The following is a 57,671-nucleotide window of genomic DNA, read 5'->3' on the forward strand; positions in this document are numbered from 1 at the left end:
TTTAGTTCAAATTCGCTAAGATTTGTACTCGTCTCGGTAATCTCTAAAGCGATTACATAATTGCCTCTAGATTTTAATTCATCTACGACCGTATTAATATCGGTTTCAAATCTATGGTCAATGTAGTTTTCTGTAGATCGCGATGTTTTAGTCATTCGTTTTCCTAATGTCACATTTTCTCCGCAAAAAACAACTTCTTCGATGCCGAAAGCATCTGCTATTCTAAACAAACTACCAATATTTGGCGCATTGGTAATGTTATCACAGACTAAAGTGATTGAGTGTTTTTGTTGTTTGAAATTCCTATTTTGGTGGGTTAATTGCAATATATTCAGTTTATTTAGAGTTCAAAATGAGAAGGAGTTCCACATTGATAAATAGTATGATACGAGTGTCCGAAACAGCAAGTTATTCCTGTAGGACAGTTTTCGTGAAACGATGAAATACCTGTTGTGTAAGTGTGACTATTTATTGAACCCATAGATTGAAATGTAAATGCTATCACTAAGACTAACGCAAAGATCTTATCTTTAATTAAAAATTTCTTCATGTCTATATTTAGTCTTTATTCTTGGTTCTTTTGTCTGTTTTAATTCTCAAAAGCATATTTAATAATATTTGCTCCCATTTTTAGCGCTTTTTCTCTAACATCTTCTGGGTCACTATGTACTTCTTGGTCTTCCCAACCATCACCTAAATCACTTTCAAAAGTAAATAACAACACCAATCTGCTTTCGTGAAAAATACCGAAAGCTTGTGGTGCTTTACCATCATGCTCATGTATTTTAGGTAAACCTAGAGGGAAGCTGTAAGCCGTACTAAAAATCTTATGGTCTTTTGGGATTTCTATTAATTCGCTATTTGGGAATATTTTCTTTAACTCTTTTGTAATGTAAGGTTCCATTCCATAATTATCATCTATGTGAAGAAATCCGCCAGAGATTAAATAATTTCTTAAATTTTCTGAATCGTCATCGCTAAAAAAGACATTGCCATGACCTGTCATATGTAATAATGGAAATTGAAAAATATCCGTGCTACCAGCTTCTACTGTTTGAATATTCTCATTAATATTAGTGTTAATGTTATCATTGCAATATTTTACCAAATTTGGTAAAGCGGTTGGATTACCATACCAATCACCACCACCTTTATACTTTAGTACTGCGACATCTTGAGATAGAAGTATTAAAGAAAAAAGCGAAAAGAAAAGAGAAAAAAATAGTTTCATAGTTATTCATTTATAAAAGCGACTGAATGACAAGCTACAATAGCAGCAGTTTCAGTGCGTAATCTCGTCTCACCCAAAGTTACAGGAATAAAATTATGATGCAAAGCCATTTCGATTTCTTTAACGCTAAAATCACCTTCGGGTCCAATTAATATGAGGCAATCTTCATTTTCAATCAGTTGTGATTTAAGTGATTTTTTATCTGTTTCTTCACAATGTGCAATAAATTTTTTATTATAATAGTTTTGATTTACAAAATCCTTAAAAGCTCTTGGCTCATTAAGTTTTGGTAAGTAGCAGTGCAGTGATTGCTTCATTGCAGATTGTATAATTTTATTGAAGCGTTCTAATTTTAGAACTTTTCGCTCACTATGATCGCAGATTATTGGTGTTATTTCTTCAATCCCAATTTCAGTAGCTTTCTCTAAAAACCACTCATAGCGATCATTCATTTTGGTTGGTGCGACTACTAAGTGTAAATTGTAGTTGCGTTTAGGTTTCAAAGTTTTAGACGTAATATTTACTGAACAATTCTTAATGCCTGCTAAGCTTAACTCAGCTTCAAATAGCCAACCTTTACCATTGGTAATGTGTAATTGGTCACCAACGTTTTTACGAAGTACTTTTACGATGTGTCGACTTTCTTCTTTGTCAAAGTTAAAAGTAGAATCGTTTTCTGAAATGTTGGGATTGTAAAATAGTTGCATTTGAAGCTTAGTTTTTCCTGGTAAAATGTTTTGCTGTACTTAGTATTATATTCAAAATAAATAACAATTGCGATACTATAAATACGATCACTAAAATCGTTATAAATAAATTTAGTTTTGAAGTTTCATCAAATAAAAGGAATTTAGATTCTATTACCCTGTCCAAAAGAAAATACCCGATAAAATATATAGGTATTAAACCCAAAGTTAATAAAGTATGGGTTTCTTTTAGAAAAACAATTATTTGTATTTTATCAATGCTGAAAAGCCAATATATAAAACCAATTAACGCGAAATAGATTGCTAATGATTCTGAGAGGGCATAATTTTTAATCACATAATAAGTATCATGAATATTTATATCTATAACTGCGTCATCACTATTAAAAAAATAAAGCACTAATAGGATAAAAAATAGCGAAGCAAACCAATAATAAAAGTAAACTTTTAATGTCTTCATTTTTATATGATTTTTCTCGATTTGGGTTTTCAGTAAAAAACTAAATTTTAAGATACAATTGAGATGAAGTTTTTATAAGGATGTTAACCAGTATTTTAACAATTATATCTTCAATCGTGAAGTAGCCATGACATCAAAATCTGAAAAATCTTTTTCTAAATACTTTAAATAACCAACAATAGCTATCATTGCAGCATTATCTGTGGTGTATTCAAATTTAGGAATATAACTTGTCCAGCCAAATTTTTGTTCAGCATCTTTTAGTGCTTTTCTAATACCAGAATTAGCAGAAACTCCACCACCAATTGCAATATGAGTAATCCCAGTTTGTTTTACGGCTAACTTTAGTTTATCCATTAAAATACCAATGACTGTATATTGTATAGATGCACAGATGTCATTAAGATTTTCTGTAATAAAATTTGTATTGGCTTTAACTTCGCGTTGTACAAAATATAAAATAGATGTTTTAAGTCCAGAAAAACTAAAATTAAGACCTGCTACTTTTGGCTTAGTGAATTTGTAAGCCTTCGGATTTCCAAGTTGAGCACGTCTGTCTATTTCAGGACCAGCAGGATAACCAAGTCCTAAGACTTTTCCGCTTTTATCATAAGCTTCACCAACAGCATCATCAATAGTTTCGCCTAAGACTTCCATTTCAAAATAATTAGAAACTTTTACAATTTGCGTATGTCCGCCAGAAATAGTCATCGCTAAAAACGGAAAAATAGGTTTTGAGTGATTTTCTTCGTCAATAAAGTGGGCTAAAATATGACCTTGCATGTGGTTAACATCTATTAGCGGAATGTGTAACCCGTAAGCCAAAGATTTTGCAAAAGAAGTACCTACTAATAAAGAACCCATTAAGCCAGGTCCGCGTGTAAAAGCTACGGCACTTAATTGATTTTTAGAAATACCTGCTTTTTTTAGTGCTTGGTCTACAACAGGTACTATGTTTTGTTGGTGCGCTCTAGAGGCTAATTCTGGTACCACACCACCATATTCTGCATGTATTTTTTGGACTGCAACAACATTGCTTAAAATTCTGTCGTTACATAATACAGAGGCAGATGTGTCATCGCATGAGGACTCAATACCAAGGATATAAATATTTTCTTTTTCCATAGTCGATATTAGGTACAATAATTGTTAATTTTACCCATAATAGTCTAATGCTGTATTTAACAACGTATTGTATGGACAAAGGTAATAAAGATTTCATCTATTAAAACTCATAATTTCTATCAAACGGATACTCAAAATAGTAGGAAAGATTACAGCAATATTATTGCTATTATTTCTTATTTTATTTTTGGTACTTTCGATTCCGGCAGTTCAGACTAAGCTCGGTAAATACACTACAAGTATATTAAACAGGAATTTTAAGACAGACATTAATATTGGTAAAGTTGGTCTTCAGTTAAATGGTGATATAGAGTTAAAAAAAATTCTTATAAGAGATTATAAAAGAGATACCCTGATAAGTATAGGTGAGTTGAATAGCTCAATTGTTAGTTTTAAAAACCTATATAATAGTAAACTCAATTTTGGGGATATTGATATTCACAATGTGGTTTTCAATTTAAAAACATATAAAGGCGAGGTAGATACAAATCTAGATGTCTTTGTGGCTAAATTTGATGATGATAATCCGAGAGAAGGTCCAAGTGAGTTTTTGTTTTCATCGAGTGATGTTTCTATAGAAGACGGTATATTCAGACTTATTGATGAGAATAAAGAAATACCTCAGGTATTTGAGTTTAGCGATCTAAATGCGAATACAACTAATTTTTTAATTAATGGCCCGGAGGTTAATTGTCGAATAAATAAATTCAGCTTTAAAGATAGTAGAGGTATTGCTGTTAAAAATTTAATGGCAAATTTCGAATACGCTTTAGATCACATGAATTTTGGAGATTTAAATTTAAAAACGCAAGGCTCTGAGTTAAAAGGTGATCTACGCTTTGGTTACCAACGCGAAGATTTAAAGGATTTTACAGATAAAGTTAATGTAACGGCAAGTTTTAAGGATTCGGAAATTTCGCTAACCGAGCTTAATGTATTTTTTGATGAATTTGGCATAAACCAAAGAGCTACGCTAAATACAGATTTATCAGGAACCTTAAATAATTTAACAGCTACAAACTTAAATGTAAGTACAACAAGGAATACAAGAATTATAGGTGATATAACTTTTAAGAATTTGTTTAGTACCGACGAAGATAGTTTTGCTCTAAAGGGAAAATTCAATAATTTAGCATCTAACTATAATGATTTAACAGCGCTACTACCTAATATTCTTGGAAAGTCAATACCAACTGTCTTTTCTAAAGTTGGAAATTTTAGAATAACAGGAAACTCATACATTACAGCAAAGCGCATAGAAGCGAGAATAAGAATAGATACAGATTTAGGATTAATTAATTCGGACTTAGAGTTAACTAATATTGATGATATTGATAATGCTAATTACGTTGGTAATGTTGTTTTTAATGATTTTGATATTGGGACACTAATTAATGATCCGTTGGTTAAAAATGTATCTGCAAATGTAGACGTCGATGGAAAAGGGTTTACACTAGATAATTTAAGAACCGATATTAAAGGTGAAATTTTTAATTTAGATTATAATGGTTATGTATACCAAGACATTAATCTATCTGGTGATTTAGGAAATAAAATTTATAATGGTATTCTTAAAGCAAATGATCCAAATCTTAAGGTAGACTTTAACGGACTGTTGGATTTTTCTAAAGAAATAAGCACATTCGATTTTAAAGCGAACGTAGACTATGCTAATTTAAGAGTATTAAATTTTGTTATTAGAGACAGTTTATCGGAATTTAAAGGTTTAGTGAATATGGCTGTAAAAGGCTCTAGTTACGACAATGTTAGCGGTGCCATAAACATTAAAAACACAACATATAAAAATCAGGATGGTGATTATAATTTTCAAGATTTTGATATTGTCTCATTTTTTAAGGACGGAGAAAGAAATATTTCTGTTAACTCGCCAGATATTATAAACGGTACTGTTTCTGGTAAGTTTAAATATAGGGATATCTTAAAACTTATAGAGAATTCCGTTGGTAGTATATACACTAACTATATACCAAATGAAGTTGATGAGGAGCAATATCTCGATTTTAAATTCAATATTTATTCTAAAATAGCAGCTGTATTTTTTAAAGATTTAACGCTAGGTAAAAACACGTTTATAGAAGGTAGAATAGAGACTGATGAGAAAGGCTTTAACCTTAGATTTAACTCACCCGAAATTAAGTTTGAAGATTACTTCGCTAACAATATTAACTTAAGCGTAGATAACAGCAACCCTTTATTTAATACGTTTATAGAAATAGATAGTCTTAGTGCAGGTATTTATAATGCTTCTGATTTTAGTCTTATTAATGTTACTAAACGAGATACCTTGCTAATAAAATCAGAATTTAAGGGTGGTAAAAATAATGCTGATAATTTTAACCTTAATTTATTTTACACCATAGATAAAACTAATAAATCTGTTGTAGGTTTTAGAAAATCTGATGTAACCTTTAAAGGCTACGATTGGTTTATAAACTCTAAAAAGGATACGCTCAATAAAATACGTTTTGATAGAGGTTTTAAATCCATTGAAGTTTTTCCTATTAAGATAAATCAAGGCAATGAAGAAATATTATTATCAGGTACGGTTGAGGGAGAGTCTAATAAAAACATAAATATAGACTTTAAGGAGGTTCAGTTAGTTAAAATTACGCCACGTATAGATAGTTTAGCGCTAAAAGGTATTGTTAACGGTAAGTTAGATTTACGTCAAACAAACGGTGTTTACCTTCCGAAATCAGATGTAGTGGTGAGCAATTTATTTGTAAATGATTATGATTTAGGGGAGTTAACAGCTAAGGTAGAAGGCAACAATTCTATTACAAATTATAAAGTAGATGTGTCTCTTGTAAATGATAATTTAACATCGTTAGCTGCAAATGGAACTATAGATATAGCAGAAAACAATCCTAAGATTAACCTTAATGTAGATTTTGAAGAGTTTTTATTAGATCCACTAAACCCTTTGGGAGAAGGTGTAATTAATAACATTAGAGGTTTAGTATCTGGTAATGCTAAAGTTACAGGTAGTCTCCAAAAACCAAGTATAAATGGTGAATTGTTATTAGATAGAGCTGGCCTTTCTATACCATATCTTAATGTAGACTATGGTTTTGACTTTGATTCTAAAGTTACTCTAAAAGGACAACGCTTTATTTTTAATAACGTTGCAATGACAGATTCTAAATTTTTCTCACAAGGTAATTTGAATGGTTTTATAGAACATGATAATTTTTCTGATTGGAAACTAGGACTAGAGTTAACTACAGACCGCTTATTGGTTTTAAATACTGAAGAGTCTGAAGACGCCTTGTATTACGGTGATGGTTTTGTGAGTGGTTCTGCTGAAATAAAAGGACCTACCGATCAGTTAGTTATAGATTTTGATGGCAGTACTGCAGATGGTACAGTGTTTAATATTCCATTAAATGATTCAGAAAGTTTTGGTGATAATTCTTTTATTCACTTTTTAAGTCCAGAAGAAAAATTAGCTAGAGTTAATGGCAAAATTTCGGAGCAAATTAAAGTTAAAGGTTTAGAATTGAAATTTGATCTTAATGTAAAGCAAAATGCAACTATAGAAATTGTAATAGATAAAGAAGCCGGTAGCACCATAAAAGGAAAAGGGGAAGGGAATTTAGTGTTTTTAATAAATACAAACGGAACTTTTAATATGTGGGGAGATTTTACAGTATTCGAAGGGTTTTATAATTTTAAATATGGCGGCTTAGTAGAAAAGAAGTTTAATGTAGAGGAAGGTGATATCGTTTGGGAAGGTGATCCTATGAAAGCAGCGATTAACTTAAAAGCGATATATAAAGGTTCAGCAAACCCATCTGTATTATTAGACAATCCAATAAGTCAATCTATAGATGTTGAAGTAGAAATAGGTCTTACAGGTCAACTAGAACAACCAGTACCTGAGTTTAACTTTAGATTCCCAGGCGTAAGCTCTACAGTAAAGTCTGAATTAGATTACAGACTATCATCGAAAGAAGAGCGAGAGAATCAAGCTTTGATATTTTTGATGACAGGTGGCTTTTCTGACGGAGTTAGAGGTGCCAATTTTACAGGCACCATATCAGAACGATTATCTGGTATCATTAATAATTTATTTGGTGGTAGTAATGGTAATTTAGATATAGGTTTCGATTTTGAATTAGGTCAAGACACGCCAGAGCTACAAACCAATAATCGTTTTGGCGTAACGCTTCAAACAAAAATTAGCGATAAAATTTTAGTTAACGGTAAGGTTGGTGTACCATTTGGAAGCGCTCAGCAAACTACAATTACTGGTGATGTGCAAATAGATTGGTTATTAAACGATGACGGTACTTTAAGAGCTAAGGTGTTTAATAGAGAAAATACTATTAGAAATTTTGGTGAAGAAATAGGATTTACTCAAGGTATTGGCTTGTCTTATAGTGTAGATTTTAATACATTTAAAGAGCTAGTAGATATTATATTTACTGGTAAAAATAAAAAGAGAAAAAAGGATAAAAAAGAAGAAAAAAATAATAAGGAGGATTCGGAAATGATGCCAAATTTTATTGAAATGAAAAAGAAGAACACGAAAACGAAGTCTGAAGATTAGATATTCTCAATCTTTTGCAAAATACTTATTAACGAAAACGTTTGAATTTTAAATGCAGTGATTATTTTATGAAAATAGTCACTTTTTTTTTTGTTTAGTTCCTTAATTTTACTGTAAACAAATAAGATACATGTCTGATACAATCAAAAAAATAGGAGTTATGACGTCTGGTGGTGATTCTCCAGGTATGAATGCAGCTATCAGATCTGTTGTTAGAGCATGCGCTTATCATAACATAGAATGCTTCGGAATTTACCGTGGTTATGAAGGAATGATTGAAGGTGATTTCATAAAAATGGATGCACGTAGCGTAAAAGGAATCATTAACAAAGGCGGTACAATTTTAAAAACAGCAAGATCTAAAGAGTTTAGAACAAAAGAAGGTAGAGTTAAAGCTCATGAGCAGTTAACAAAAGCTGGTATTGAAGCTTTTGTTGTTATTGGTGGTGATGGTAGTTTTACTGGTGCTATGATTTTTAATCAAGAATTTAATTTCCCGGTAATGGGAATTCCTGGAACCATAGATAACGATATTTTTGGCACAACACATACATTAGGCTACGATACAGCTTTAAACACTGTTGTAGAAGTTATAGATAAAATTAGAGATACAGCGAGTTCTCACAACAGACTGTTTTTTATCGAGGTTATGGGGCGCGATGTTGGTCATATAGCCTTAAATGTTGGTATTGGCGCTGGTGCAGAAGAAATTCTTATACCAGAAGAAGATTTAGGTTTAGATCGCTTATTAGAATCATTGCGTCGAAGTAAACAATCTGGTAAATCATCTAGTATTGTTGTTGTTGCAGAAGGCGACAAAATAGGTAAAAGTGTTTTTGAACTCAAGGATTATGTTGATGAAAACATGTCTGAGTATGAGGTAAGAGTTTCGGTTCTTGGTCATCTACAACGTGGAGGTTCACCATCTTGTTTCGATAGAGTTTTAGCTAGTAGAATGGGAGTAAAAGCCGTTGAAAGTCTTTTAGAGGGTGAAAGTAATTTTATGGTAGGCCTTAAGAATGATATGATTCAGCTGACACCATTCGATCAAGCAGTAAAAGGAAAATCAAAAATAAATATGGAACTTCTTAGAGTTTCAGATATAATGTCAGTTTAATAACAATAGATAAAATTAATTAATAGTAATATGTCAGATTTAAAATTAGGTATTAACGGATTCGGAAGAATAGGAAGAATAGTATTCAGAGCAACAGTAAAAAGAGATGATGTTGATGTCGTTGCAATCAATGATTTATTAGATGTAGAGCATTTAGCTTATCTTTTAAAATATGATTCTGTTCATGGAAGATTTGACGGAACAGTAGAAGTTAAAGATGGTCACTTAGTTGTAGACGGAAAGACAATTAGAGTTACAGCAGAAAGAGATCCTAAGAATCTAAAGTGGGACGAAGCAGGTGCTGAGGTAGTAGCTGAGTGTACAGGTATATTTACAACTTTAGAAACTGCACAATTTCATATAGATGGTGGTGCTAAAAAAGTAGTAATTTCTGCACCAAGTAAAGATGCACCTATGTTTGTAATGGGTGTTAACGATGATACCCTAACTGCAGATCATACTATAGTTTCTAATGCATCTTGTACGACTAACTGTCTAGCACCTTTAGCTAAAGTTATTGAGGATAATTTTGGAATTGAAGAGGCTTTAATGACAACAATTCATGCTGCAACTTCTACACAATTTACTGTAGATGCACCTTCACGTAAAAATTACCGTTTAGGTCGTTCAGCTATTGTAAATATTATTCCATCGTCAACTGGTGCTGCAAAAGCGGTAGGAAAAGTAATTCCTGAATTAGACGGAAAATTAACTGGTATGGCCTTTAGAGTACCAACTGCCGATGTATCTGTGGTAGATTTAACTGTTAAAACAAAATCTGACACCTCTTTAGAAGAAATTAAAGCAGCAATGAAGAAAGCAGCTAATGGTTCTATGGCAGGTGTTTTAGGTTATACTGAAGATGCAGTTGTATCGCAAGATTTTGTTAGCGAAGAAAGAACAAGTGTATTTGATGCTGATGCATCGATTGAGTTGAATTCTAAATTCTTTAAATTAATATCTTGGTACGATAACGAATTTGGATATTCTAACAAACTTGTAGATTTAGCTCAAAAGGTGAATAACCTTTAAGAAAAAATAATATTAATTATGAAACTCCGTAGGGTTATGATTTTTCATTTTCTACGGATTTTTTTTTATAACATATAATATGATTTTAATAACAGACGGAGGTTCAACAAAATGTGACTGGATAGCTATTGCTAAAAGTGGTGAAAAAGCAGCTGATAAGATTAGGACCAAAGGTTTGAATCCAGCAATAATTGGTGAAAAAAAGTTAAGGAAAACCATAAGAAAGAGTAAAGAATTAATGGCTATTGCCAATGAAGTAACTCATGTGTTTTTCTATGGTGCAGGTTGCGGAACTGAAAAGCCAACACTTTTATTAAAATCTATACTAGAAACATATTTCCCTAAGGCGTTTGTAGAAGTAAGAGAAGATACATATGCTGCTGTAAGAGCATGTATAAATCAGAATGACGAATCTGCAGTAGTTTGTATTTTAGGCACAGGTTCTAACTGTAGTTATTATGACGGTAAGAATTTGCATCAACGTGTAGATAGCCTTGGATATACATTAATGGATGATGCTAGTGGGAATTATTTTGGTAAGCAACTCATTAGAGATTACTATTTTAATAAAATGCCAGATACTATAAAAATTGCTTTTGCTCATAAGCATAACTTAGATTCAGATTTTATTAAATATAATTTATATAAACAGGTTAATCCAAGTGCTTATTTAGCGAGTCATGCCGAATTTATGTTTATTAATAAAGATTCAGATTATATTAAAGAATTAATAAAACGAGGTATACGCTTATTTTCAGAAAACATGATTCTTCAATTTAAAGAAGAATTAAAAACCTGCCCAGTTCATTTTGCAGGTTCTATAGCATTTTTCGCTCAGGAAGAAATTAAAGAAGTTGCTAAAGAATTTGGGTTTACCGTAGGTAATTTTGAAAGAAGACCTATTGAAGGCTTGGTGAATTACCATATTAATAACTTATAGTAGGGTTATAGCCTTAAGTTTTTTAATAAGCTGTTAATAAATCTATATGTAGCTATTGTAAAACTTATTAATTGGTTATATCTTTGTACTATCTATAAGAAAAATTAAAAAAGTTATGTTCGAGTTTGATCAGTATTTAGGATTTTTAGCATTTTTAACGATATTAACAATAGGATTTTGGTTAATGATATTCCTTTTAACCTTTGTTATTCCTTATTGGGTTACTGGTTCAGCTATAGAACGTTTTAAAGAAATTAGAGAAGAGAAGAAAGCAAAGCGTGCTGATTCATCAAACTAGTTTTAATAGTATATATAAAGAAAAGGAGCGCTATTGCGCTCCTTTTTTATTTACTATCGTTAATAATATTTAACGTTTAATTAGTTTCATATATTCTATTTCGCCTTTTTTAGATTCTACCTTAATAGAGTAACTCCCAGTTTTAAGTGAATTCAGAAAAATAGTAGAACCAAATTTATTAATAGATAGAACTTTTCTTCCATTTTTATCAAAAACATCTAATTGTTTTAAGTTTTTAATCAGTTTATCGGTTTTTAGTCCTTTTGCAGAGTCGTAAATAATAGTTTTATTTTTTTTATTATTTAGAGCTGAATCTGTTGTAAATGAAGACTTTATGCTGACTTTTTCTATTAAATTTTTAGTAGTAGATAAAAAGCAAACTGTAAATAATACAATAAGCGCGGCTTGGGTAAATGCAGTTTTTTTCATAATTACTTGTAGGTTAAGTAAGTGGTAATATATGTACGTTCGCCTTGGTATTGTGATACATTATCAGTTTTTCGATAAAACGTATATAATTATAAAGTTAATTCTTACATTTATATGTATTTTATTCTATTTAATAGTATTTCATCTGTTTTTTTAATGATAATGTTTTTTGAAATATATCTTCTAATTTCCTTAATTTTACTTTAATCGTAATTTTAAAAAAAATGCATATTTTAAGGTTTATATTTTGTTTAATATCTCTATCGCTTTATAGTCAACAAATACTTCCGGAGCGACAGCGTGCTGAAGTCGTTGATGATATATTAAAAGATAGATTCAATAATCTATTACCAAAATTGATGGATGATACAGGCTTTGATATGTGGATTTTAATTTCAAGAGAATACAACGAAGATCCTGTTTTAAAAACCATGTTACCTGCAACTTGGCTAAATGCAAGACGCAGAACAATTTTAGTATTCTATAGAAATAAAGAAAAAAATACGATTGAAAAGCTGGCAGTCGCCAGATATAATTTTGGAGAAAATATAGTTTCGGCTTGGGATAAAGATAAAGAGCCTGACCAATGGAAACGATTAATGCAGATTATAGAAGAACGTAATCCTAAATCAATAGGCCTAAATTACTCGGTAAGTTTTAATATTTGCGACGGCTTGGTTAAAACAGATTATGAAGCTTTTATGTCATATCTTCCAAAAAAGCATAAGTCTAAAGTAAAGTCTGCGGAGCAATTAGCAATAGGTTGGATTGAAACACGCACAAAAACCGAAATGGTAATTTATAATCAACTCGTTGATATTACACACGATATTATTGCAGAAGCTTTTTCAGAAAAAGTAATTACACCAGGTATCACTACAACTACAGATGTGGAGTGGTGGATGCGAGATAAAGTAACTGCTTTAGGTTTAGAAACATGGTTTCATCCAACAGTAGATGTGCAACGCACAGCAGAAGAATTAGGTAATCATTTATATGCATTTTCAGATCGTCCAGAAGATATGGTAATTTTACCAGGTGATTTAGTGCATTGCGATTTCGGAATAACGTATTTAAGATTAAATACAGATTGTCAAGAATTGGCCTATGTCTTAAAACCAAACGAAACTAAGCCACCTAAATTTTTAGTTGATGCACTTAAGGACGGGAATCGCGTTCAAGATATATTTACATCTAATTTTGAAACGAGCAAAACTGGAAACCAAGTTTTAAAAGAATCCTTAAGTGAAGCCAAATCTGAAGGGCTACGTCCATCAATTTACACACATCCTTTAGGAACTTACGGTCATTCTTCTGGTGCAACATTAGGTATGTGGGATTCACAAGGAGGAGTTCCTGTTACTGGTGACTATCCAGTACACGAAAACACAGTTTACGCTATAGAATTAAATACTACAGTTACTATTCCAGAATGGAAACGCGATATAAGAATTATGTTAGAAGAAGCTGGATTTTGGGGTTCAGATGGTTTTAGGTATGTTAATGGTCGTCAAACAAAGCTGCTGACAATACCTAGAGTTAAATCGCATCAAGGGAATTAATAGGTATTTAGTTTAGAATATCTATACAATTTACAGGATGCTATAAACCCAATAACAGCAAAACCAAACATAATTCCAAATACAATTTGATGTCCAATTACTTCATTGTATTTATCTAAAAAATAACCATTAACTAAGCCTGTAAAAATATCTGGTGTGTAGCCAATAACAGAAATAAACCCTACAGCTGTTCCTGTAACTGCTATGGGAATCTTAGTCTCTTCTAAAGTAGCAAAATATAAAACCCTTGCTGAATAAACACCTATAGCCATAGTGCCTATAGATAAAATAAACAATAAAGAAGTTGAGTCGCTTATAATGCCAAGCGCAAAAACTAAACTTGTTATTGCCATTAAAAAGAAGCCTACAATAATCCAGAGACTGGCTTTTGTTCTATCGGCTAATAGTCCAATTATGACACCGATAACGGGTCTCATGTATAATAAATACGTACCAACTTTAGCACCTTCGATTTTGTTGTAACCCATTACTTGTTCAGCATACTGACTAAAAAGGTTAGTCATTTTGTAACTATAGTAAGCACATAGAATAATAATCATAAGTAACCAAACGGCTTTAAACTTCATGACGATTTTAAAATTTTCAATAGTAATAAGTTTTGAGGGCTTTTGTGACGTTAAAGTCTTTTCTATATTTAATTTCAAAAAGAACAACACGATAATCCCAACGGTAATAACAGCAAATGATGTATATGTGATAACTTCTTTGAAGGCAATACGTCGTTCTTCAACCGAAGTTAATTCGATATCTTTTGTTATAAATAGTGAAAAGATAATGACACCAACGGAACCAAAAAGCGCTGCAACTAAACCGCGACCACCGTCTAAAAATCCAAAAGCGATGCCTTGTTTATCTCTTCCTCCCCATATTCGAGTCGCTTTTATCATTGCTGCCCAAAACAAAAATATAGTTGTAAACCCCCAAAATCCGTATAGAATATGAAGATTATAAAGATTAGGAAAAGTTGCTAAATATAAGCCACCTAAACCTGTTAGAATTAATGCTACTGACATTAAGATATTTGGTTTAAACCTATCAGCAAGTGGTCCACCAAACAAATAAGAAAATAAAGCAACAATACCATAAATAGAAAAGCAACTTCCAAGTTCAGTCTGGTTAATAGAAAAGGACTCTAAAAAAGTAGTTCTGAATATACGCTGTAAAACAAAGGGTAAAATAAAAACAGCCTCTGCTGCTAATATCAATAATAATATTACATATAGAGGCTGTTTCTTAGTTGTTTTGTTTGGCATATTAAACTTGCAACACGCCTAAATTAAATGGTTTATCGATAGGTGCATGATTTGCAGCTTCAATACCCATGCTAATCCAAGTTCGTGTATCTAGTGGGTCTATAACACCATCTGTCCAAATACGAGATGCTGCATAGTAAGGTGATACTTGGTCGTCATATCTCGACTTAATTTTATTAAATAATTCGTCTTCTTTCTCTTTTGTAATCGTCTCACCTTTCTTTTTAAGTGATGCTGTTTCGATTTGTAATAACACTTTAGCGGCAGAATTTCCACTCATCACTGCTAATTCTGCACTTGGCCAAGCTGCAATTAACCTTGGGTCGTATGCTTTTCCGCACATGGCATAATTTCCGGCTCCATAACTGTTACCAAGAATAATAGTAAATTTTGGTACTACAGAATTACTCACAGCATTTACCATTTTGGCGCCATCCTTAATAATTCCCGAATGTTCAGACTTACTACCAACCATAAAGCCAGTAACATCTTGTAAGAATACTAATGGAATCTTTTTCTGATTACAATTTGCAATAAAACGGGTGGCTTTATCTGCAGAGTCGTTATAAATTACTCCTCCAAACTGCATTTCTCCTTTTGCAGTTTTAACTAATTGTCTTTGGTTAGCAACTATACCAACGGCCCAACCATCAATACGAGCATAAGCGGTAATTATAGTTTTACCATAATCTTCTTTATATTCATCAAATTCAGAATTATCAACGATACGCTTAATAATTTCTTTCATATCGTATTGATCAGCTCTACTTTTAGGAAGTAAGCCATAGATATCTTCAGGATTCTCTTTTGGTTTTAAAGCTTTAGATCTATTGTATCCCGCTTTATCAAAATCACCAATTTTGTCAACTATACTTTTAATTTTATCTAAAGCAGCTGCATCATCTTTAGCTTTGTAATCTGTAACACCAGAAATTTCGCAGTGTGTGGTTGCGCCACCTAAAGTTTCATTATCTACAGATTCTCCAATTGCAGCTTTTACCAAATAACTTCCTGCTAAGAAAATACTGCCTGTTTTATCAACTATTAAAGCTTCATCACTCATTATGGGTAAGTAAGCTCCACCTGCAACACAACTCCCCATAACCGCAGCTATTTGGGTTATTCCTAAACTACTCATTCTTGCATTGTTTCTAAATATCCGACCAAAATGTTCTTTATCTGGAAAAATTTCATCTTGCATTGGTAAAAAGACACCTGCACTATCTACCAAATAAATGATAGGCAATCGGTTTTCCATTGCAATTTCTTGTGCGCGTAAGTTCTTTTTACCCGTAATAGGAAACCAAGCGCCAGCTTTTACAGTGGCATCATTGGCAACAACAATACATTGCTTCCCTTTTACATATCCGATTTTAATAACAACACCTCCAGAAGGGCAACCTCCGTATTGCTCATACATACCATCACCAGCAAAAGCTCCAATCTCAATAGATTTAGCTTTTGTGTCTAGTAAATAATCGATGCGCTCACGTGCAGTCATTTTACCTTTACCACGATGCTTTTCCATGCTCTTTTCGCCACCACCAAGTTTTACCTTAGCTAAACGCCTATTAAGGTCAGAGAGTAGAAGTTTATTATGATCTTCGTTTTTATTGAATTTAATATCCATTAATAGAGAATTGTTTTGCACGAATTTACGAAAGTTTATAATGAGAATTTAAACGATTAATCTAAATGAAATGTTAAATATTAATTACATGGAATTATATTCCTTGGAATATAAATATTTTTATTGTAAATTTGATTTCTTAATAACAACAAAAAAGATATGAAACATATAATAGCATTTGCAGGAAGTGATAGTAAAACCTCAATCAATAAACAATTAGCAACTTATGCAGCGTCATTAGTAGATGGTGCAGATGTAACTGTCTTAGACTTAAATGATTTTAAATTACCAGTTTACAGTATGAATTTAGAGCTTTCTGATGGCATCCCAGATAATGCTCAAAAGTTTTTAGACAGAGTTAAGTCATCAGACGGTATCGTATTATCATTGGCAGAACATAACGGAACATATGCAACCGTATTCAAAAATTTATTTGATTGGATGTCTCGACTTGATGGTAAATTATGGAGCAATAAGCCAATGTTATTAATGGCTACATCTCCAGGAGCTAGAGGTGGATCTACAGGATTACAAATTGCGCAAGGCCGTTTTGGTTTTATGGGTGGAAACATAGTTGGAAGTTTTAGCTTACCATCATTTGGTGATAACTTCCTAGATGGGAAGATTACGAATAAAGAACTAAATGATCAATTGTTAGAAGAAGTAAATCAGCTTGCTGAAAGCATTTAATATGGGTGATTTAGCAAAAGATATCAATTCTAAATTCGAAAATAACCGTGTTAAGGCGTTATTAAATATTATTTATACAGCGAATTGGATAACAAGTTGTCAAAACGAGTTTTTCAAAGACTTTGGTCTTTCGCCGCAACAGTATAATATTCTTAGAATTTTAAATGGCTCAGATGAGGCTTTAAATGTTCAAACTATTAAAGATAGAATGTTAGAACGTTCACCAAATGCTACCCGATTAATGGATAAGCTTTGTGCTAAAGATTATATAGAACGATTGCCCTCTGAACACGATAGGCGTGTGGTTAAGATTATTATTACAGAAGATGGGAAGCGTCTATTAAATACGATTCCCAAAAGCTTAAATAAAGAGTTGCTCAAAAATTTAAATGAAGACGAGGCAGAAAATTTAAGTAATTTATTAGATAAAATGCGCTAGGTATTTTTTTAACTAAATATTTTCCATGGAAAATATTTTAATAAAGAAAAGAGATGAAATTAAATACAATTAAAGACATATGGAGAAGTGATTTCGTAAACATGGGGCCAATAAGATTGCGTCAGCCATTACCAACACAACAATTAGATATGGTAGATCCATTTATATTACTGCATCATTATGGACCTTATGAAATCAATGAAAAAAGTAATCCATTTGATTTAGGGCCACATCCACATAGAGGTTTTGAGCCTATAACATTTTTGGTACAAGGAGAACAGTTACATCGCGATTCTTTAGGGAATGAAAGCACTGTAAAAGCTGGTGATGTTCAATGGACAACCGCTGGTCGTGGTATTATTCATGCAGAAGGACCAACAAAAGACTTCGTTAAAAAAGGAGGAACCATTGAGGGTATTCAACTATGGTTGAATCTTCCAGCAGAGAAAAAGATGATGGAAGCTAATTATCAACATTCAAAATATGAGGATTTTAGAGTTGCAACCTCAGATGATAAAAAAGTAGAAACTAGAATAGTTGCTGGTGAGTTAAATCAGACTTACGGAATAATTGCAACGCAAACACCAGTTAATGCTTTTATGATTGAGGCAAAAGTTAATGGTAGCGAATCTATTACGTTCTCACATTTGCATCAAGGCCTATTATATCTTTTAAAAGGGAAAGTAAAAGTTAACGGTGCAACAATCTTAGAGTTGGATAAAAACCAAATGATTCAGTTTAATCAAGATGGAGAAGGATTTTCAATTGAGGCGGAAGATAATAGTCTATTGTTATTCTTATCTGGCGAACCCTTCAATGAACCTGTTAAAACTTATGGGCCTTATGTAATGAATACACAAACAGAGCTAATGGAAGCTATGCGAGATTATCAAATGGGTAAAATGGGATTTCTTACACCGAATTAAATATAATATATTAAATATCATGAAAACTATAATACACAAAGCAAATACAAGAGGACATGCAGATCAAGGCTGGTTAAAATCGTATCATAGCTTTAGTTTTGCGAGTTATCAAAACACAGAGCGTAATAATTTTGGAATGTTAAGAGTCCTAAACGATGATATTGTGCAACCGAAAATGGGTTTTGGAACACATCCGCATCAGAATATGGAAATTATTTCTATTCCATTAAAAGGTGCTTTATCTCATAAGGATAATATGGGTAATAAAAAGGCTATTGAAGTTGGTGAAGTACAAGTGATGAGTGCAGGAACAGGTTTGTCACATTCAGAATTTAACGATAGTAAAACGGATGAAGTAAATTTTATTCAGTTATGGATTATTCCTGAAGAAATGAGTGTTAAACCGAATTACGAACAACGTATTTTTTCTGAAGAAGGTAAAGTAAATCGACTTCAAACAGTTGTGGCTCCAAAAGATAAATTAGAAGGTGATGCTTTACCAATAAGTCAACAAGCCTATATTTATAGAATTAGCTTAGATAGAGATAAATCAATAGATATAAGTTTAAAGTCTAAACAAAATGGATTATATATTTTTATTTTAGATGGAGAGGTGGAAGTAGAAGGTCATTTACTTTTTGAGAGAGACGCTTTAGGTGTTTCAGAATTTGAAAGTCTTAAAATTAATGCGACCCACGATTCTCAATTGATAATCATAGAAGTACCCATGTACTAGTGGGTGCTAATACTAATTTGTGTCAAAAGCATCCTTATTTAGGGTGCTTTTTTTGGTTTATTTCACGATATTTGTATTTCGATTAATTATCAAAAACTAACAGAATAAGAATATGGCGATGAATAAAAACACAGTGCTAGCATGGGCTACCACAGTAATGATCTTAGTAGGATTAGGATTAATTGCATTAGGTGCATTTAGGTATGATGATGTCGCAGGTTGGGGATTTGCAGCTGTAGGAATAGGCTTTTTTGCAATTGCATGGGTATTTAACGCTTTAAAAGGACGTGTATAATGAGTGATGATAAAAAAGTAATTTTTGCAATGTCTGGTCTTACAAAGGCCTTTTCTGGTGCAAACACACCAGTATTAAAGAATATTTATTTAAGTTTTTTCTACGGAGCTAAGATTGGAATTTTAGGTCTTAATGGTTCTGGTAAATCTACATTGTTAAAGATTATTGCAGGTGTTGATAAAAACTATCAAGGTGATGTTACATTTCAACCAGGTTATACCGTTGGTTATTTAGAACAAGAGCCAAAATTAGATGAAGACAAAACGGTAATGGAAATCGTTAGAGAAGGTGCTGCTGAAACGGTTGCCATTTTAGACGAATATAATAGTATCAATGACCAATTTGGCTTAGAAGAGGTCTATAGCGATGCTGATAAGATGGAAAAACTTATGAATCGTCAAGCAGAACTTCAGGATCAGATTGATGCTGCAGGTGCTTGGGAGTTAGATACCAAGTTAGAAATTGCAATGGATGCACTTAGAACACCAGATGGTGATAAAAAAATAAGTGTACTTTCTGGTGGTGAAAGACGTCGTGTTGCTCTATGTCGTTTGCTTTTACAAGAACCAGATGTTTTGTTATTAGATGAACCGACAAACCACTTGGATGCAGAATCGGTACATTGGTTAGAACATCATTTAGCACAATATAAAGGAACAGTAATTGCTGTAACACATGATAGATACTTTTTAGATAACGTAGCAGGTTGGATTTTAGAGTTAGACAGAGGTGAGGGTATTCCTTGGAAAGGTAACTACTCTTCTTGGTTAGACCAAAAGTCTAAACGTATGGCTCAAGAAAGTAAGGTTGCATCTAAGCGTCAGAAAACCTTAGAACGTGAGCTCGATTGGGTAAGACAGGGAGCTAAAGGTCGTCAGACCAAACAAAAAGCACGTTTAAAGAATTATGATAAGCTAATGAGTCAAGATCAAAAACAACTTGATGAAAAATTAGAAATCTATATACCAAATGGTCCTCGTTTAGGAACAAATGTGATTGAAGCTATCGGAGTAGCTAAAGGTTATGATGATAAATTATTATATGATGATTTAAATTTCAATCTTCCGCAGGCAGGAATTGTTGGTGTTATTGGGCCAAATGGTGCTGGTAAAACAACAATTTTTAGAATGATAATGGGAGAAGAGAATGCTGATAAAGGAGAATTCAAAGTCGGTGAAACAGCAAAAATTGCTTACGTAGACCAAAAACATTCTAACATAGATCCAGAAAAAACAATTTGGCAAAACTTTAGTGATGAGCAAGAGTTGGTTATGATGGGAGGAAAGGAAGTAAATTCTAGAGCTTATTTAAGCCGATTCAATTTCTCTGGAGGTGAACAAAACAAAAAAGTAAAATTACTTTCAGGTGGTGAGCGTAACCGTTTACATTTAGCGATGACGCTAAAGGAAGAAGGTAATGTATTACTTTTAGATGAGCCTACCAATGATTTAGATGTCAACACATTAAGGGCACTAGAAGAAGGTTTAGAGAATTTTGCAGGATGTGCGGTTGTTATTAGTCACGATAGATGGTTCTTAGATAGAATATGTACACACATCTTAGCTTTTGAAGGGGACTCTCAGGTCTATTTCTTTGAAGGTGGATTTAGTGAATACGAAGAAAATAAGAAGAAACGTTTAGGTGGTGATTTAATGCCAAAACGTATTAAGTATAGAAAATTAGTAAGATAATATTTTACACTTTAGTGAACTAAAAAAGCCAGCATTTGCTGGCTTTTTTGTTTATTATATTTTATCGTTTTCTAATTGTTTTATTTTTGATTTTAGTTTGTTAACTTTAATTAAATTAAGAACAAGTAAAATTGATAGTGTCAAAAAACCGATAGCTAGAATACTTATAATTTTTTCAGATGAATCGTTGGTTGAAATTAATTCCATAATTAAAATTAATTATCACCATAAAGATGCCCACTAGTAAAATCTTTGTAAGATTCATCAACATCTTTAAAAGCGTTAGTTTCCATTAATTTTTTATTCTCAGCTTTTAACTTATACATTTTAAGTATCGCTATAATTATAAAAACAAGAAAAATGGACGCTACAGTTATTAAAATCATCGTAAGTTGGGTGGTAGTCACAACTAAGGCTTTATAAAGCAGGTTATTACACATGATTGAATTTATTAAATTTGGGTTCTATGGTGCTAATATAGAAAGAAAATGGATGATAAACACTTAATTTTAAATAATTTACGATATTTTATTGTCAATTTCACCGATTAAACGCTTGGTAATTCGGCTGATAAGCAATGTTTTCCGTCCAAATACAAGTTTTAGCAACTTATTAACAATCTAAATTTTAACATAATTATGATTTATAAACGTGTTTAATACCACTTTAAGAAAATAACATCTATAGTTTCATTAGCTTCATTTACAATAGACTTAAACTTATTTATATCGCTTAGACCTTCGGTTCCTCTATAATGATAAGGGTAAACTTTTTTTGGTTTAAACTCTAAAACGGCACTAGCAGCACTACCAACAGTCATTGTATAAGGTAGATTCATACAGACAAATGCTTTGTCTATATCTTTAAGATTACGCATTTCTAGAATATCTTCTGTATCACCAGAAATATAGATACGCTCTCCATTAATAGTAATAACGTAGCCGTTACCTCTTCCTTTAGGATGAAATTTTAAAGCCTCTTCTCTTAAGTTGTACATGGGAATAGTTTCAATAGATAATTTTTTATAATTATATAAATTCCCGTTATTTAAAGTCACCATTATTTTTCCTAAATCTTTAGGTAATTGCTCCATAACAGCTTTAGGACCTAATATCATAGTGTCATCAAGATCTAAAGACTCTAAAGTTTTAATATCTAAATGATCTCCGTGTATATCTGTTATCAAAACTAATGTTGGTTTTTTTTGGTCTTTAAAAGCTTCCTTACCACCAGTAGGATCAATATATATAACATCCTTATTAGTCTCTAAAACTAAAGTACCATGTTTAATCGGTGTAATCTTAACAGTGGAAATAGCAACTGATCCATCAGTTTTTTCTTTTTTACAGCTTGCTAATGTTGTAATTATTGCTAACAATATTAGTCTTGTAATTTTCATAATTTTTTTTTGATAAAGGTATCAAACAAGAATTTCTAATAAAAATTATGTAACATTTTTATTAGAAACGATACCTATAATTTAGCCGGTAAAGTTTTTATAGTCATAAAAATTTACCGAAATTGCTTAACCTATGTAACGTTCAACTAAATAACACAATAAAATATGTCTGATGATTTTGATTTATTAGAAACTAACTCTCAAGAAAAAGCTGAAAAGTTAGATGTAAACTGGGGAAAAGCCATAGACCAAATGAAGTCTAAATTGGCTCAAGAAGATGATCCTGAAAGTCGTCAGAAAATTTTGAACGCAACATTAGATAATGTTGTAGATATGGCAGAAAAGGATAGAACAACTTTACTTGATGCTATTAAGGACTTAACAGATTACCAGGATGAAGTTGGGATTATGTTCGAAGGGTTTTCAGCCTTAAATCCTGCTGAGCAAAAAATTATAGATGATGCCGTAAAACGCTTAGAACGGGCTAAAGTAGAACTTGAAGATGCGAGCAACAAACCAGACACATGGTGGAATAATCTTTGGGGACGAAAAAGTAAGATTAAGGATGCTGAAGCAGAACTTCAAACTGCTCAAAAAGAACGCGATGCATCAGATAACAAAGCTAAAGCAATGTTTCAACAGCGTATAGAAACTGCAGATGTTCAGACGTTATTAAATGAATTGTCGTTTAAAAGTCAGGCAGCCATAAAACGTTTAAAAGACAGAGAAATTGAAATTAAAGAAGTAGAAGAAAGTCTTAAAACAGCAATTGTAGAAGCGAGTAAGAATCATACAAAAGCCCTTCAAAAGAAAAAAGAAGTAGAAGATAAACTCGAAACAGAATATGCTTTACTAAAACAAGCACGTCAAGCCCTAGAGGAAGTTGCAGATAAGCAGTCGACTGAATATTCTGAAGCTTTAAGTAAAGTGACAACGCTAGAGCAAAAAGTTGAAGAGTTAGAAGGTCTAAAAAACGCTTACACAACTCTAGCAGCATCAAAGGATAGTTTTGTACACAAGCATAATCTTACCATAAAAGTATTAACGTCCTTACGTAGTAATTTACAAACACATCGTGCAAAATTAAAGTCAGATACAGATGAGCGTCTTAAATATTACGACGGTTATGTAGTGGCTTTAAAAGCACGTACAGATCAAGAATTTGCTGCTATATTAGAACATTTAGGTGTTAAAACTGATGAGCATATTGGTGCAACTTTAGCATCAATGCATACGGCAAGCGCAAAAGCACGTCAAGAAATGATGGATAATATTCCGGTTCACGAAAAAGTAATGCAAGGCGTTTATGGGAGTTACGCTGAGGCTTTACAAGAAATTAGAGAGAAGGATAAGTCTATTCAACAGAATTTTGCAGAGCGTTATGGTATCGATATGAAAGAGATTTTCGAAGATTACTACGCAGCAGATGCAAACGCACCTTCGGGTGATGGAGGTGGAGAGCCAGCTGGTGAGCCTAAGCCAGAAGCTAATGACGACGATCTTTTAGGATAACAGATTTGTGTTTCTTTAGTTGTAAACTATATTATAGGAAACTAAGAATTTATAAGACAAGGCCTCATAGATTTTATTTGTGGGGTGTCTAAATAACTAAATTATTTTAACTATAATTATTCATGTCCATAGGCAACATTGTTACACCTTTAGATTCAGCAGTATTAGACTCTAAGGAGCAATATATATTCTATCATAAAGCAATAGACTTTACACTAAAAGAGCTAATTGTTGCAGTTCAGGCAAAGCAATTGTTAAATCAGCAAGAAGTATTACTTTTTAAACAATACTGCGATTTGTTATTGTATTCTATAGAAGCCATGCGTGTTAAGTACATGTATGATGACGAAGAGAATATGAAAGTAGATCTTACCGATTCTAGTTTTCCTAACTATTTAGAGTTTCGTTATTTATTTAATGATTTGGCATTACGCGAAGAATATCTCGGAAAACTTACAGATATAGAGACGCTAAAAGACGAGTTTTTAGATACACTAATGCGAAAGAAAGAACCAATTGCCAAGCGAAAATTGTTTCAAGCTTCATCAATTGTTTATTATGCATCAGCGAAGAAGGAATATATATTCAATCGTTTTGTTCAGGGTAAAATCATAACAGCACCAGAAGGCAACCAAGGAGAGCACCTTGTGAGTTGGAGTTTTTATGATGTATCTCACAATAGACCATTTATTTGTTATATGTATTTTGATTACGACGGTAGAAATATACTAGATTATAAAGATGAAATCTATGAAGTGCTTAAAAATGCAGCAGACAGAGAAATGTCATTAGAGACGATGGCTTATGCTATAGATAAACGTTTACCAAAAGTGTTTCCTAAGCTTATAAAGCGTGTCGATTTAGGACCAATACATAATGTATTTGCAAAAGATGAAAATAAAGTGACTCATGCTGTCTTAAAAGGTATTGCGAACAAAGAAATCCCTTTAGAATCTTATGCTATTTCTGTTAAAATAGATGAACTTAAATCAGCAAGCGAATTTAAAGAAGGTAGTTTTTTTAGCAAACAAACTTTTCAAAGATGGGATGCAATGTTTAGACAACGCTATGTTTTTGCACCACACAGAATCATACAAATGCTATATAATAAAACACCAGAAATAATGAATAAGTTAGCAATGGCGCCTATTCAGATTTCAGAATTTAAAATTGATAAATAAAAGTAGTCAGTCGTGGTCGTAATATTTAGTTCTGCCAACTGAGACTACAAACTAAAGAACATGGAGCACAATTCAACTTTCCCTATAAAACAAAACGAACTCGACATGCTTCGTGATGAAGCAACATCATATTTAAAATCCATTCAATGGGAACAAAGCCAAAGGGCTAAAAATAAAGACAATGACGCTAAAGATGAATCCATATTATTGTATTTGTCTAGAGCTAATAATGGAAGTAACGTTAATGTAACTTCAGTTTCAAAAACCATATTGGCATTAAAAAAACGCTTGTTACCAGAATCCGTAGCGCTCCCACTTTATTTAAATCAGACGTTGTATGCTGTACAAGAAGGTTTAACACTTGGTATGTGGATTAAAGACAGCTATTACGATGCTTCAGGCTTATCTAGCTTGAGTGAAAATAGATCAGCGCTAGACAATTCTGGAAAACGAGAGTACGAAAGTAAAATGCACACGTCTACAGCATACATGTTATTTGCTACAGCGTATAAAGTTTTACACGATTTAAAACCACACGCATCCGACGATTTATCTGTAATGAAACAGAAGTTTGCCGGTATTCCGGAAGTATCGCTTATGACACCTCTAAAAGGAATTTCGTGTCAGTTATTTTATTTCGATAAGTATTTAGGACATCCTGATATTATAAAATCAGATAAAGATGTTATCGATTTTACTGTTGTTTATTTTGAAGCTTTAATAGATGAAATTCAACTGCGAAAAAGTAGTTTAGAACATACTGAGACTATAGTTGATAGAACTTATAAACTTGAAAACTCTGAATTTGCTGTTTCAGGATGGGACAATGTATTTTCTGGTACAGCGAAGAGTATAGAGTTCAACAAAATTGAGTTCGAACAAATTGTAGGTAACAGAGATGCAAAACACTTTGCACGTCGTTTAACGGAACGCATGTTAAGCTATGATTTTGAAGCAAAGAAAAATCCGTTTCAAGAATTAGGCGGATTTATGCCTGTTTTTATGGGTTACGGAATTCCAGGTACTGGAAAAAGTATGTTGATTGCAGCGATTGCTACACGATTGAAATTGCATAGTGATAATCTCGATATTCCATTTTTATTCCACCCAATGCCAGATACTTTGATAAGTACGTTTCAAGGTGGTTCTGCAGAGAAAATGGTAGATTGGATGAAGCCACTGCAAGATCCAACCAAATTAATTTTTGCACCAATAGATGATGCTGAAAATAATTTGCAAGAACGAACAGCTCAAGGTGTTTCTGCTGGAGTAAAAGAAGTGATAGGTGTATTTTTAAGATATACAGAAGGAGCGTATGCCGTAAATTACGGAAACAGTTCTATTGGTTTGTTTACAAACTTACCAGAAATGTTAGATAAAGCCGTTATTTCTCGAGTGCAAGGTCGATTCAAAATTGATGGTGCACGTTCTGAGCACGATTTTATAGATCAAGATTATATATGGTGGAAGAAGTTAAAAGATACCATGCCAGATTTTGTGAATATGGATGATCCTGAAACCTATAAATACTTATCAGATCAAGGTCTAGCAAAAACGATGGGAGAAATTCTTAATACCGTTGAAAAGCCTTCAGAAGAACGCGTTCACGACACGTTTAATAAAGTAGAAAGGCTTCATAAAACAGATGATCACATGTTCTATGCAAGCTTGTATAAAGAGATTCAGAATATATTCCCGTTCTTTTCTTCACGAGATGTGCGTAACATTCAATCTGCCATTTCATTGCGACTAACAGATTTTGATTTAGAACAAGATTGGTTTGAGAATCCAGAGAAATATTTTAAAAAGGATTATGAGACCAAATTCAATATGCTTCAAGAATTAATGAAATCGAATATGAAAGGTTTAAACTTTTCAGACATAAGAAGACAAGAGGTTATACGCTATTTAGACAATGTAGCGACTATTGCAGATACAGACTTTAAACGAAAAGTAGATTCTAGAGTTAACCAGTTAAATATTGAAACTGAAGCTCGTGAGCAGTTTGGAAATAAAAACTAATGCGATGTCAAAAGAAATAACTATTCCGAGTAAATCATTAGGTGTGCAAGAGTCTTTATCATTTGTTTATATTAAGGTGTTAATTCCACTTTTAGTAAAAAGTAGAAAAAAATGGAAAAATATCAAATGGCATGGATGAAAATCTTAAAAATATAAAACACACAATACTTTCTAAAGCCTGGGCAAAATTAGATAGAATTGACTACGATTTTCAATTTGCAAATGGTGAGTGGAAAAGTGTTACGAGAGAATGTTACAATCGTGGTGATGGAGCGGCAATTCTATTATATAATTCTGAAAAAGGGACTGTGATTTTAACTAAACAATTCAGAATGCCAATTTATGAGAATGATAAGTCTGAAGGCATGTCAATAGAAGCTTGCGCTGGCGCCATAGATAATAATGACGACCCATTAGAAACAATTATAAGAGAAACAGAAGAGGAAGTTGGTTATAAATTAAACGATGCAAAACAAGTGCTTACTGCATATACATCACCAGGAGCGTTAACCGAAAAAATGTATTTATTTATTGCGCAGTATACGGATGAAATGAAAGTAAATAATGGTGGAGGTTTGGAAAGTGAAAATGATGAAATAGAAGTGCTAGAAATTCCATTTCCAAAAGCGATAGCTATGATTGAAAGTGAAAATATTATAGATGCAAAGACAATTATGTTATTACAATATGCACAGATTAATAAGTTGTTGTAACTAATAAATTATTATGGATTTAATAGACAAAACCACGGAAAAATTAAAGGCTAAATTAGAAAGTTTTAAAATGATTACAGGAGTATTAATAGGTGTTTTGAGTTTATTATTTATTGTCTGTGTTTACGGACTATTAACAAAAGAAGACAATAGCACTTTTTTGGCATTAATAATTATGCCATTTGCTTTGAGTGCAATTATTCCATTAAATTTTGTAAATATAAAAAAGATTAAAAAGGAATAGAATTGAGAAAATAACAAAATTTTGAATTTAAAGGTTACAAATTCTTTACTAGTAAATCTCAATATAAGATTAGCGTTTTCGCGCCAACAAGATGAACAAACTAAAACAAGTAAATTTATATAGAAGTGAACTAATTCCTGTTAGCGGGAAATTAGTTGAGCGTTACAATAAATGTTTAAAGACACTTGGTTTTTCTGAGACTAAACTTACGTCGTTTTCTATTGATGGAGTAGGTTGGAGTCCCGAGGTTGCTGAAGAAAAGAATGATGTGCAATACCTGAATCATGGTGATGCTAATCCGCACGGTATCATTATTTCACCTTTACAAAAAGGAAAACCTGTGTATTTACCTTTTCATTCTTTTGATAGGGAAATGATGCAACAAGTGTTTAGAACGCATGGACAAAAGATAAATGATATTACCAGAGATTCGGCAATATGTATAGATTTTGATCAAGATATTGATGTGTTTTACGAACCATTAGATGTTCTTAAGTATGATGATGTAAGTATTACATTTAGACTTATAGATAATCTTGAAGGCAAACAAAAAGAGCAATTAAGACTTATTGAAAAATTTAAAACAGGTAACAATTTTATAGACGAAGCCATTCATAAAGAATTACTAGATTCTGCCGCTACTTACGGAGATTTGAGAGATAGAGATTTAAGCCTACACGCATTACAGTACTCAACAAGTTCATTTTTCACAAGAGCTTTCGATGGTGTCTACTTGCTTAGAGATTTTATTAAACCTATTGTCGTTTTTGAAAGGATGGAGGTTTATAAAGAAGCCATAAAAGACACAATACACGACGTGTTAATTTATCATATTTCACAACCAGAATTAGTCGATAAGTTAAAAGATCATATTATAATTCAATGTGATTTAGAATCTATTATAAAAACACCAAATTACGATAGAATAAAAAAGTTTGAACTTAATCGGTTTTTAAAAGACACTGAACACCCAGTAAAAGACATTTTGAATAATAATGTATTATTTAAAAGTTACTTAAATAAAATAGATATTAAAACGCGCAAACAAGTAATGGGTGTTGAGCTATACCTAGAAAAGTTAGAACGTAGTAATGCGTTTAAAGTTGAAGATATGGTAGAACAATCGCTGTATTTTGCATTGCATCAACCACATTCATCATTATCGGCAGAGCATCGCGATTTAATACATAAGTTGCTAATTAACATTTCACCAAAAGATGTTTTATTCTTGTATTGGTATGATAAAGAACAGTTTTATAAGAGTTATGAGACTTGGGATAATTCTTTTAGAGATTGGGTAATAGAGTGTATTAGTAACAATATATAAGAATTTTAGACTAATTTTATAAGAACCTTAAACACAATGCCATGGGAATTGAACTCGTCATATTTATAGCAGCCATTTTATTTGGAATTTTTCTGTATTGGAGAGAATCTAACGGAAACGGAGCTTATCGTTTTTTAAACAAAGTAGTAAATAGTAAAGAACTACAAATGAGTTCTGATAATCCCAAAGGATTTGTCTATAGGCAAGCTTTTTTACCACGCTTGGTTTTTGTAGTTACGGTTGTCTTAATAGCTGCTTTAATCGTAGAATTTTTAACACCAATTTCTGTTTTTGGTAGTTATAATGGAGTTTCGGCATTTTCATCTTTTGCCGCAGGAACACTATTAGGAACTTATTTGGCAAATTTTGTAATTAAGACGTCTGAGGTTGTAGAGGAAAAGAGTGGCTCTATTGGCGATATGGTAGAAGACGCTGTTGAAAAAGGTAAAGACTTTATCGAAGATTTAAAAGCTAAAGAGCCCAAAGCAATTGAAGAAGTTCAAAAGGAAATTAAAACAGAACCTAAAGTTGAAAAAGAAAGTGCACGTGACCGTTTAAAAGATAAGGGTCTAATGTAGCAAAGACGTGTTATCCTAAATTAATTTCAGGATCTCATTTCAAATAAGTAAGTTTAAGATTCTGAAACACGCTCAGAATGTCAATAAAGAAAGTATGATTAAAAGTTACTGGAATAAAGGAGGTAAGCAAAAACGAATTACAGTTTTTGTAGTGTTACTATTATTAGTGTTATTGTTCTTTTTTAGAGACGATTACCAACCTGTATTATTGTTTATAAGAAAGTATCTCTTTGTTATTATAGTGAGTTTGTTAATACTAACACTTGGTTTAAGAAAGTTTAGAAAAACAGTAAAAACAGGAGGTCGTTTAGGTATTCTAGCATTATTAATAATCTTTTTTGGTATTCTTTATGTTTTTGGCTGGCATTATAATATGTATGATTACATGAAGACTTATAATGTTTTTAATAATCTTAATAAAGTTGAAATAAACGAACTACCTCTTACACAAAATGAGCGAATTCAACCCTTACGAAATGTGTTTTCAATGGCCAATGAAAGTGTTGGTGAAACCAAAGATGTATCTTTACCACATTTAGTGAGAATAGGCACTGAGAACCAATGGACCATGGCAATTCAGCCAAGCGAAAAGTACATTATGCAGCGAATTAATGATAATACCGAAGAGGTGTTTTCTGTAAGCAGTACAACGCCGTTTCCAAGGTTTTCTAATGAGAATCGTATTGAAGTTACATTCTCAATTGGTGAATCTTTAAAGTTTAGCCGAAACACATACAACGCAGTTGTACAGCGTTTTAATCCATGGATGTTAGTTAATTACGAACCAAGCGATACGTTTTATATGAAAAACGATTCTGGTTCTTGGGTTCAAGTGGTAAGCTTAATTAAATGGAAAGGTTTCTTTTTTCCGTATCCTTCATTTGGTGGTGTTATGATTATTGATAATGGAGAGCACGATATGAGTGATTATATAGAACGAATTACCATTGGTAAAGGAACATTTGTAAGTCCAGATGAAATAAAAAATCATCCATTTTTAAATAAGCAAAATACATTATCAGAAAAAGTATCTCAGTTGCAAGCAGAATCTTTAAAATTTTTAGGTGGCTTTAGTGATCCATTGCCTTGGAATATGGAAACCGCCGTTAAAATTCCAATGATGCCAAAAGATCAAAACCAACAGCCTTACGTTACAGATTTTGATTTTGCAGGTTCAAATTCAGATGCATATAGTGGCTTATACCATTGGTTTGGTTTAGAGCCAGTAGGTAATCAGCGTACCAGTTTAAGCTATAGTGTGTTTGTGCCAGCAGACGGAACGGACAAACTATATTACTACGATCATGCGACTAAAAAGCAAGGGTATGCTGGTGTTTCTGCAATGCCATTAAAAGTGAAAGAATCTCGTAAAGAATATGATTGGAATGCAAGTACACCTGTTGAGTTTAGACCCTATATAAAAGATATTGCTGGGAGAAAACGTATGTTTTTCTTAGGAACGATATCTTCTATTAGTTCTACTGACGCACAACAATTTGATGGCTCTGCTACACCCGATTTAGTATTAATAGATAGCGAGTACAGAGATGTGATTTGGATAGATGTAAAACATCCAAGTTCTTGGGATGAAACCGTTTATAACCAACTAAACGAAGCTTGGAGAGCCAGTGAAAGTATTGGCTACTTTTATAATGAAGAACCAAAAGATGAGGATATTATTGAGCAAGCTATAGACTCTATAATGATGATCCCAAAAGTTGAAGATAATTCTAAACAAATAGATGTACTTCAACGTCAATTAGATTCTTTGAAGGCTTTAGGTGGTCAATAGCATTCCCACAATATAAATTATTTTATGATATAGACCTTTTAGATTTTAAACTTTTAAAAGGTCTTTTTTTGTGTTTTATTTATAAATAAACTACTTACGCTTAAAAAAGAAAGCATAAATATAAGTTATGATTTCTATTGTTATTATAAATATGGTTTGCTTTGAGGTCTATATTTTGAGGTTTAGATTTACGGTTGCGGTATTAGCAAATAAGTCTAACAAAAAACCAAGAAATATATGAGCCAAAATTCTAAATTAACATTCTATTCAGAAAACGGACAGGAAACAGAAATTAAGCCTTTAATAGAAAAGGTGCTAACCGCAGAAGAGCAAGCTAAATTGACACCAGATAGTGTTATTCAGAGTTTAAAAGATGGTAATTACCGTTTTGTAAACAACGATTTAACGGCTAGAGATCATACTGCTCAAATACGTAAAGCCACAGATGGTCAATATCCAAAAGCTGTAATATTATCTTGTTTAGACAGTCGCATTCCGGTTGAGGATGTTTTTGATAAAGGGATTGGTGATTTATTTGTTGGTCGTGTAGCAGGTAACTTTGTGAATGAAGACATGTTAGGTAGTATGGAATTTGGTTGTAAAGTAGCTGGTTCTAAGTTAATTTTAGTTTTAGGTCACGAACACTGTGGTGCTGTAAAAGCTGCTGTAGATAATGTAAAGCTTGGAAATATTACAGCAATGCTTTCTAAGATCAGACCTGTAGTAGAAAAACTCAGTAAAGATTATAAAGGTGATAAAACATCTGCAAACGAAGAATTTGTACATATGGTTTGTGAGCACAACGTTCTTAAAACAATTAATGACATTAGAGTAAACAGTCCCATCTTAAAAGAAATGGAAGATAATGGTGAGATAAAAATTGTTGGAGGTGTTTATGATATGGACACTGGTCAAGTAGACTTTTTATAGATTTTATTTTTCTCTTTATTCATTTTAATGTTATTCTCATATTATGATTTCAAAGTTTTACGATTTAAAGAATCTTAAAGGTGACTTAACAGGTGGTTTGGTAGCTGGTGTTGTAGCATTGCCTTTAGCATTAGCTTTTGGTGTACAATCTGGTTTAGGTGCGACTGCTGGCTTATATGGCGCGATTGCCGTTGGAATATTTGCCGCTATTTTTGGTGGTACAGCAACACAAGCTAGTGGTCCCACAGGTCCAATGACCGTTGTTTCTGCAGCCTTAGTTATTGCTGCAATTGAAATCACTGGAAGTCTTGAAAGTGCCATGGGAATTATTGTACTTACATTTCTATTAGGTGGATTGTTACAAATCGTATTTGGTCTCATTAATATAGCCAGTTATGTAAAATACTTTCCTTATCCTGTGGTTTCAGGGTTTATGAGTGGCGTAGGGCTCATTATAATTATACTACAATTATTTCCGTTTGCTGGATTGTCTTCAGCAAAATCAACATGGTTGGTAATGCAAGATTTACCCAGGCTATTTACAGATTTCAATTGGCAGGCTTTAGCCTTGGGTGCTTTAACTGTAATTATTTACTATGTCTTTCCACTTATTACAAAAGCAATACCAAGTGCTTTAGTTGCATTAGTGGCGGCATCTATTGCTAGTTTCTTTTTGCAATGGGATGTGCCAATAATTGGTGAAATACCTTCTGGCTTGCCGTCGATTCAAGTTGAAGGCTTGTTTTCAATAGATCCAAGTGCTTATTTTTTAGTTGCAGAATACGCTGTTGTATTGGCAGTTTTAGGTTCTATAGACTCATTGTTAACCTCTGTAATTGCTGATAATATGACAAAGACGAAGCATAATAGTAACAGAGAACTTATAGGTCAAGGTATTGGCAATGCTATAGCTGCGATATTTGGCGGAATTCCAGGTGCTGGCGCGACAAAAGGAACTGTAGTGAATATTAATTCTGGTGGCCGTACTCGCGTTTCAGGTACCATTCATGGTCTCGTATTATTAGCCGTATTACTTGGTCTAGGGAAGCTTGCAGGTTATATTCCGCTGGCTGTTTTAGCAGGCTTATTAATTCCTATTGGTTTTAAAATCATTGATGTAAAAGGATTTAAACATTTACTGGCTGTACCTCGTGCAGATGCTGTTGTACTTATCATCGTACTTTTAATGACTACGTTTGGAAGCTTGATACAAGCCGTAGCGGTCGGCTTATTATTAGCGTCTTTATTATTTATGAAACGCGCTAGCGATATCGGAGAGGAAGGAATGAAAGTAGGAACTTTAGCTGGTTTTGATGGTGAAAAACCTTGGCAAGATGAACTAGGATTTTATGAAAGCTATAAAGATAAGGTTTACATAAAGCATTTATATGGTCCTTTATTTTTTGGTTTTACATCCCATTTTCAAGATGAAATGAAAAATATTCCTGAAAATATTAAAGTCTTAATCATCCGAATGGATCGTGTTCCTTATATCGATCAATCAGGATTGTATGCGCTTGAGAATGCGGTTATGGATTTACATACCAAAGGTGTTAAAGTCATTCTAACAGCAGTACAAGAGCAACCTAAGGATAAATTGATTTCTATTGATATTGTACCCGATTTAATTCCAGAAGAGCATTTGTTTGAGACTATAAACGAAGGATTTGATTATTTAGAATCTAAATTTAATTTATAATTTTCGTGGACACTTAGAAATAGTAATTGTCTAATTAGATAACGTTTAACTTATGAAAAGTAGTATTTATATCTTTTGTATTATAGTATTGTGCAGTTGTAAGCCCTTAGCTGCTAAGTTAATTTTGGGAGTAGATACAACTCCAGAATGGCAAACTAATGGAGAGATTGAGCAGGCTTTTAAAAATTATGAAATTCCAGAAATTAATCGATTTGTGCTCGATACTGCTGTGTATTCAAAAAATGTCATATCTAAAGTTTATAAAACATTAGATAAACTAAAATCAAAAGAGGTAGCAATCGATTCTGTAATGAAATCTAATTTCGAGGAATCTACTAGTGATAACCTTCAGCCTGTTCAAGTAAGGTATTTTGATAGTTTAGGATTGCCAATTTTTAAATTAGTTAATTGTTATGTCGATAATCCTTATAAAATGGACTGGAATGTTGATGGAGCATTCGACAGTTACCCACCATATATTGACAACGCTGTTTTAAACTTTAAAAATCAGGAACTATCTTTTTTTATGCCGATGCTAAGTAAGATTAATGGTGAAAAAGTAACGCTTGCAGAAGTCCCTAAAAGTGAATATTATGCAATTGTGTTCTGGAATGATTTTTTTAAAAAACCTTCGAAAAAATTAATAGATAAGATTCAGGCTATAGAGAACGATAGAGAAAACACCTTTGTTTTTTATGTGAACAATAATAATTCTGAAATTTATGAATTGATTCCTGAAGATGAAAGAGCAGTTTATTTTGAAAATTTGAAAACCAAACTTTAAGACTCAAGAAAACCAAAAAAAATCTTTTTGTGATAGTATTATCTATCATGATCAATTTAAATCTATACATGTACTAATTGTCATGCAGGTTTTAATTAATGTCCTTGATTGTTAAATTGTTGCATCTTATTTTTTTTCTGAAACAACAATCCGTATTAAATTAAAATCTGTTTTGTTGTACAAAACCTTTGACGTTTAGTCAGTAATCTAAGAGCATCTTTATATCCGCACGTTTATAAGGAGTACCTTTCTCAAGGTCTAATTCTTTAAAGCCATACTTTCTATAGAGATATATAGCATTTTCTAATTTAGTGTTAGAATAGAGTAGTAGTGAATTTAGATTTTGTGCTTTACCGAAGTCGATACAATATTGTAATAACTGTTGTCCAATTCTTTGCCCACGTTCTTTAGGTAACACGGCCATTTTGGTGAGTTCTAAAATTCCTTTTGTCTCAGTTGGCATTAAAGCGACTGTTCCGACAACCTTATCAGCTTTCAAGGCAAAGAATATAAAACCACCTTTATCAATGATATATTCATCTGGTTGGCTTAAGACGGCTTCATCAAAAGGTTCAACATAGAAATAGGTTTTAAGCCATTCAATATTTAGATCATAGAAGTTTTGTGCGTACTCGCTTTTATAATTGATAATCTTAATGGCCATGTGCTCTCATAAAATCGGTGATTAAATAGGTGATGAGCTTTCCAATTTTTGTTTCCGTCTTTTTTGTTGGTGCTGCTTCACAGATGTGTAAATAGCTTGCTTTTTCATGCTGACCAAAATAATGAACGAATTGTCTCGTCTGTTTTACACTAAATCCACTCGGAGACATTGCGCTACTTGGCATATTTTCAATAGCATCGCAGTCTATTTCAATTCCGAAGTGTTTATTAGACACATGCTTTAAAGCAGATTCTAGCTCTGTATTAAAATCTAATTCATTCCTAATTTCAATGGCTTCATAGGTATTGTATTTAATATGCTTATTTTTATTTAAAGTTTTAAATAATTCATGAGATGTATAATTTTCATGAAGTCCAAAAATGAAATAGTTTTTTAAGAAATCTTCATTGTATGCATAACTAAAACCATTTCCGCTATGTCTACCTTCCTCAGCTCTAAAGTCTGTATGTGCATCAAAATTAACAACGTTAATCTTGTCGTTGTTGGCTAATGAAGCACCTTTAATATTACCATAAGCGTTGTTATGCCCACCTCCAATAATTATTGGAATTTTACCTGCTTTTATAATAGATGATATAACATACGTCACATCTTTATCTATAGATGCTACTAATGTTCGTGCTTCAGATATATTTTTTTTAGATGATTTTAATTCAACTAATTTTCGGTCTTCAGTATAATCTAAATGGCCTAAGATTAAAACACGCTTTGCTTTTGTAAAGCTATTACTTTGTGTATTTAACAAAACTTTTATTGCAGCTTCCCAAGCCTTGTAAGCACCTGTTTTTCCGTAATTTGCATAAACACCAATATCTTCTTTTATGCCAAAGACAACATAGTCAACGTCTAAATTATTAATATCATCGTATATGTTAGTGAGTTTAGGTAATAACTGAATATGTTCTCCAAATTTTGATTCTCCTTTACGGTCTTTTAATAAAGAGTCGCGATCATTAGAGGTAAATAAAATGAGATTTTGCATTTGGAAGTCGTTTTTAAAATAAATGTATAGTTTTTACAGTAAATTCAAACAAAATTATAAAAACAAGAATTAACAATAACATTAAAAACACACAATTTATGGAAAGTTCACCAAAAACAAGTACAGGATTAAAAGTAGGTTTAGGTATTCTATTAGTATTATTTTTAGGTACAGCATTTTACGCTTCTAAGCTTTACACAGAGAAACAAGAAACTGAAGCAACGTTAATTAGCGATAAGCAACAGGTAATGAACGATCTTAATAATATGGCTAAAGAATATGATGCAGCCATCGCAGATAGTGAGGTTAAAAATCAAGATTTAATTTCTGCTAGAGGTCGCATCCAAGGATTAATGGATTCTTTAAAAGTATCTCAGAATAGTGTGAACAGTTTATGGAGATACAAGAAAAAATATATGGCTTTAGAAGAAGAAATGGATATTTTACTTGTAGAGAACGATCGTTTAAAAGGTGAAAATGAATTATTAGCAACGTCTTTAGATAGTACGCAAGTACAATTGGCAGAACGTACAATGTTTACAGATTCATTATTAGTACAAAATACTGAGTTAGCTACTGTTGTAGAAGATGCAGCAGCACTACAAACTGTTGGTTTAATAGGAATGGGAGTTATAGAAAGGAGTAGTGGGAAACAAATACCAACTGAGCGCGCTAGACGCAGTGATAAGATTAAAGTATGTTTCTCCATTGCTAAGAATAAATTAACCGAAGCAGGTGACAAAGAATTGTATGTACAAGTCATAGATCCTAACAATAATGTTTTAGGATCAAATAATCAGGTGCAATTTGAAGATCAAGTATTAAACTATAGTTTGATGAGCCGTTTTAACTATGAGAATAGAACATTACAAATTTGTGAGTATATTTCACAATTAGATGATTCTAAATTTGAGAAGGGTACTTATAGAATCAGTGTATTTAATGACAAAGAATTAATGTCATCTTCAGAATTTGTTTTGAAATAATATTGACAGTTTGATTGGTTGATAGCAGAAGCCGGAAGTTTTACTTTCGGCTTTTTTAGTTATAACAATTGTCCATTTATAATAATTTGTTCGACAGGGTTATGTGCAAAGGTATAAGGAATCTCAGTATAATCATTTAGTGGCTTAGTGATTATAAGATTTGCTTTTTTCCCTCTTGTTATACTACCATACATATTACTAATACCCATGGCATATGCACCATTTATTGTTGCTGCATTAATCGCCTCTTCTGGTGTCATTTTTAGTTTTACACAAGCTGCACTTACTACAAAATTCATATTACCGCTTGGTGCAGAACCTGGATTGTAATCTGTAGCAATTGCTAGAGGTAAACCAGCATCTATTAAAGCTCTTGCAGGTGTATAAGGAATACTCAAAAAGTATGAGCAACCAGGTAAAGCCACAGGTATGGTTTCTGTGTTATTTAAAGCTTCAATATCTGAGTCATTCAATTCTTCTAAATGATCTACGGATAAAGCATTGTATTTTGTACCTAAAGCAATTCCTCCCAAAACATTAAATTGATTAACATGAATTTTTGGACGTAAGTGATGCTCTAAGCCGGCTTTAAGAATAGCTTCAGTATCATTAATATCAAAATATCCCTCTTCGCAAAACACATCAATATAATGTGCGATGTTTAATTTTGATGCTTCTGGTATTAATTGTTCTGTAATGAGTTTTATATAATCTTGTTTGTTGTCTTTGTATTCTTTCGGAATAGCATGTGCAGCAAGTAATGTTGGAATAATAACGGCCAGACTTTCTTGCTTAATCCGTTTGATTACGCGTAGCATTTTTAATTCTGCTTCAACAGTAAGTCCGTAGCCCGTTTTAATTTCTATAGCACCAGTTCCCATTGCTATCAATTCATTTACACGTTTTATAGATTGTGCATACAAATCATCTTCTGATGTTTTTTGTAGTAGTTCAGCTGAATTTAAGATGCCACCACCTTTATTCGCTATTTCAGCATAGGTTAAACCGCTAATACGGTCTACAAACTCAGAAGTTCTATTACCAGCGTAAACGGTATGTGTATGAGAATCGCACCAAGAGGGTAATACAATCTTACCTGTTGCATCAATTGTAGTTTCTGCTTCCATGTCCTTACAATCTTCCATTTTACCAAATTCAATAATAGTATCGTTTTCAATATAGAGATAGGCATTTTCTAATATAGGTAGTGTTTTCATGTCCGCACCTTTTAAGATATTAACATTAGCTTCATGGACTTGAAGTAGTTGTTTAATGTTGGTAATTAGAATTGACATAGTGAATGGCTTTGTGTAAAGATTGCTATTTTTTTGAACAAAAAAAAACGCTTTTCATATTTAAAAAGCGTTTTTCATTAATTTATGTCTAGTTTAAAATAGTTTATAACCAAATCTTAACCCTAAAGTTGGACTTAATCCGCCATCATTAAAATCGAAATCAGATAAGTATCCAATACCAACATGTAAATCAAAAAGAAACTGTTTTCCTAATGGTCTTTGAATTCCCCAATGTAATTCTGTAAGTAAAGTTTGGTTTAAATCTATGGTAGTGTCATTACCAAAACTATATTTAGCTTGTAAACCAATATAATTCCCAGAATTATCTAGGGTACTACGGCCTTTATTCGTGCGTTTCTTACGATTGTATAAAAAACTTAAGTTCAGAGGTTATATAAGGTGCAGGGATTTCGAGATAAAGTGTATAGTTAAGATCACTTCCGCGTTTACTAGATCCCATACCTAAACCTATACTGTTTTCCCAAACAAAATTTTGAGATACCGGTAACTCATTGGTGATTTCTAAACCATGAAGACCTAAATTTAGTCTCGTAAAACTATCTAAAGACGCAGTATCTTCACTTTGACTAAAGCCAATACTAGCCATTAATAAAATGGCAATTAAGAGTATTTTTCTCATGGATTCTTATTTTAAACTGCCAACCATGTTTTCAGGTTTTACCCAGTCGTCATAGTCCTCAGCAGTAACATAACCTAAATTTACAGCTTCTGTTTTTAGCGTTGTTCCGTTTTTATGAGCTGTGTTTGCAATTTCTGCCGCTTTGTAATACCCAATTTTAGTATTTAAGGCAGTTACTAGCATTAATGAGTTATTCAGTAATTCTTTAATTACGGCATGGTTTGGTTCAATACCACTCGCGCAATTTTCATCAAAACTTACACAAGCATCTCCAATTAATTGTGCTGATTGTAAAATATTAGCAGCCATCATTGGTTTAAATACATTAAGCTCATAATGGCCTTGTGTACCAGCAACAGTTATGGCAACATCATTACCCATAACTTGTGCACAAACCATAGTTAAAGCTTCGCATTGTGTTGGGTTTACTTTGCCTGGCATAATAGAACTTCCTGGCTCGTTTGCCGGAATATTAATTTCGCCAATACCAGAGCGTGGGCCAGAAGCCATCATTCTAATATCATTTGCTATTTTATTTAAGGACACTGCCAATTGCTTTAAAGCTCCATGTGTTTCTACAATAGCATCATGTGCCGCTAAAGCTTCAAATTTATTTTCTGCTGTTACAAATGGTAAGTCTGTAAATTCAGCAATATATTTTGCAACCAAAACATCGTAACCTTCTGGAGTATTTAATCCTGTTCCAACAGCAGTTCCACCTAAAGCTAATTGACTTAAATGTGCTAACGTATTTTGTAATGCTTTTAAACCGAAATCTAATTGTGCGACATAACCCGAAAATTCCTGACCTAACGTTAAAGGCGTCGCATCCATTAAATGCGTACGACCAATCTTAACCACATTTTTAAATGCGATAGATTTATTATGCAATGTGTTACGTAATTGAATGACTCCAGGCATCGTATTTTCTACAACTTTCTTGTAAGCTGCAATGTGCATGCCAGTAGGGAAGGTGTCATTAGACGATTGTGATTTATTAACATCATCATTTGGTTGAATTGTTTTCTCTCCTTCTCCAATAACGTGTCCTGCGATTTGGTGTGCTCTATTAGCAATCACTTCGTTAGCATTCATATTACTTTGGGTACCAGAACCGGTTTGCCAAATGACTAATGGAAACTGATCGTCGTGTTTGCCTTCTAAAATTTCATCACAGACTTGTGCAATTAAATCGCGTTTCTCTTTAGAAAGCACGCCTAAATCACAGTTGGTATATGCAGCTGCTTTTTTAAGATATGCAAAGCCGTAAACCACTTCTAAAGGCATAGATGCTGGTGCGCCAATTTTAAAGTTGTTACGAGAACGTTCTGTTTGTGCTCCCCAAAGTTTATCAGTAGGCACTTTGACGTCGCCCATGGTATCTTTTTCTATTCTGTAATTCATAATGTTTTAGTTTTTAAAAGCCTTACAAAATTACTGATTTTGTAGGTCTTTAGGAATTGAAAAGTGGGTTTTGTTTTAACAGAATTATATCTAAAAGTTGATAACTTTTGTATAGTTGTAATTTACAAAGTCTTGATAATTTATGATTTAAAAACTAACTTTCATTATTATATGATATAAGTCCTTGAAGCAGATTCATATCATTATGTTCTCTGTAATTAAATAGCCGAGCCAAACAGAAATTCTTAAATTGAATATTAAGGCAATTTTCAGAAGCTAAATGGGAGAATAATTTACTGGATAACTTAAAATATTTGCAGTTTTTAAATATCAGTAAAATATAAAACTCGTAAAAACGTTCTACTTTTAATCATATTTAAAACAGAAATAAAATGAAAATTTTAGTCATCGGAATATTTTTGTTGCTATTCAATTCTTGTAGTAAAGACAATGATGATTCAACATTAATAGCCAATCCAAGTGGTAATTCCATAAATAAAATAATGGCTTTAGGCGCATCTCGTGTTGCAGGTGATAGACCTGAATATGAGAGTTTCAGATATGAGCTTTGGAAAGACTTGACGGAAAATAATTGGACATTTGACTATACAGGAACTCAATTAGACGAAGCATCTTACCCACTAGTTAACAATCTTAGTTTCGATACTGACCACGAAGGAAGAGGTGGTTGGACTTCAGGAGAAATTTTAAATGTCATTACTAATTCGCTTAATCTAACAGGGCCGCCAGATATTGTACTTTTTAGCACACCAGGTGGTAATGACGCCTTACAAAACTTACCTTATAACCAAGTGCTATTAAATATAAAAGCAATAGTTGTTGCGTTGCAAAATGCAAATCCTGAAGTAACTATAATCATAGAACAAGGAGCACCTGCAAGGTCTGATGCAATGACACCCGAATTAACAAATTATTTCAATCAGCTGAAACAAGATGTATTGACAATTGCCACAGAGAGTTCTACAACGTCATCACAAATTATTGCTATAGATATGTTTACAGGCTTTACAGATTCTTTATTTGCAGATGAGGTACACTACAATGAAGCTGGTGCTAATTTTATAGCCAGTAGATATTATACTGTACTTGTAAATATTTTGGAAGAATAAAAATTACAGAGAACACCGTATAAAATTAATTGCTGGTTTTAGCCTATTTACGAAAGTCCTAGTGGACTTTATATTTGTGTTCTATTTATTAACTTTAGTGCTTTAAACACGCAACTAATTTTATACACAAGCATTTAGCTTTAAATCTCAGACAAAATCTAATTCTAGTTTGTTAAACAGATTATGAAGCACAAGGCTTTATTTTACCATTTGTGTATTAATTGTATAGATTTTCCAGTTTATGAAAAGATTTAATATTTAGGCTACAGGTTTTTCTTTTGTAAAACTATTTCAACCCTAAACAACCACTATAGATTTTGTTGGTGTTTTTAGTTTAAACTGGGTAAGTAAATACGGAAGCTTATTTTAGTAAAAATTAGAATAAATTTATGTTTGTTTTAAATTAAAAGATTCTATCGTATCTTGAGTTCAAAAGAAAAAAATTATGTTTATAAAAATTCCTGAAAAATATCAAATTAAAAAAACCGTAAATCAAAACACATATTTAGTAGATGGTGAATTAAAACAATGGACTGGAGAAACATCGGAAGTTTTTTCTACAATATCTTCAACTGAAAGCTATAAGCCAACTTTATTAGGGGTCATTCCAACCTTAGGAGCTAAGGAAGCAATTGCTGCTCTAGATTCTGCGGATGATGCTTACAACAGAGGGCAAGGTCTGTGGCCAACAATGACCGTTGAAGAGCGAATTTTGTGTATGACTGCATTTGTAGAACAAATGAAAACAAAGCGAGATGAGGTTGTTAAATTATTAATGTGGGAAATAGGTAAAAACTTACCAGACTCAGAAAAGGAATTTGATAGGACAGTAGAGTACATCTACGATACTATTGAAGATTATAAACAAATGGACCGTGATAGTGCGAAATTTGTAAAAAACAGCAATGTAAATGCCCATATTAGAAGAGGTCCATTAGGCATAGTGCTTTGTTTAGGGCCTTATAATTACCCATTAAATGAAACCTTTGCACTTTTAATACCTGCATTAATAATGGGGAATACAGTTGTTTTTAAACCAGCAAAAATTGGTGTTTTATTGTTAAGTCCTTTACTAGAAGCGTTTCAGAATAGTTTTCCTAAAGGAGTCGTAAATATTATTTATGGTAGAGGAAGGACAGTAGCAAGCCCAATTATGAAAGACGGACGCGTTGATGTTTTAGCCCTTATCGGAAATAGTACATCTGCAAACGCTTTACAAGATGTACATCCAAAAAGTAATCGTTTACGAATGGTGCTAGGTCTAGAAGCTAAAAATCCAGCAATTGTTTTAGAAGATGCAGACTTAGACTTAGCTATAGATGAATGTATAGTAGGCGCGACTTCTTTTAACGGTCAACGCTGTACGGCTTTAAAAGTATTATATGTGCATGAAGCTATAGTTGGGGAATTTAACCGTCGATTTGCTAAAAAAGTGGATGCGCTTAAATTTGGCAATCCTTGGGAAGATGGATCAAAATTGACGCCACTACCTGAACCTGGAAAACCTGCATATATTCAAGAACTTATTGATGATGCTACTGAAAAAGGAGCGAAAATCATTAACAAAAAAGGTGGCGAAATAACTGATAATTATATTTATCCTGCAGTTTTATATCCGGTTACTAAAGATATGCGCGTGTATAAAGAAGAACAATTTGGACCCGTAATACCTGTGATCGCATTTTCTGATATTGAAGAACCTTTAGATGATATGGCTGCTTCTAACTATGGGCAGCAAGTAAGCTTATTTGGAAAGGATGTAAAAACATTAGCACCGCTAATTGATACTTTGGTGAATTTGGTATGCAGAGTTAATCTTAATAGTTCTTGCCAACGGGGACCAGATGTATATCCATTTACCGGCCGAAAAGACTCAGCTGTAGCAACGCTTAGTGTACATGACGCATTGCGTTCGTTTTCTATTAGAACATTTTTAGCATCTAAAGACAATGCTTATAATAATGCCATATTAAAAGATTTACTAAATACTAAATCTTCAAATTTTGTAAGAACAGACTATATTTTATAAATATTACGTAGTTTTAATACGTCGGTTTATATCAATATAAAGAAATTAAGTATGCGAATAGATTTCATATTTAAATGAACGCTATTCGCTGCCTTTTTTACCGGAACCCGTTTTTAATTTAATATAGTTACATATTCTTGTTTTGTGTCATAATCTTAGATTTTTGTTTAATATGCTCTATCAATTTAGTTTTTAAATTAACCAAAGTTTTATGTTATTTTATAACTTAAGTCTTAAACAACAACTATAATAATTTTTAAACTATTTTAGCTTTGTCTTCAATAATCTAAAAGATTACCAAATCAGACATATATGGATCAAAACCAAGAACTTATAAATAAGTTAATTGAAAAATTAGAATTTCTTTATAAAAAGCAATCTGAGTTTTCTTCCGAAATGGACAGTCTTAAAGAACAGTTATACCTACTACAATCTGGTAATACTGAAGAAAAGCATGTTGCTAGTAAAGAAGAGTCAACTGCAACACTATTACAGGTTACCAAAGAAGAATCTCCTGTTGCTCCAAAAATTGAATTGGAAGAGCTTCCAAGAGTTAAAATAAAACCAGCTTCTCAAGTCAATTTACCAACTGACGAAAAACCAAAAGCTAGCTATTCAGCTTTTAAAACGCCAAAATCTAAGTCGAGTTTAGAGAAGTTTATAGGTGAAAATATTCTTAACAAAATAGGAATTATCACCACCATAATTGGTGTTGCTATTGGTGCAAAATATTCTATTGAAAATGAACTAATTAGTCCATTAACACGAATTATTTTAGGTTATCTCATGGCTATTGGTTTACTCGGTTTTGGTGTAAAACTAAAAAATAAGTATGAAGCTTACAGTGCTGTTTTAGTCAGTGGCTCTATTGTCATTCTATACTTTATCACCTTTTTTGCATATAACTTTTACGATTTAATTCCGCAGTTACCAACGTTTGCTTTAATGGTTGTTTTTACTGCCTTTACGGTAGTTGCAGCTATTAGTTATAACAGACAGGTTATAGCACACATTGGCTTAGTTGGTGCGTATGCAGTTCCGTTTTTATTGAGTGATGGATCTGGTCGTGTTGAGATAATGTTTAGTTATATGGCTATTATTAATGTTGGGATACTAATCATCTCATTCAAAAAACATTGGAAACCGCTTTATTATTCTGCTTTCATTTTTACTTGGCTAATTTTTTCGACTTGGTATTTATCAGATTATAATCCTGAGACACAGTTCAATTTAGCTTTAGGTTTTCTTTTCTTGTTCTTCACTATATTCTACATCACATTTTTAGCTTATAAAATGCTAAAAAAAGAAACATTTCAATCTAGTGATGTCATCTTACTTCTTGTTAATTCATTTCTGTTTTACGGTTTTGGTTATGCTATTTTAGATGATAACACAACAGGGTCTCAACTGTTAGGCGTGTTTACGCTCTTTAATGCAGTAATTCATTTTATAGTTAGTGTGCTATTTTATAAGAAAAAATTAGGCGATAAAAACCTATTCTATTTAGCATCTGCCATGGTATTGGTGTTTATTACGATTACAATTCCGGTGCAATTAAATGGTAATTGGGTAACGCTTTTATGGGTTAGTGAAGCTGCATTGTTATTCTGGTTAGGAAGAACTAAAGGAATTAAAGTTTACGAAAAGTTATCGTATCCATTAATGGTTTTGGCCTTTTTAAGTATGGTGCAAGATTGGTCGTCGGTTTATGATTTTAATTATAGTAATACAGCTGATAATTATATTAACTCTATTTTTAATATTCATTTTTTAACATCGTTATTATTTGTTACTGCTTTTGGTTTTATAGTCTGGATTTATAGAAAAAAAGAATATGTGTCTGCATTTGATGCTGATTCAAAAATCAATAAACTGCTGTCTTATGCGATACCTACGTTATTAGTGTTTAGTGCGTATTATGCGTTTAGACTAGAAATTGAAATGTATTGGAATTCATTATTCTATAATGCTACTGTAGAAGTTAATACTGGTGACACATATAAAAATAGTATTAAAAATTACGATTTATGGGATTTCAAATCTATTTGGGTTATTAATTATTCCTTATTGTTTGTAACGATATTATCATTTATAAATCTTAAATATTTAAAAAATAAAATTTTAGAGAAAACAGCAATAGGACTGACTGTTGCCACGATTTTTATTTTCTTATCGCAAGGTTTATATGCTTTTAGTGAATTGATAGAGAGTTATTTAAATCCTTCAGAATATTTTATTAAAGACAGTTTTTATATATGGATTCGCTATGTTTCATTTCTGTTTTTGGCTCTAGCACTGTATATGTGTTATAAATTTATGAGGCGTAACGGTACTGACCGTAGATATAAAATAGCGTACGATTTTATTTTGCATGTTTCTATTTTATGGACACTTAGCAGTGAGCTGATTCATTGGATGTCTATTTTTGAATCTATGCAATCTTATAAATTAGGTTTGAGTATACTTTGGGGAATTTATTCATTCTTGTTAATTACTTTTGGTATCTGGAAAAACAAAGTGTATCTGCGAATTGGTGGTATGGCACTTTTCGGTATTACACTGATTAAGTTGTTCTTTTATGATATTTCGCATCTTAATACCATATCAAAAACTATAGTGTTTGTTTCACTTGGTTTATTGCTTTTAATTATTTCGTTTTTATATAATAAATACAAAAACAAAATTACTGATGATGTTGAATACTAAGCTATTTATAGCTTTTCTTATTGGCTTTACTGCGCTTTGTTCTGCGCAAATAGAAACTTATACTTATAAAAGAATAGTATCTGAGGTTAATGACGAGTGGCATAAAATTACCTTACCTAATGCTGTTTTTGAAAAGATGAATTCCAATTTTTCTGATCTTAGAATTTATGGCGTTACTGCTAAAAATGACACGATTGAAGCACCTTATTTACTGAGAATACTTTCTGAAAAAGTAGTGCATAATAGTATTGCATTTGATATTATTAATAAAACAAAAAGTGATGATGGTTATTATTTTACGTTTCAATTAAATGCTGAAGATGCCATCAATCAAATCGATTTAAACTTCAATGATCAAAATTTTGATTGGAAAGTAGTCTTGCAAGGGAGTCAAAACCAACAAGAATGGTTTACTATATTAGAGGATTATAGAATTCTATCTCTTAAGAATGCAACTACCGATTTTAAGTTTACAAAACTCACGTTTCCGAAAGTAAAATATCGTTTTTTTAGAGTTTTAGTTAAAAGTGAGCAACAACCAAAATTGCAATCTGCTCAACTTTCAAAACATATAATTTCAGGTGGTAGTATTATCAATCATACCATTAAAAATATTGAAACTACAGATAATAAAGAGGATAGGAGTACAGCGATAAATTTAGAATTACAGCAACCTGTATCAATGAGTAACTTAAGTGTTAGCATTGGTGATACATTCGATTATTACAGGCCTATAAAAATTGAATATAGAAGTGATAGTATTAGTACTGAAAAAGGGTTAAAGTATCAATATCGAACGATTACAAACGGAATCTTAAATTCTCTGGAGACCAATAATTTTAAATTCTCAAATACGATTGCAAAACATATTAAAATCACCATATTTAACGGAGATAATCAAGCGCTGTCTATTGATGGTATTTCTGTAAAAGGCTTTGAATATCAATTGATTGTAAGATTTACAGAGCCAGCAGATTACACCTTTGTTTATGGTAATACTTTAGCAAAACAACCTAATTATGATATTAATAGGTTTGCGGCAAAAATCCCTAAAAATTTAAACGCTTTAAAGCTTGAAGCCGAAGAAGTTATATCGAAAAAAGAAGCATCTAAAGTAAAGCCACTTTTTGAAAACAACTATTGGCTTTGGGGAATAATTATCGTGGTTATTCTGTTTTTAGGCGGTTTTACGTTGAAGATGTTGAAGAAAGACTAAGTGTTTTAATCAACAATCTTACCATCTACCATAGTGAGCTTACGATCAGCCATATTAGCTAATTCTTGGTTATGCGTTACTATAACAAACGTTTGTTTAAACTCGTCTCTTAGTTTAAAAAATAGATTGTGTAATTGATCTGCAGATTCGCTATCTAAATTCCCTGAAGGTTCATCTGCAAAGATAATATTTGGTTGATTTATTAATGCTCTAGCCACAGCAACACGTTGTTGCTCGCCTCCAGACATACTATTTGGTTTATGATGTAGGCGATCACTTAAGCCTAAATACGCTAGTAATTCTTTAGCTCGTTTTTCAGCATCTTGCTTGGAGGTGTTATTTATAAACGCAGGAATACAAACATTTTCTAAGGCTGTAAACTCTGGTAATAATTGATGAAATTGAAATATAAAACCAATATTTTTATTTCTAAACTTAGCCAAAGCTCTATCATTTAAATCTTTAATAGATTGGTCGTTAATTATGAGTTCAGTTTCAGAGGTGTAATCGGGTTTATCTAATGTGCCTAGAATTTGTAACAAGGTAGTTTTACCAGCACCGGAAGCACCAACTATAGATATGATTTCACTTTCTGAAATAGTAATATTAACTCCCTTTAAGACTTTTAGATCTTTATAAGCTTTCTGAATGTTTTTTGCGGAAATAATGGTTTTACTCATACAAACGTGAAAATAATACTTAATGTATTAACCCACAATATTAAGATGTAGTTTTGCCTTTGAAGATTGATTTAATGCCATTAAAATCAATAAAATATTGCAGACGTAGAGAAAATGTATGCTGAACAGGTTGATTAAATAAAAGATCTAAACTTTGATTAAAGTTGTCTTCTACATTTTCATCATTACTAAATAATTGATTACGGTACAAGACCGTTAAAAAACTACCTTGTACAAACTGCCAAGAGTAACTCAAATCTATATTCCAAGTACTAAAGTTAATATTAGGATTATTACTAATATTATCAACTGTGTAACCAGAGTCGGTAGTTAAACGGCCATTATCTAAGAGTGTAAAAAGTTGATTGTCATAAGCTACAGTATCCCAGTAATGTCTAAAACTTAATGCTAATGAATGAAAAGGATTAAAGTTATAATTACCAGAAAGTGTGTTTGTAAGGCGTTGCCTATTACGTTCCCCAAAAACAGCTTCGTCATTTTCTCGTGTAGCATAACCTCTGTCACCATTTCTAAAGTCGAAGTTTAGCCCATAAGACAGTAATAATTTATCACTAACTCTTACCCTTGGTTCAATTTCAAAGTCATAACGAAAAAAGTCTCTGCCATCTTCAAAAAGGGTACCTATATTAGCTCTTAAATCTATAGCAAAAACGCGGTTATAATTTGAAGAAAACCAACCGCCTGTACTTACAGAATTTTCAAAAATAAAAGCCCTTCCGTCTCTAGATTCAAAAAAATCGAATTGCTCGCCTGGTTCTACATTTAATCTAAAACCATACGCATCTAATTTTATAGTAGAGGCTCGGTAACCACCACCAAAATTCACTCTAGCAAATACATTTGGATCTACTAATCTCCTATAATTAAAAAAGGCATTAATTCTATAGCTATTAAGCTTTCCTGAGGGTTCAAAAGTCTCATAAGAGACATCAGTGCCAAAATCATTTTGATTATTTCTAAGGTTAAGGCCTAAGTCATTAATATTATATTTTGTGTCTGCGTATCTGTGGTCAAAACTATACCTTAAGTTACCATGTACTTTACCAACAAATAAAAAACTACTAAACCCGGTTTCTAAATCTGAATTTTGGTAATTGACGTTACTCATTCTCAGTTCGGTATTAATTCTATAGGTATTTCTTTTATTGATAAGGTCTGCTACTAAAGCCGTGGCATTAGCATCTCTAAAACTTCCTTCTCTGGTAACATTAGTATTAATTAAACTTACGGATGAATTTCCATTAAATTGCTGATCGACCACCAAAATATTGTAATTGGTAAAAGGTTCAACAACTTCACTCCGTTTTTCACCTGTCTCAGTGTTTGTGACTGATGCTTCTGTTTTTTCTGTTATAGCGTTAAAAAAACCAATTCCTAGTCCTTCTTTAGTTCTACCAGAAACTTTAAGAGCGTTTAATACCTTAACCTCATTTGGGACATTAGCCTCTTCATTTTCATCTAATTCTAATTCTCCGCTTGGTGCGTTACCTATACGTCTTGAAAAGAATAGCCCACCTTTAGAAAATAAATCTACCCCTTCTGTAAAAAATTGCCGTTGCTCTGAGAAGGTTTGTTCAAAAGGACCAAGGTTTAAAACGACATTATCAAAACCTGCTTGACTAAAATCTGGAACTAACGTTGCGTCTAAAGTAAAGTTATCTGTAATACCGTATTTAACATCCATTCCGAAGGTTAAATTGGTGTCTGTTTGGCCGTCAAAATTGTTTATAATTCCGGTAGAAAACGGGTAAAGATTTAATCTTACAGGTGGTTTAATGCCATCTAAGCCTGTAAGTTCACCATGATAAAGTCCAATATTTCCTTGTGTAGGATCTATTGTATTCCAGCTATATTGAGAACGTTCGCGTCTATATTGTCTTTGAAATTGTAAACCCCAAGTTGGTTTTTCTTGATCTTCAAAACGTAAGGTTCTGTATGGTATTTCTATCTCAATAACCCAACCATCATCAACGATTTGAACAGCACTTTGCCAAACCGCATTCCAGCTAAAATCTTCTCCAATACTTGGATTGGCAATAGCATCTGCTTGTTGACCAGAACTAAATACGACAAAATGAGTATCGTTTTGAGAATCGTTATTGGGATTTAATACGACACGCAAAAAATCGGCTTGACCAAAATTATCACGAGACGTTAGTTGGCTCATTATTTTAGTAGGATCGTCGTATAAATAAGCACCTACATAAATAGCGTTATCGTCGTAAGTTATTTTTACTTCGGTACGCTGATTTTTATCTCTTAAATTTCCTATTTCTGGTTGAAACTGAACAAAATCGGTAGCAATATCTGCTTCAGCCCAAAAACTTTCATTTAAAATACCATCAATTTTTGGAGCTTTATTTGTGCGCGAAATATTTAGTACTTTTTTGTCTTGGGATAAACTAATATTACTAAAAAAAAGTAGGACTATAATAATAAGTGAAGAACGTAAGTTCATATCAAATTGATGAATTTTAATATCTTATTTAGGTTACAAATAAATAAGAATTTATTGGAACTTTTGGTTGTGCAAATTTACATTGTCACTTTAACCTTTGCTCCTAATTAAAAGTTAAAATGCTTTACGGCATGTTACCGCAATCTTCTATTGACCTGACAGTATTTAATTTTGGAATACTTATTGCTCATTATAATGTATTAATACTTTAAAATTATAAATGAAAAAATACCATAAACTACTATTGGGTTTGCTTTTTGATGCTGCAGGCTTTGTCTCTTTTTTAATACCCGGAATTGGAGAATTCTCTGATATAATTTGGGCACCAGTTTCTGCTTGGTTAATGACCAAACTATACAGAGGTAAAACAGGAAAAATTGCAGCAGCAGTTACTTTTGTTGAAGAAGCATTACCATTTGCTGATGTCTTACCTTCATTTACTTTAATGTGGTTATATACCTATGTTATAAAAACTAAAAAAAATAACTGAGAAGAATAGACTACAATAATTTTCTAATAGCAATAAAAATAAAAATCATTGCTGAGTAGCCTATGAAAAACGGAATGATATAGCCTTTTAGTCCTGCAACAAGCATAATAGCAATAATTAGAAGTTGAAAGCCTAAACCAAAAGTTGAAATTGCGGTCATTAACCATTTTGGGAATATTTTTCCATTTGAAGCATTTTTATCTAAATAGTAAATAGCCTTATCAAAACCACCATAAAAAATCTTGTATAGTTTAAATAAAATATCAACATTACTTTGCTTTTCACCTTTTAATGCTATGGGTGTTGTGTCTTCAAATATCCTGCTAGTAGTGTCACCATTAAATTGATTTCTTAAAATCACATAATAATAATTGTATAGTGTTCCTTGAAGCTGTATTCCTAAAAAGGCCAAGATACACCACCAAATATTAGAGTCTGTAATATGCCATAGCGCTAGTAAAATGATAGCATTTAGTATAATGTCTGATACCGAGTCTAAATACCGACCAGTATAGGATGGTGTGTTTTTAATACGTGCTAATTCACCATCAGCAGCGTCGAGGATAGATTTAAATATAAGAAAAAAAGCTGCTAGCCAATAATAGCCTAGCAATATAAACATTACACCAATTAAGCCAGAAATTATAAAGCCTATGGTTACATGTACTGGTGTAAATTGTGTATTCTTTAGAGCATGAGAAATAACTCTTGCTATTGGTCTTCCATAATCAGAAAGATCAATAAATTTATGCTCTTTTGGTAATTTTGACATTTAAGTTTGTCATAGTAAAAAGTCTTTAGGAATATACCTAATATTCAAAATCAGTTTTGTGTAATTTTATGTAATCTATAGTTAAGCCAACAATATCTTCCTTAGAATTAACTAAATCTAACTCTAAGTTAGACCATAATTCTAAATCCTTTATTTGTAATTTTTCCATAAACTGCCTGCGCGAAATAATATCTTTTGGCACAGGCAATTCTGGAAATATTCTCAAAGCTTTATCTATTACATTAACAGTTTCATTAGCATTAATTGCAGTAAATGCTTTCAACACTTCATGTGAAAATTCACCTGAAGTATTGAAAAAGAAACCATAAAGACCTTCATTGTTAATTTCACTTTCAAAAATATCTATGAAGACAAAGGTTTTTTCTGACTCCGTTAAGTTTTGAAATGATTTATTTTTATCCGCTTTATTCCAGATGACAGTACCAACAAGTTCTATTATGTCAGTGTCTTTTGTTTGGTTTAAAGAGAAATCAATTTCGGTCATTACTATTTACTAAATTTGAATTTGCAAATATACATTAATATATGATGCAAAAATCTTAGTTTTCTACTGTAAAATTAAACACGACTTCAATGTCAGTTTCACCACCAGCATTAGCAATTAAGCCTTCGTTAACTCCTTCTGCATCTTTGCTTGGCTCATGACGTAATGTTACTATAACGGTATTATCTGTGCCTGCAACACCAGAATTAAAACTAAAGTCAACACCAATTGGGTTGCCATTTCCGTCTAAATCGTTGTATGTAATTGTACTTCCCGAGCTTCCTGTAAGTGCATAGAAAACTTGGTGCTCATCTGCTTCTTCTAATACTTCTAGCGTGACGTCTTCTGCAGGACTATCAATTTCATTCAAAAACTGAACAGATCCAGTATATTGTGTTGATGCTAATATGGTACCCATCGTTGTTATTATTGGTGCATCTGGTCCATCGGCACCATCTAAATCTTGACTTTGTATAACTACAGAAGAACCAGTTGTTATAGGGCTCAATTCAAAGCGAACGGTTGTAATGACTTCTTCTTCGTTTACAACGTCTGGATTGTCATCATCTGAACACGATGAAAAAGAAATTGCTAAAGCTGCTAAAATTGAAAGTGTTTTATAAGTTTTCATAATAAAAAATGTTTAAAAAATTAATAATTGAGTTGTAATTGTAACATCACATTACGGCCTAAATCATCTGAAAAATAGCGGAGTCTATTTAAGTACGCTCTGTATGTTGTGTTAAAAATATTGTTAACGCTAAGCGCTATGTTTAAAATCATTTTTCGTGAAATGTCAAACGACATATCTGAGTAAAAATGAAGTAAGTGGTAAGCAGGTGGAGGTGTACTAATATCTACGAGTTCTGTTGTATTTGTTGAAGCAATAAACACTTCAAAATTATTATCCGGAAATTGTGTTTGCTCCAAAACCCACTCACTTTTTAGTGTAATGCTTAAGTCATTCCATTCTGGTTTAAAAAAATTCACACTATTTATGGTATTAAAAGCAGGCATGTCTATAAGTGGTCTGTTGTCACTTAAATCATTACCTCTTATAAATGCAGATTTATTTGCTAATACAAGATTATCTGTAGCGTTATAATTTAAGCTTACATCAATTCCGAACAATTCTGCATTAGATTGCTTATAATTCCAAACAGGAAAAGCACCCCTTATCGTTTGCTCAATACCAAAAGGTTCTAAATAAATAAAATCATTTATTCTATTATAGAAACCTTCAACAGTTGCGTTAAAATCTGAGTTATTATAGATGTAAGTTAGACCAACTCGGTTAGATAACTCTTGCTTTAATCTTAGTTCGCCCAATTCAATACGTGCTGCAGAATGGTGTAATCCATCACTAAATAATTCTGACGGATTTGGTGGTCTTCTCGATAAACTGTAATTAAATAGAAAGGTGTTTTGGGTATTCAACTTAAATTTAATGCCAGTAGAAGCTGAAATATTATGATAATCAAAAATAGGGTTCGTTAACAATTGTGTGCCCAAATCTTCAATTATAATATCTCCAAAATCTTCATCGTAACCACGTTCTTCCCAACGGCTAGTTCTATAGAACTTCTTTGCATCAATTCTATTAAAATCATAGCGTACTCCAGCATCTATACTTGTGGTTTCGTTAACATACCAATCTACAGTGAGATAAGTGCCAAAATCATACCTGTTATAATCTGGTATTAAGCGTCTTACGCCAGTTTCTGGATTTGCAAAATTATCTTGAAACCTACCCATAAGTCCAAACTTAAATTTGTAATCTGTTTCAGAATCTAGTATAACATCAGTAGTTAGTGTATGCGTTTGTAATGTAAGATCTAAAGCGGGTTTATTTCTGTCATCACCAACACGCACATCGAACTCAAAACGTTGATTGTTTTGATAATCGTACTGCACACTCACTTTACCAAAACTTTGAAATCGCTTATAATATCTCAATTTTGCTAAATGATGGGTTACGTCTTGCTTTGGAGAATTAATAGTAGAACTAAAATCTTCTGTCACTAAAGGTTCTTGACTATTAATTGCATTAACTAAATCTCCAATATTACCAATATGCGAAGCTCTTAAAATTCCGATTTCATTATTCAAATAACTGTAAAATACTTCAAAACCAGATTCAAAAGTATTATAACCAGTATTTACAGAAAAGGCTTTAGTTGCAGATCCTGTATTTGTTAAATAATAATCGGGAGCTTTAAAATCACCATTTTGTTTATAGGTGCCTTGGCCTTTAACAAACCAACCATTGCGATACGTTTTATTTAAATTAGAACTTATAGAAAAAGCTCTACCATTGGTCTGTCCGCTTAAAATAGTATTACCATAAAGTGAGTCTGCTAAAACAATACGAGATGGATTAATAACTATAACACCACCAATGGCGTCACCACCATAGGCTAACGCTCCTGAACCTTTTATAACAGATATTTGTCCGGCAGAATTAATATCTATATTAGGCGCATGTTCAATTCCCCATTCTTGGTCTTGTTGACGTACACCATTATTTACAATTAAAAGACGGCTACTATGCATTCCGTTTATCATTGGTTTAACGATAGTATTACCAGTATTTATTGAAGAAACACCACTAACTTCTTTTAAAGCATCACCAAGATTTAAAGCACTATATTTCTTTAGTGTCTTTTCGCTTATGGTAGTTTCTTGGGCGGTAACTGTTTCTTTTCTACTAGAAGAACCAGTAATAGATACTTCATTTAACTCTTCTACATGATGCTCTAAACGAATCACCTTATAAGTATCACCTTTTATTGTAATACGAATTGTTTTGGTATCGCAAGCAATATGAGAAATCACTAATAATAATTCTTTAGCACAAAGGTTTTCAATTTTGAATTTCCCTTCAGCATCTGAAGTTATATAACGATTCTCAGTTTTTATGAATATTGAAGCTTGCACAATAGGTTCTCCATCGTGAAAATCTTTAACCTCACCCAATAAGGTATATGAACAGTTTTGGCTATAGCTAAATCCAACAGTGATTAGAGCTACAACTAATAAGAGTTGTTTCATTCATCTTTTAATTAATGTAAATAAAATTCTAGATTATTACACTAAAGATGGTGGTCCACGAAGTAAGTACGTTAAGTATTGATTATTTTTATTTACTTCTATATAATGAGAAGTAATTGCTGATGATATTTCAGATTGCTCTAAAGTGAACGATTGAATTTCGAAAAAGAATGCAGTTGTAAGTTTAAATTTATAGAAATCGCAATCAAAATCAGAGGTGTGTAAGTGGCTAGAAGATTCACCTAAACACACTTCGTGCTCGTGATGATTAAAGACATGCATCAGTTTTATGACAGACGGAGTTAGGACAACAAAAACAAGCATTATTGCTAATGCTCTAAATACTGATGCTATAACTGCTTTGATATTCAATCTACAAAACGTTTTAATCCGAACCGTCTCAACATTTTCTTTTCAAATTCCCAGAAAAATTTAAACTGGCCAAAAAGCCAACCAAATGAAACTAAAAGAATTTGATAAAAAACAAGTCCAATGATAATAAATAAAACCCAATATATAATTGGATTTAAGTTTTCTTTAGTAATTCCGATGAGTTTTATTATTGGTCTGCCAATAATAAGTGAAGATGAACCTGTGATGGCAAATACCATGAACACCCGAATTATTTCCCATTTATAATCTAAAACCCATTTTTTTTCTAATTTCTTAAATAGAAATAATAAGAATTTTAGTAGTAGAAAAAAAATAACTATAGCGGTTAGTATCGTTAAAATTAAACCATAGGTTTTTGTAAAAGTATTGGCGATTTTAAAAGCAGAATACCCTAAAATAAGGGTACCAAAAAAGGGAAATAACAACTGCCAATTATGTTGAATTTCCCAAGTTTTTTTAAAGTTTTCCATAGCACTATAAAGGTGCTGCAAATTTACGCTAAATTCTAGGAACGTATCCAGTTAAGCGTGTCTTATATTTTAGCTGAAAGTATACAAAGTAATTATACAACATGTAGTTGACTTCGTAACCATAATCTGTATTAACATCATAATCTACGCGTAGCTCGTATAAACTTTGATCATAAGTTTGAGGTTGCAGATTTCGTTGATTCCAAGATTGAACTAATAACGCGTTTCTGGTTTCTAAAAATTCTTGAGAGTGAAACCCTCTAGGTCTCGCTGTGCCGTATAACCACATATTAAAACCAGGTTCAATAATAAAAATTTCGTAATCATTTTCATCACTACTAATAACAACAGTGTCGCTTTGCACAAGCGCATTTTCTTGATCGTTATTAATTGTTTGATTGCCTTGATAAGATTTACAGCTT

General features: G+C 32.3%; 55 protein-coding genes (2 of these 55 only partly in view). 30 read left to right on the forward strand and 25 right to left on the reverse strand.

What is annotated here, in order from left to right; genetic code table 11:
• The 6 genes from B2U95_RS11885 to tsaD form a co-directional block, all read right to left on the reverse strand.
• On the reverse strand, positions 1 to 326 hold the 5' portion of the coding sequence (locus tag B2U95_RS11885) for a TrmH family RNA methyltransferase (RefSeq protein ID WP_296316750.1). The gene continues 178 nt to the left of window position 1, outside the view; the window shows 326 of its 504 coding nt (coding positions 1–326); it begins with the start codon at positions 324 to 326; the stop codon falls past the left edge of the window.
• Positions 327 to 340: 14 nt separating this feature from the next.
• Positions 341 to 550 (reverse strand): hypothetical protein, encoded by a 210-nt coding sequence (locus B2U95_RS11890; RefSeq protein WP_296316751.1) that lies wholly within the window; start codon positions 548 to 550, stop codon positions 341 to 343.
• 39 nt (positions 551 to 589) lie between these two features.
• On the reverse strand, positions 590 to 1,231 hold the full coding sequence (locus B2U95_RS11895; RefSeq protein ID WP_296316752.1) for a DUF4159 domain-containing protein: 642 nt from the start codon (positions 1,229 to 1,231) through the stop codon (positions 590 to 592).
• Between the two features lie 2 nt (positions 1,232 to 1,233).
• Entirely contained in the window at positions 1,234 to 1,938 is a 705-nt protein-coding gene (locus B2U95_RS11900) for a 16S rRNA (uracil(1498)-N(3))-methyltransferase (RefSeq protein WP_296316753.1), read from the reverse strand.
• Positions 1,939 to 1,945: 7 nt separating this feature from the next.
• On the reverse strand, positions 1,946 to 2,398 hold the full coding sequence (locus B2U95_RS11905) for a hypothetical protein (RefSeq protein WP_296316754.1): 453 nt from the start codon (positions 2,396 to 2,398) through the stop codon (positions 1,946 to 1,948).
• Positions 2,399 to 2,500: 102 nt separating this feature from the next.
• On the reverse strand, positions 2,501 to 3,523 hold the full coding sequence (gene tsaD, locus B2U95_RS11910; protein WP_296316755.1) for a tRNA (adenosine(37)-N6)-threonylcarbamoyltransferase complex transferase subunit TsaD: 1,023 nt from the start codon (positions 3,521 to 3,523) through the stop codon (positions 2,501 to 2,503).
• A gap of 163 nt (positions 3,524 to 3,686) precedes the next feature.
• Between tsaD and B2U95_RS11915 the strand changes: the two genes are divergently transcribed.
• The 5 genes from B2U95_RS11915 to B2U95_RS11935 all read left to right on the forward strand — a co-directional run bounded on the left by B2U95_RS11915 (position 3,687) and on the right by B2U95_RS11935 (position 11,483).
• On the forward strand, positions 3,687 to 8,096 hold the full coding sequence (locus B2U95_RS11915; RefSeq protein WP_296316756.1) for a translocation/assembly module TamB domain-containing protein: 4,410 nt from the start codon (positions 3,687 to 3,689) through the stop codon (positions 8,094 to 8,096).
• A 130-nt stretch (positions 8,097 to 8,226) separates the two neighbouring features.
• On the forward strand, positions 8,227 to 9,213 hold the full coding sequence (gene pfkA, locus B2U95_RS11920) for a 6-phosphofructokinase (protein WP_296316757.1): 987 nt from the start codon (positions 8,227 to 8,229) through the stop codon (positions 9,211 to 9,213).
• Between the two features lie 30 nt (positions 9,214 to 9,243).
• Positions 9,244 to 10,245: a type I glyceraldehyde-3-phosphate dehydrogenase gene (gene gap / locus B2U95_RS11925; protein WP_296316758.1), complete on the forward strand. Its 1,002-nt coding sequence runs from the start codon at positions 9,244 to 9,246 to the stop codon at positions 10,243 to 10,245.
• 79 nt (positions 10,246 to 10,324) lie between these two features.
• The gene (locus B2U95_RS11930; RefSeq protein WP_296316759.1) at positions 10,325 to 11,185 is read left to right on the forward strand and encodes an N-acetylglucosamine kinase; all 861 of its coding nucleotides are present in this window, start codon (positions 10,325 to 10,327) and stop codon (positions 11,183 to 11,185) included.
• Positions 11,186 to 11,300: 115 nt separating this feature from the next.
• Positions 11,301 to 11,483 carry a hypothetical protein gene (locus B2U95_RS11935; protein ID WP_296316760.1) on the forward strand — a complete coding sequence of 61 codons (183 nt, stop codon included), beginning with the start codon at positions 11,301 to 11,303 and terminating at the stop codon, positions 11,481 to 11,483.
• A gap of 69 nt (positions 11,484 to 11,552) precedes the next feature.
• Here the strand turns inward: B2U95_RS11935 and B2U95_RS11940 are convergent, their stop codons facing one another.
• Positions 11,553 to 11,912 (reverse strand): hypothetical protein, encoded by a 360-nt coding sequence (locus B2U95_RS11940; RefSeq protein WP_296316761.1) that lies wholly within the window; start codon positions 11,910 to 11,912, stop codon positions 11,553 to 11,555.
• 224 nt (positions 11,913 to 12,136) lie between these two features.
• Here B2U95_RS11940 and B2U95_RS11945 point away from each other — a divergent pair, with 224 nt between their 5' ends.
• A complete protein-coding gene (locus B2U95_RS11945; RefSeq protein WP_296316762.1) occupies positions 12,137 to 13,474 on the forward strand; it encodes a M24 family metallopeptidase in 1,338 nt (445 codons plus the stop codon).
• On the opposite strand, the gene B2U95_RS11950 is transcribed toward B2U95_RS11945, so the two are convergent.
• Both B2U95_RS11950 and B2U95_RS11955 read right to left on the reverse strand, forming a co-directional pair.
• Positions 13,471 to 14,748 carry an MFS transporter gene (locus B2U95_RS11950; RefSeq protein WP_296316763.1) on the reverse strand — a complete coding sequence of 426 codons (1,278 nt, stop codon included), beginning with the start codon at positions 14,746 to 14,748 and terminating at the stop codon, positions 13,471 to 13,473. The two genes, B2U95_RS11945 and B2U95_RS11950, sit on opposite strands and share 4 nt — an antisense overlap.
• Before the next feature lies 1 nt (position 14,749).
• Positions 14,750 to 16,378 carry an acyl-CoA carboxylase subunit beta gene (locus B2U95_RS11955; protein WP_296316764.1) on the reverse strand — a complete coding sequence of 543 codons (1,629 nt, stop codon included), beginning with the start codon at positions 16,376 to 16,378 and terminating at the stop codon, positions 14,750 to 14,752.
• A gap of 159 nt (positions 16,379 to 16,537) precedes the next feature.
• On the opposite strand from B2U95_RS11955, the gene B2U95_RS11960 reads away from it, so the two are divergent.
• The 6 genes from B2U95_RS11960 (at position 16,538) to ettA (ending at position 21,155) form a co-directional block, all read left to right on the forward strand.
• Positions 16,538 to 17,068, forward strand: a complete 531-nt coding sequence (locus B2U95_RS11960; protein WP_296316765.1) for an NADPH-dependent FMN reductase — start codon at positions 16,538 to 16,540, stop codon at positions 17,066 to 17,068.
• 1 nt (position 17,069) lies between these two features.
• Complete coding sequence (locus B2U95_RS11965) at positions 17,070 to 17,507, forward strand: MarR family winged helix-turn-helix transcriptional regulator (protein WP_296316766.1); 438 nt, start codon at positions 17,070 to 17,072, stop codon at positions 17,505 to 17,507.
• Between the two features lie 53 nt (positions 17,508 to 17,560).
• Positions 17,561 to 18,433: a pirin family protein gene (locus B2U95_RS11970; protein WP_296316767.1), complete on the forward strand. Its 873-nt coding sequence runs from the start codon at positions 17,561 to 17,563 to the stop codon at positions 18,431 to 18,433.
• A 19-nt stretch (positions 18,434 to 18,452) separates the two neighbouring features.
• The gene (locus tag B2U95_RS11975) at positions 18,453 to 19,169 is read left to right on the forward strand and encodes a pirin family protein (RefSeq protein WP_296316768.1); all 717 of its coding nucleotides are present in this window, start codon (positions 18,453 to 18,455) and stop codon (positions 19,167 to 19,169) included.
• Between the two features lie 112 nt (positions 19,170 to 19,281).
• Positions 19,282 to 19,464 (forward strand): CAL67264 family membrane protein, encoded by a 183-nt coding sequence (locus tag B2U95_RS11980; RefSeq protein WP_296316769.1) that lies wholly within the window; start codon positions 19,282 to 19,284, stop codon positions 19,462 to 19,464.
• Positions 19,464 to 21,155, forward strand: coding sequence for an energy-dependent translational throttle protein EttA (ettA, locus tag B2U95_RS11985; protein ID WP_296316770.1), 1,692 nt, complete (start codon positions 19,464 to 19,466; stop codon positions 21,153 to 21,155). Before B2U95_RS11980 ends, ettA begins: the two co-directional genes overlap by 1 nt.
• A 215-nt stretch (positions 21,156 to 21,370) precedes the next feature.
• On the opposite strand, the gene B2U95_RS11990 is transcribed toward ettA, so the two are convergent.
• Both B2U95_RS11990 and B2U95_RS11995 read right to left on the reverse strand, forming a co-directional pair.
• Positions 21,371 to 21,562, reverse strand: coding sequence for a hypothetical protein (locus tag B2U95_RS11990; RefSeq protein WP_296316771.1), 192 nt, complete (start codon positions 21,560 to 21,562; stop codon positions 21,371 to 21,373).
• A gap of 248 nt (positions 21,563 to 21,810) precedes the next feature.
• Positions 21,811 to 22,554: an MBL fold metallo-hydrolase gene (locus B2U95_RS11995; RefSeq protein ID WP_296316772.1), complete on the reverse strand. Its 744-nt coding sequence runs from the start codon at positions 22,552 to 22,554 to the stop codon at positions 21,811 to 21,813.
• 165 nt (positions 22,555 to 22,719) lie between these two features.
• Here B2U95_RS11995 and B2U95_RS12000 point away from each other — a divergent pair, with 165 nt between their 5' ends.
• The 12 genes from B2U95_RS12000 (at position 22,720) to B2U95_RS12055 (ending at position 35,336) form a co-directional block, all read left to right on the forward strand.
• Complete coding sequence (locus B2U95_RS12000; RefSeq protein ID WP_296316773.1) at positions 22,720 to 24,066, forward strand: microtubule-binding protein; 1,347 nt, start codon at positions 22,720 to 22,722, stop codon at positions 24,064 to 24,066.
• A 122-nt stretch (positions 24,067 to 24,188) separates the two neighbouring features.
• The gene (locus B2U95_RS12005; protein WP_296316774.1) at positions 24,189 to 25,247 is read left to right on the forward strand and encodes a hypothetical protein; all 1,059 of its coding nucleotides are present in this window, start codon (positions 24,189 to 24,191) and stop codon (positions 25,245 to 25,247) included.
• Positions 25,248 to 25,307: 60 nt separating this feature from the next.
• Positions 25,308 to 27,269 carry an AAA family ATPase gene (locus tag B2U95_RS12010; protein ID WP_296316775.1) on the forward strand — a complete coding sequence of 654 codons (1,962 nt, stop codon included), beginning with the start codon at positions 25,308 to 25,310 and terminating at the stop codon, positions 27,267 to 27,269.
• 4 nt (positions 27,270 to 27,273) lie between these two features.
• On the forward strand, positions 27,274 to 27,408 hold the full coding sequence (locus B2U95_RS12015) for a hypothetical protein (protein ID WP_296316776.1): 135 nt from the start codon (positions 27,274 to 27,276) through the stop codon (positions 27,406 to 27,408).
• Entirely contained in the window at positions 27,401 to 27,982 is a 582-nt protein-coding gene (locus B2U95_RS12020; RefSeq protein ID WP_296316777.1) for an NUDIX domain-containing protein, read from the forward strand. The genes B2U95_RS12015 and B2U95_RS12020 overlap by 8 nt, the downstream gene beginning before the upstream one ends.
• Before the next feature lie 13 nt (positions 27,983 to 27,995).
• A complete protein-coding gene (locus B2U95_RS12025) occupies positions 27,996 to 28,226 on the forward strand; it encodes a redox-active disulfide protein 2 (RefSeq protein ID WP_296316778.1) in 231 nt (76 codons plus the stop codon).
• A gap of 91 nt (positions 28,227 to 28,317) precedes the next feature.
• The gene (locus B2U95_RS12030; RefSeq protein ID WP_296316779.1) at positions 28,318 to 29,553 is read left to right on the forward strand and encodes a DUF6638 family protein; all 1,236 of its coding nucleotides are present in this window, start codon (positions 28,318 to 28,320) and stop codon (positions 29,551 to 29,553) included.
• Positions 29,554 to 29,594: 41 nt separating this feature from the next.
• Positions 29,595 to 30,131, forward strand: a complete 537-nt coding sequence (locus B2U95_RS12035; RefSeq protein ID WP_296316780.1) for a hypothetical protein — start codon at positions 29,595 to 29,597, stop codon at positions 30,129 to 30,131.
• A gap of 94 nt (positions 30,132 to 30,225) precedes the next feature.
• Positions 30,226 to 31,923: a hypothetical protein gene (locus tag B2U95_RS12040; RefSeq protein ID WP_296316781.1), complete on the forward strand. Its 1,698-nt coding sequence runs from the start codon at positions 30,226 to 30,228 to the stop codon at positions 31,921 to 31,923.
• Between the two features lie 237 nt (positions 31,924 to 32,160).
• Complete coding sequence (locus tag B2U95_RS12045; protein ID WP_296316782.1) at positions 32,161 to 32,853, forward strand: carbonic anhydrase family protein; 693 nt, start codon at positions 32,161 to 32,163, stop codon at positions 32,851 to 32,853.
• Positions 32,854 to 32,896: 43 nt separating this feature from the next.
• Positions 32,897 to 34,552 (forward strand): SulP family inorganic anion transporter, encoded by a 1,656-nt coding sequence (locus B2U95_RS12050; protein WP_296316783.1) that lies wholly within the window; start codon positions 32,897 to 32,899, stop codon positions 34,550 to 34,552.
• A gap of 52 nt (positions 34,553 to 34,604) precedes the next feature.
• The gene (locus B2U95_RS12055; protein ID WP_296316784.1) at positions 34,605 to 35,336 is read left to right on the forward strand and encodes a hypothetical protein; all 732 of its coding nucleotides are present in this window, start codon (positions 34,605 to 34,607) and stop codon (positions 35,334 to 35,336) included.
• A 199-nt stretch (positions 35,337 to 35,535) separates the two neighbouring features.
• Here B2U95_RS12055 and B2U95_RS12060 read toward each other — a convergent pair whose 3' ends face one another.
• Both B2U95_RS12060 and B2U95_RS12065 read right to left on the reverse strand, forming a co-directional pair.
• On the reverse strand, positions 35,536 to 36,000 hold the full coding sequence (locus tag B2U95_RS12060) for a GNAT family N-acetyltransferase (protein ID WP_296316785.1): 465 nt from the start codon (positions 35,998 to 36,000) through the stop codon (positions 35,536 to 35,538).
• Positions 35,990 to 37,003: a formimidoylglutamase gene (locus B2U95_RS12065; protein WP_296316786.1), complete on the reverse strand. Its 1,014-nt coding sequence runs from the start codon at positions 37,001 to 37,003 to the stop codon at positions 35,990 to 35,992. Before B2U95_RS12065 ends, B2U95_RS12060 begins: the two co-directional genes overlap by 11 nt.
• Positions 37,004 to 37,101: 98 nt before the next feature.
• On the opposite strand from B2U95_RS12065, the gene B2U95_RS12070 reads away from it, so the two are divergent.
• Entirely contained in the window at positions 37,102 to 37,989 is an 888-nt protein-coding gene (locus B2U95_RS12070; RefSeq protein ID WP_296316787.1) for a chromosome partitioning protein ParA, read from the forward strand.
• Positions 37,990 to 38,048: 59 nt separating this feature from the next.
• On the opposite strand, the gene hutI is transcribed toward B2U95_RS12070, so the two are convergent.
• The 3 genes from hutI to fumC all read right to left on the reverse strand — a co-directional run bounded on the left by hutI (position 38,049) and on the right by fumC (position 41,328).
• Complete coding sequence (gene hutI / locus B2U95_RS12075) at positions 38,049 to 39,284, reverse strand: imidazolonepropionase (protein WP_296316788.1); 1,236 nt, start codon at positions 39,282 to 39,284, stop codon at positions 38,049 to 38,051.
• A gap of 358 nt (positions 39,285 to 39,642) precedes the next feature.
• Entirely contained in the window at positions 39,643 to 39,924 is a 282-nt protein-coding gene (locus tag B2U95_RS12080; RefSeq protein ID WP_296316789.1) for a hypothetical protein, read from the reverse strand.
• Positions 39,925 to 39,930: 6 nt separating this feature from the next.
• Positions 39,931 to 41,328, reverse strand: a complete 1,398-nt coding sequence (gene fumC, locus B2U95_RS12085) for a class II fumarate hydratase (protein ID WP_296316790.1) — start codon at positions 41,326 to 41,328, stop codon at positions 39,931 to 39,933.
• Positions 41,329 to 41,720: 392 nt separating this feature from the next.
• Here fumC and B2U95_RS12090 point away from each other — a divergent pair, with 392 nt between their 5' ends.
• The 4 genes from B2U95_RS12090 (at position 41,721) to B2U95_RS12105 (ending at position 48,409) form a co-directional block, all read left to right on the forward strand.
• Positions 41,721 to 42,458 (forward strand): SGNH/GDSL hydrolase family protein, encoded by a 738-nt coding sequence (locus B2U95_RS12090; protein WP_296316791.1) that lies wholly within the window; start codon positions 41,721 to 41,723, stop codon positions 42,456 to 42,458.
• Positions 42,459 to 42,903: 445 nt separating this feature from the next.
• A complete protein-coding gene (locus B2U95_RS12095) occupies positions 42,904 to 44,487 on the forward strand; it encodes an NADP-dependent glyceraldehyde-3-phosphate dehydrogenase (protein WP_296316792.1) in 1,584 nt (527 codons plus the stop codon).
• A 312-nt stretch (positions 44,488 to 44,799) separates the two neighbouring features.
• Positions 44,800 to 47,193, forward strand: a complete 2,394-nt coding sequence (locus B2U95_RS12100; protein ID WP_296316793.1) for a DUF2339 domain-containing protein — start codon at positions 44,800 to 44,802, stop codon at positions 47,191 to 47,193.
• Entirely contained in the window at positions 47,177 to 48,409 is a 1,233-nt protein-coding gene (locus B2U95_RS12105) for a DUF3999 family protein (protein ID WP_296316794.1), read from the forward strand. The genes B2U95_RS12100 and B2U95_RS12105 overlap by 17 nt, the downstream gene beginning before the upstream one ends.
• Before the next feature lie 5 nt (positions 48,410 to 48,414).
• Here the strand turns inward: B2U95_RS12105 and B2U95_RS12110 are convergent, their stop codons facing one another.
• Positions 48,415 to 49,077 carry an ABC transporter ATP-binding protein gene (locus B2U95_RS12110; RefSeq protein ID WP_296316809.1) on the reverse strand — a complete coding sequence of 221 codons (663 nt, stop codon included), beginning with the start codon at positions 49,075 to 49,077 and terminating at the stop codon, positions 48,415 to 48,417.
• Between the two features lie 52 nt (positions 49,078 to 49,129).
• Positions 49,130 to 51,568 (reverse strand): DUF5916 domain-containing protein, encoded by a 2,439-nt coding sequence (locus tag B2U95_RS12115; RefSeq protein ID WP_296316795.1) that lies wholly within the window; start codon positions 51,566 to 51,568, stop codon positions 49,130 to 49,132.
• Between the two features lie 220 nt (positions 51,569 to 51,788).
• Here B2U95_RS12115 and B2U95_RS12120 point away from each other — a divergent pair, with 220 nt between their 5' ends.
• Positions 51,789 to 52,058: a hypothetical protein gene (locus tag B2U95_RS12120; RefSeq protein ID WP_296316796.1), complete on the forward strand. Its 270-nt coding sequence runs from the start codon at positions 51,789 to 51,791 to the stop codon at positions 52,056 to 52,058.
• Between the two features lie 10 nt (positions 52,059 to 52,068).
• Here B2U95_RS12120 and B2U95_RS12125 read toward each other — a convergent pair whose 3' ends face one another.
• The 7 genes in view from B2U95_RS12125 to B2U95_RS12155 are tightly spaced (at most 55 nt apart) and all read right to left on the reverse strand, a layout consistent with a single transcriptional unit that may run on beyond the window.
• Positions 52,069 to 52,830: a CDP-alcohol phosphatidyltransferase family protein gene (locus B2U95_RS12125; RefSeq protein ID WP_296316797.1), complete on the reverse strand. Its 762-nt coding sequence runs from the start codon at positions 52,828 to 52,830 to the stop codon at positions 52,069 to 52,071.
• 37 nt (positions 52,831 to 52,867) lie between these two features.
• Positions 52,868 to 53,335 (reverse strand): DMP19 family protein, encoded by a 468-nt coding sequence (locus B2U95_RS12130; protein WP_296316798.1) that lies wholly within the window; start codon positions 53,333 to 53,335, stop codon positions 52,868 to 52,870.
• A 55-nt stretch (positions 53,336 to 53,390) separates the two neighbouring features.
• The gene (locus tag B2U95_RS12135; protein WP_296316799.1) at positions 53,391 to 53,966 is read right to left on the reverse strand and encodes a type 1 periplasmic binding fold superfamily protein; all 576 of its coding nucleotides are present in this window, start codon (positions 53,964 to 53,966) and stop codon (positions 53,391 to 53,393) included.
• Between the two features lie 20 nt (positions 53,967 to 53,986).
• On the reverse strand, positions 53,987 to 56,386 hold the full coding sequence (locus B2U95_RS12140) for a TonB-dependent receptor (RefSeq protein WP_296316800.1): 2,400 nt from the start codon (positions 56,384 to 56,386) through the stop codon (positions 53,987 to 53,989).
• A 36-nt stretch (positions 56,387 to 56,422) separates the two neighbouring features.
• Positions 56,423 to 56,758, reverse strand: coding sequence for a hypothetical protein (locus B2U95_RS12145; RefSeq protein ID WP_296316801.1), 336 nt, complete (start codon positions 56,756 to 56,758; stop codon positions 56,423 to 56,425).
• Entirely contained in the window at positions 56,755 to 57,249 is a 495-nt protein-coding gene (locus B2U95_RS12150) for a DUF6787 family protein (protein WP_296316802.1), read from the reverse strand. Before B2U95_RS12150 ends, B2U95_RS12145 begins: the two co-directional genes overlap by 4 nt.
• A gap of 28 nt (positions 57,250 to 57,277) precedes the next feature.
• Positions 57,278 to 57,671: the 3' portion of a DUF6146 family protein gene (locus tag B2U95_RS12155; protein ID WP_296316803.1), read on the reverse strand. The gene runs 44 nt beyond the window's last position; the window shows 394 of its 438 coding nt (coding positions 45–438); its start codon lies beyond the right edge, outside the window; the stop codon is at positions 57,278 to 57,280.

The organism is Winogradskyella sp. UBA3174 (assembly GCF_002364335.1).
In the GTDB taxonomy this organism is placed as follows: Bacteria; Bacteroidota; Bacteroidia; order Flavobacteriales; family Flavobacteriaceae; genus Winogradskyella.

Coding starts and splice junctions, on each gene's coding strand:
- B2U95_RS12090 (WP_296316791.1), top strand. CDS start 41,721: ATGAAAATTTTAGTCATCGGAATATTTTTGTTGCTATTCAATTCTTGT.
- B2U95_RS12005 (WP_296316774.1), top strand. CDS start 24,189: ATGTCCATAGGCAACATTGTTACACCTTTAGATTCAGCAGTATTAGAC.
- B2U95_RS12120 (WP_296316796.1), top strand. CDS start 51,789: ATGAAAAAATACCATAAACTACTATTGGGTTTGCTTTTTGATGCTGCA.
- B2U95_RS11955 (WP_296316764.1), bottom strand. CDS start 16,378: ATGGATATTAAATTCAATAAAAACGAAGATCATAATAAACTTCTACTC.
- B2U95_RS11895 (WP_296316752.1), bottom strand. CDS start 1,231: ATGAAACTATTTTTTTCTCTTTTCTTTTCGCTTTTTTCTTTAATACTT.
- B2U95_RS12125 (WP_296316797.1), bottom strand. CDS start 52,830: ATGTCAAAATTACCAAAAGAGCATAAATTTATTGATCTTTCTGATTAT.
- B2U95_RS12150 (WP_296316802.1), bottom strand. CDS start 57,249: ATGGAAAACTTTAAAAAAACTTGGGAAATTCAACATAATTGGCAGTTG.
- B2U95_RS11945 (WP_296316762.1), top strand. CDS start 12,137: ATGCATATTTTAAGGTTTATATTTTGTTTAATATCTCTATCGCTTTAT.
- B2U95_RS12055 (WP_296316784.1), top strand. CDS start 34,605: ATGAAAAGTAGTATTTATATCTTTTGTATTATAGTATTGTGCAGTTGT.
- B2U95_RS12105 (WP_296316794.1), top strand. CDS start 47,177: ATGATGTTGAATACTAAGCTATTTATAGCTTTTCTTATTGGCTTTACT.
- B2U95_RS12100 (WP_296316793.1), top strand. CDS start 44,800: ATGGATCAAAACCAAGAACTTATAAATAAGTTAATTGAAAAATTAGAA.
- B2U95_RS11975 (WP_296316768.1), top strand. CDS start 18,453: ATGAAAACTATAATACACAAAGCAAATACAAGAGGACATGCAGATCAA.
- fumC (WP_296316790.1), bottom strand. CDS start 41,328: ATGAATTACAGAATAGAAAAAGATACCATGGGCGACGTCAAAGTGCCT.
- B2U95_RS12030 (WP_296316779.1), top strand. CDS start 28,318: ATGAACAAACTAAAACAAGTAAATTTATATAGAAGTGAACTAATTCCT.
- B2U95_RS11930 (WP_296316759.1), top strand. CDS start 10,325: ATGATTTTAATAACAGACGGAGGTTCAACAAAATGTGACTGGATAGCT.
- B2U95_RS12000 (WP_296316773.1), top strand. CDS start 22,720: ATGTCTGATGATTTTGATTTATTAGAAACTAACTCTCAAGAAAAAGCT.
- ettA (WP_296316770.1), top strand. CDS start 19,464: ATGAGTGATGATAAAAAAGTAATTTTTGCAATGTCTGGTCTTACAAAG.
- B2U95_RS12035 (WP_296316780.1), top strand. CDS start 29,595: ATGGGAATTGAACTCGTCATATTTATAGCAGCCATTTTATTTGGAATT.
- B2U95_RS11980 (WP_296316769.1), top strand. CDS start 19,282: ATGGCGATGAATAAAAACACAGTGCTAGCATGGGCTACCACAGTAATG.
- B2U95_RS11900 (WP_296316753.1), bottom strand. CDS start 1,938: ATGCAACTATTTTACAATCCCAACATTTCAGAAAACGATTCTACTTTT.
- pfkA (WP_296316757.1), top strand. CDS start 8,227: ATGTCTGATACAATCAAAAAAATAGGAGTTATGACGTCTGGTGGTGAT.
- B2U95_RS12070 (WP_296316787.1), top strand. CDS start 37,102: ATGGAAAGTTCACCAAAAACAAGTACAGGATTAAAAGTAGGTTTAGGT.
- B2U95_RS12045 (WP_296316782.1), top strand. CDS start 32,161: ATGAGCCAAAATTCTAAATTAACATTCTATTCAGAAAACGGACAGGAA.
- B2U95_RS12130 (WP_296316798.1), bottom strand. CDS start 53,335: ATGACCGAAATTGATTTCTCTTTAAACCAAACAAAAGACACTGACATA.
- B2U95_RS11940 (WP_296316761.1), bottom strand. CDS start 11,912: ATGAAAAAAACTGCATTTACCCAAGCCGCGCTTATTGTATTATTTACA.
- B2U95_RS11970 (WP_296316767.1), top strand. CDS start 17,561: ATGAAATTAAATACAATTAAAGACATATGGAGAAGTGATTTCGTAAAC.
- B2U95_RS11965 (WP_296316766.1), top strand. CDS start 17,070: ATGGGTGATTTAGCAAAAGATATCAATTCTAAATTCGAAAATAACCGT.
- B2U95_RS12135 (WP_296316799.1), bottom strand. CDS start 53,966: ATGAAAACTTATAAAACACTTTCAATTTTAGCAGCTTTAGCAATTTCT.
- B2U95_RS12015 (WP_296316776.1), top strand. CDS start 27,274: ATGTCAAAAGAAATAACTATTCCGAGTAAATCATTAGGTGTGCAAGAG.
- B2U95_RS11960 (WP_296316765.1), top strand. CDS start 16,538: ATGAAACATATAATAGCATTTGCAGGAAGTGATAGTAAAACCTCAATC.
- B2U95_RS12060 (WP_296316785.1), bottom strand. CDS start 36,000: ATGGCCATTAAGATTATCAATTATAAAAGCGAGTACGCACAAAACTTC.
- B2U95_RS12095 (WP_296316792.1), top strand. CDS start 42,904: ATGTTTATAAAAATTCCTGAAAAATATCAAATTAAAAAAACCGTAAAT.
- B2U95_RS11950 (WP_296316763.1), bottom strand. CDS start 14,748: ATGCCAAACAAAACAACTAAGAAACAGCCTCTATATGTAATATTATTA.
- B2U95_RS12025 (WP_296316778.1), top strand. CDS start 27,996: ATGGATTTAATAGACAAAACCACGGAAAAATTAAAGGCTAAATTAGAA.
- B2U95_RS12050 (WP_296316783.1), top strand. CDS start 32,897: ATGATTTCAAAGTTTTACGATTTAAAGAATCTTAAAGGTGACTTAACA.
- B2U95_RS12115 (WP_296316795.1), bottom strand. CDS start 51,568: ATGAACTTACGTTCTTCACTTATTATTATAGTCCTACTTTTTTTTAGT.
- tsaD (WP_296316755.1), bottom strand. CDS start 3,523: ATGGAAAAAGAAAATATTTATATCCTTGGTATTGAGTCCTCATGCGAT.
- B2U95_RS11905 (WP_296316754.1), bottom strand. CDS start 2,398: ATGAAGACATTAAAAGTTTACTTTTATTATTGGTTTGCTTCGCTATTT.
- B2U95_RS12065 (WP_296316786.1), bottom strand. CDS start 37,003: ATGCAAAATCTCATTTTATTTACCTCTAATGATCGCGACTCTTTATTA.
- B2U95_RS11995 (WP_296316772.1), bottom strand. CDS start 22,554: ATGAAAATTACAAGACTAATATTGTTAGCAATAATTACAACATTAGCA.
- B2U95_RS12010 (WP_296316775.1), top strand. CDS start 25,308: ATGGAGCACAATTCAACTTTCCCTATAAAACAAAACGAACTCGACATG.
- B2U95_RS11935 (WP_296316760.1), top strand. CDS start 11,301: ATGTTCGAGTTTGATCAGTATTTAGGATTTTTAGCATTTTTAACGATA.
- B2U95_RS12080 (WP_296316789.1), bottom strand. CDS start 39,924: ATGAGAAAAATACTCTTAATTGCCATTTTATTAATGGCTAGTATTGGC.
- hutI (WP_296316788.1), bottom strand. CDS start 39,284: ATGTCAATTCTAATTACCAACATTAAACAACTACTTCAAGTCCATGAA.
- B2U95_RS11890 (WP_296316751.1), bottom strand. CDS start 550: ATGAAGAAATTTTTAATTAAAGATAAGATCTTTGCGTTAGTCTTAGTG.
- B2U95_RS12040 (WP_296316781.1), top strand. CDS start 30,226: ATGATTAAAAGTTACTGGAATAAAGGAGGTAAGCAAAAACGAATTACA.
- gap (WP_296316758.1), top strand. CDS start 9,244: ATGTCAGATTTAAAATTAGGTATTAACGGATTCGGAAGAATAGGAAGA.
- B2U95_RS12020 (WP_296316777.1), top strand. CDS start 27,401: ATGGATGAAAATCTTAAAAATATAAAACACACAATACTTTCTAAAGCC.
- B2U95_RS12140 (WP_296316800.1), bottom strand. CDS start 56,386: ATGAAACAACTCTTATTAGTTGTAGCTCTAATCACTGTTGGATTTAGC.